The sequence below is a fragment of the Gottfriedia solisilvae genome (assembly GCF_002128405.1).
GTDB classification, from domain to species: Bacteria; Bacillota; Bacilli; order Bacillales; family Bacillaceae_G; genus Gottfriedia; species Gottfriedia solisilvae.
In genome coordinates this window covers 633,853-691,523 of sequence record NZ_NETJ01000003.1, presented here as the reverse complement: position 1 = coordinate 691,523, position 57,671 = coordinate 633,853, and the positions used below count along the sequence as shown (strand labels likewise).

Here is a 57,671-nt window from a genome sequence, read left to right as displayed (position 1 = left end):
GCTCCAATTCCTACCCCTATATTTCTGTTGTAGCTCCCACTGCTCTCCATACAATTTAAATAAGTTAGAGGACTGTTGAAAGCCATCTTCATCGCAAATATACATTCTAAAACAAAATGAATTTAATTCGCTAGAAATCTTCAGCAAAAATGCATCCAAATCTGAATTAATTTGATATTTATTAATGGCAACTTCTATTCTTTGGTGAATTAAATTCGTCATATCTCTTAATGCAATTAATTTTGATTTTTCCCCACGAATATATTTCACGATATCAGTTTTTAATTGTTCACTTTCTTGATTCAGTTTCTTAATCGTAGGTTGTGGAGTACATAAATATGCTCCTTGATAAAATCTTCCACCATTTTTCCATGCATTTCTTAATTGAAGTGAATCAATGATACCATCATAATACATTGATGCACCTATTTTCCTAGCAACATGAATGACGGAATGTAATAAATCTTGAAATGATGATGTGTGTAATTGTTGCACCATTTTAAAATCTATCTTGATAATATCAGGTGATAAATAGCGAAGTTTTTCAAGATTTATTAACTTATCATTCACACTATTAATCGCAAATTTAATACCATATGTTTGATAATATGTAATGAGATTTTTTAATTCCTTTTCAAAACCGTAGAATAACTGATGTTGTAAAATAATCACAATATTACTTAACTTGATCCCTTTTCCTTCATAAGCTTGGAAAATTGATAGCAAGCTTTCTGGATCATCAGTTAATAAAGCTGAAGGATGACGGTTAATGAAAATACTACCTTTAAAATTAGATCGAACAGCTTCTTCTAGTGACTGAATTAAAATATGATTGTCTACTTCAAGTAGATAATCATCTGGAACTAAATCATTAGAAAAGAAAAATTCTAGACTATGTATATTATCTAAGTTCATTCTTCCTACGACTTCAATTCCAACACAGCTTTGTGTATCAGCACCATAAATCGGCTGATAGTAAGGAATGACTTTATCTAAATTACTGATTACATCTAAAGGATCCATAAACTACCTCCTTTTTAGAAAGGATATTGATGTAATGACTGACCTCCATCCATTGTAAAACATGAACCGTTAATATAGCCAGCCTCATCTGAAAATAAATATGCTGCAAGCCCTGCAATCTCCTCAGGTGTACCTAGTCTTCCTAACGGTACACTATTGATTGTTCTTTTCGCTATTTCTTCGGAAACCCATAGCTTTTCTGCTCCACCAGTTCTTTCAATTGGTCCAGGTGCAATCGCGTTAACTCTAATACCGTATTTTCTACCCCATTCTACTGCAAGTGTTCTTGTCATTGCTAAAACACCTGCTTTAGCTGAAGCTGAATGAATGACCCCAGGACCTGCGTCCCAAGCGTAAGTTGCAATAATATTTGTCATTGCACCTTTAATACCTTTTTGAATCATATATTTACCTACTTCTGAGCTACAGTAAAAAGTACCATTTAATACGATATTAATCACTGAGTTCCAGCCATTGATTGATAAGTCTTCTGCTGGGCAAATAAAGTTCCCCGCCGCATTGTTAACTAAAAAATCAATTCTACCAAAGGCAGTATCAACTTCATTTACCATTTTTTTAACTAAATCTGGTTCTCTTACATCCATTACGACAGGTAAAACTTGTCCGTCAAATTGCTCAATCTCACTTTTAGCTACATTTAAACGGTCTAGATCTCTTCCAGCAATAACAACATTTGCGCCATCTTTCGCAAAACGTGTGGCCATCGCTTTTCCCATACCACTTGAGCCACCAGTAACAATGACAACTTTATTCTTCAATATAGTTCCTCCTATCTCTTTTCTCTAGTGTATCAACATTTATTTATTTTGAGAATATATTTAACTATTAAACTATTTAATATAATAAGTAGCTTATTTTTCCATTGAAAGAGGTAGTGGTAAATTGTTTAGTAAAACTGTAAAGATTATCTTGATATGTATTTGTTTGTGCAGTTATGGACTTTTTATAGAACCGAATGTTTTGTTAACAAAGCATTATACGATTCCTCATAAACTAAAACATGAACTTACGATAAAAATAGTTCAAATCTCAGATACACACTTAAGTCATAAAAAAGATATAGATCAATTAAGAAAGATTGTAACGAAAGTTAATAAAATGAAGCCAGATTTTATCGTATTTACGGGAGATTTAATAAGCGATATACGAAAATTTACTTATCAGAATGAAGTTTTATCGTTATTAACAGAAATGAAAGCAACACGAGGAAAATTAGCAGTCTATGGTAATCACGATCATGGTGGCTATTTTACCGAACAATATGAAGCGCTCTTAAGGAGTAGCGATTTTATCTTATTAAAAAACGAAGAAAAGACATTTTATGTTCAAAATGAAAAGATTTCTTTTATAGGTCTTGATGATTATATGTTAGGAAATAAAGAGTATACAAAAATACTTAATAGCATACAGAAGGATTCGTTTACAATTGTTCTTGCACATGAACCCGATATCGCAGCAATAACAAAAAACTTCCCCATCAATTTACAGCTTTCAGGACATAGCCACGGTGGTCAGTTATATGTACCTTTTTTCCAGTCCATGTTGATGCCTCCATATGCCAAAAAATATAATCGGGGTCTATATCATTTGTCTAACCAATTTGAACGGTATTTAGTCGTATCGAATGGAATAGGTACAACCAAACTACCATTTCGATTTTTAACACCTCCTGAAATAGTCTCAATCGAATTAAAAAGAGCGCATTAAGACAGTTCATCTTAATACGCCCTTTTTGATTAATAATATTCTTGTTCAATCTCTCTCGGAGTTACTGGTTTACTAAAGTAATAACCTTGAGCTTTTAAGCAATGTTTTTTCTTCAAAAATTCGATTTGTTCAATGGTTTCTACTCCTTCAGCAATTACATCTATACCTAAAGAATGTGCTAGGCTAATGATTGTTGTTACGATGGCTGCGTTTCGATTATCTTGAACGACCGATTGAATAAAGCTTCTATCAATTTTCAACATATCTACAGGAAAATCTTTTAAATAGCTTAATGAAGAGTACCCTGTTCCAAAATCATCAACTGCGATTTTAATTTTTAAGTTTTTGAGCTTTTGTAAAATTGATGCAGTTTGTTCACGGTTTACCATTGAACTCTCTGTAATCTCAACCGATAAAAGCTCTCCAGGAATATCATAAATTTTCAAACATTCTGAAATATGTTGTTCGATTTCACCCGTATAAAATTGTTTTGCAGATAAGTTAACAGCTACTTTTTTAACATCAAAGCCTTGATCTAGCCAAACTTTGATTTGTTTAGCAACTTGTTTAAATACCCAATTTCCTATATCAATTATTAAATGTGATTGCTCTGCAATAGGGATAAACTCACTTGGTGGTATATAACCTAATTTATCATGCTTCCATCTAAGCAGCGCCTCAAGACCAATCAATTTTTGATCATGTAATGATATTTGTGGTTGATATACAATTTCTAACTCATCTTTTTCAAGTGATTGTCTTAATAAGTTTTCTAGATTTAATTTCTTTTGAGTAATCGTAGAATAAGCTTTGTCATAGAAAGAATAAGATCCACGTTCATTCTCTTTACACGCTAGTAAAGCTCTTTCCGCATTTCTTAATAAAATATCACTAGAATTCCCGTCTTTTGGATATGAACTAATCCCTATCGTAGATGAAATAATTAGTTTTTCATCATAAGTCGGTATTTTAATTGGTACTTTAATTCCTTCGATTATGCGTTCAGCTAACTTTTTTATGTTGTCTTTTGATTTCGTTTCGAAAATAATCATAAATTCATCACCGCTGTGACGAATTAGCGGACAACTTTTATCAGTCGTTTTTTCAACAATTGATGTGATTCTTTTTGAAACTAATTCAATAATAAAATCTCCAACTTCATAGCCGTATGATTCATTAAAAATTTTAAGACGATCTATATTTACTATTAATAATGCAACACCGCTATTTAATATCTCACTATCATGTATTGTTTGATTCATGAGACTTGTATACATATCTCGCTTGTAATAACCAGTCAGTTGATCTCTTTGTGATAAGAAGAATAAATAATTCTCTTTTTCATTTACAGATGTTGTATCCCTAATAATTAAATAAATTCCTTTAATCTCGTCATCTAACATAATTGGGATACATTTGATATGGCTTTTTAAATAATGGCCATTTTTATTTACAAGGACCGTATTTTTAATTTCAGTTGATACACCTAGTAAAGTTGAGGAAAGTACTCTATCAAGTTCGTCAGAGTCTTTACGATCTATCAAACTAGAAATATGTCTTCCTTTTAGTTCTTTATCTCGATATCCTAATACATGGTATGTGGACAAGTTTGTTTGTTTTATATACCCATTACTATCAAGCATCAGAATACTATCAAGATTATGCTCAAATAAAGAACGGTATCTTAATTCATTTTCTAGTTTTTCATTTGTTTCTTCAGTCCATAATGTAACATCTCTCGTTACGCTGACTATAAATGTACATTGTTCATCATCATCTAGTATTGGTGATAATACTGTTTCAAAATATAATTTTTTACCTTCAATTATTAACTGATCGTTATACCATAAAGCTTGTTTTGACCTTTTTGTAATTTGATAGCTTTCAATAAGCTTCTTTGCAATTTCATTTGGCATGACATCTTGGATGGCGTTTCCAATAAAATTTCTATTAAAAAGGTTTGCGTGTTTTATAGCTTGATCATTTGCATAATGATATAAAAAATTATCACCTTCTACTTTCATGATGAAAAGAAGATCATTTATAGATGTTAGTAAAGCGTTAATCATTGTTTGATCTAAATTTTGAATTTTATTTGTTTTTACAGAAGTGTCCATCATATGCATCCTTTTTTAAAAAATTTAAAGAATCCTGATGAAATATCTCAAATGATGTCATTTTTCCTATTCTATATTCTTACTATATTCCATTTACTATCATGTGAAAATAGGTAATTCAACTTAGGAGGAATATATATAAATAGTAATACCTAGGTTGGTTACCTAATTTTTTGGGTACTTGCTCAAGTTCGTGACAAACTCCATACACTGTAACGAAGACTTGAGAGGAGGTTAAGACTTGTATCATCAACATTTTCCACATATAGATCAGCACTACCTATATAGAAATGGTCATGCTCCAGCATACTATTACAACCGACACGAACAACGTTTCGTCCCATTTTTTCCACTTTTACCTCTACTCGGAGGATTAGCTGGAGGTTTTGCTTTAGGTGCATTAGCTTTTAGACCACCATACTATCCATGCTCACCTTATGGAGGATGCCCACCTTACGGGCAATTCCCACCTTATGGAGGAGGATTCCCACAATATCAACAACCATATCCACCACCAATTAACTCTAATGCATACTTACCTGGAAACACACCTGGTAATATAGGCGCATATCCATATTAATAAATAAATGACGTGCAAATAAAGGTAAAATGCTAATCGTTTCGAATACTGTAACGGTTAGCTTTATTTTTATTCAGCAAAACATTTCTTGATAAATTTTGAAAAAATCTAATCTAAGGATATAATATAAACATATTTATTAATTGGAGGTTATACAGAAGCATGAAACCGAAAGAACCAAGCCTGAATAAACCAGTTTATTCAAATGAAGAAATATTTCAGGCAATATTTGTTGTAAATAAGCATGCTAAGACTGCTTTAGATCCTAGTGAACTTTATTCATTAAAAAGACAAGCTATACTTAAACTGATTGAAAAAGGGATTGCTAAGAAAGTAGGATTGCATTTTTCAAATAACCCCAGGTCAAGTAAACAACAATCTGATGTATTAATTGCATGTGGAGATTTTTTCTTTCATATCCCACCTTTAAAAGAAGATTTTAAACTTCTTCCACACTTAGGCGTATTAGAAAATTCACATCGAAACCCAAAAGTATCTATGTCTTTAAGCTATGCTAAAAAAATTCTGCATCATTACTTAGGCATCGTAAAGGTTAAAACGAATAGCGATTTGAAGATTGGATATAACCATCGAAGAAATAACCCCGGGCAACCATTCAGACCTTCAGCATTTTTAAGTAATTCGACGTTTACATTTCCAAGTGAACCAATACGTAAAAATAAAGGCAAACTTGATAAGTAACATGCTTTGATTATCTAGTAAGAAATGAAATAAATATATCAAATGGGAATCCAATATATACCTAAATAATAGGTTCTATATTGATTCCCATTTTTATTTATAGGATATGTTTATCAATTAATTGAACAAGTTCTCCAATTTCAGGTTTACTTACTTGCGCTGTTGCACCTACTTGATCACCTTTATGTTTTAAGCTATCTGTAATTAGTGAAGAGAAAATGATAATTGGTAACTCACTTAAAACTTTATCTTCTCTAATTTTTCTTGTTAAGTGATGTCCATCCATTTGAGGCATCTCGATATCAGTAATGATCAACTTAACAAAATCAGTTAATTTCTTACCACTGTTAATATTACTTGAAATATCTTCAAATAGATCCTTACCATTCTCAAAGAATAATGTATTTACGTAACCAGCTTCTTTTAAAGTGTCTTTAATTAAAGTTCGTAATAAAGGTGAATCTTCAGCTATATAAATAGGCTTCTTAGATACTTCTCTTTGTTCTAAATGATTTAACTTTTTCTTTGATATAGCAGTTTCTTCATTTATTTCAACTACCATTTTCTCGAAATCTAATAAAAGAATCATTTCACCTTTATGTTTTACAACTCCGGTAATTTGCGTTTCTAAACCTTGATACATTTCATTTGGCTTTTCAATTTGAGCCCATGAAATACGGTGAATTTGAGAAACAGTATGAACATGGAATACCATTTTCGTTTTATTAAACTCTGTTACGATATACTTATCATACGCTGGCTCATTTGATGGAGGAAAACCGATCGCATCCGCCACATTAATGACAGGTAATACTTCTCCTCTTAATTCAATTATCCCCTCAACATTTGGATGAGATCTTGGCACTGGTGTAATTGGTAATGGATTAATGATTTCACGTACTTTTATTACATTAATCCCAAATTTACTTTGGCCAATTGTAAATTCTACGATTTCTAATTCATTTGTACCGCTGTCCATTAAAATTCCGTGATTTTGTTCCATGACAGTTAACCTTCCCTTTACTTGAATTTATTTATAAATACTAGTGCAAATTGAATTTTTATAATATAAACCATTCATTCTAACAATTCCATTTGAAAACAGTAAATACAATTAATAGATACTATTCACTTAAATAATCGGTTTATTTTGGTACTTTTTTAATAGAATTATAAATAAAAGTTTGATAGATTAATGATTCTTTACTCATCTAGAATAAAAATGACTATATCACTTCTAATTCGATCGGAATTCCTGCCTATTTGATATAAATGAATGATATTTTTTCACCAATTGTACATGCCTTACATAAGGTGGTAATAGGAGGTGATTAATATGTTTGAAAATAATGATATGGAAGATATTTTACGTTATCTTGCTGGTTTCCTAGTTTCTCTTCAATTATTATTAAAGTCATTTGGTTTTGAATTTTTTAACAATGAGCAAATTGATGCAGTCGTTAATGTAGCGTCCTTTTTATTTATTTTGTACTTTGGTGCTAAACATAATTATCTTGGAAAAAAAGGGCAAGCTCAAAAAGCTTTATTACAGGAAGCTGGATTAGAAAAATCCAAGAAGACAAAATAGTCTTTCATTCTTTTAAAAAGAGGCTGTCTCATAAGTCATTTTGACATGTGGCGGCCTTTTTATTAAGTCACATATTAATTTCAAACAATATATTTTATAAAATATAATTTCGTTGATTTCCACTACAGGCTGCTCGCTTTCCGTGGGGCGTGAGCTGAGCCTCCTCGGCAAGCCTCCGGGGTCTCAACCTTCCCGCTATTCCCATAGGAGTCGAGCAGCCTTCCGTTTCCATCTCATTCTTTATCTTAAGTGCACTCATAAAATACTGTCTAAATAACAAGTCTTAAAAAAGCAATAACACTATCTGTTTAAAGTCTCAATTTTATATCTAATCTAGGACAACTCCGCTATTATTTTTAAATAATCAAATCATTTTCATCCACAAAAGGTCAAAAGGATGGTCTAAGAGTTTAACCAAAGTAATCGTTTAGAAATCAGCATCAACGAAAATAGTTTTACTTTCAACTATCTTTTTTTATTTAGCATGCCAGATTTCTCTTTAAAAATATGAATAATATTCGTGTCATCCTTCTTTTGAACCTAGTATTTTTTAATTTTCATTCTAATATTCTCTTTTTTTCACCATTTACTGATTCAAATTTTAAGAAACGTTAATACTTTGTTAAAGATTGTAGAATTATTTTAAAACGGATTAGTAGGAAAATTTTGACTGTTTATTGAATCTTCTTAAAACACATATTTTTCAGGAGGATTACAAATGTCAGTAATTTTAACAAGTAAGGACATTTCTAAAAAGCTAAAAATTGGTAAATCTCTAGTGAGGGAAATTAGTAAACAATTAGAAAAAGAAGCTTATCAGTTTACTAAAAATCAGAATACACGTATGTACTCAGAACAAGACGTCAAACTGATTCAATTAGTACTAGAGAATTATAGCAAACATCAAAATCTTCCTTTGGCCGTACAAAATGGTTTAGAAAATCACCTACAAAATGCAGAATTAATGGAGGATGAAGTAGGTCCTTCAACTCAGCAATCTATTGAAGGCGTTGTTCAAATCGAAACAGCATCAAATAATATTGATCTTTCTGGTCAAATTGATGAATCCACATATACAAATGAAGTCGTTAGCATGACTGAAGCTTCTTTAAACAATAATGAATCCACTAATTCAATTGACCATTCTTTACATAATATCAAAGTTGAAGCTGATCATATCGGGGATCATCTAAAAATTGTTGATAGGAATGATCAACTTGAAGAATCATCAAACATTCATGTCACCGCTGTTCAAAACGAGGTTCATTCGAATCATTTTGAATCCACTGATCAATTCGACCTATCTTCTAATCATGGTGAACTTGTTGCAGATATAGAAGCTTCTAAAACTAGTGAAGAAGTTTCCCAGCAAATTGTTTCGGTTTCTTCAATCAATAAAGAAGTTGTTCATCAAATGTCTTCGAATATTCTAGTTGAACAAATAGAACTTCAACAGGAACAGTTACAGAATTCAATAGAGCAATTAGATATAACTAGTGAGTACGATACTAATCATAATGAAACGGTAGATCAATCATTTCATACTGCAATGAACAAGACGGAATTAGAACAAATTGATGTACATGCAAATTCGCATAAATTAGTTGACTTACATGCAGCACCTGACTCTAATCAAATTATGTTTGAAGAATTCATGTCCCAAATATCAAATTTAGCCAATCAAAATGAGTTAATTTTGCAGCAAAATCAAACGTTAATTCAACAAAATCTCTTGAAAGATCAAAAACTTGAAAAGATACTGCATTCTGTAGAAGAAAAAAGCGAAGAACTTCAAGAGCTGGCATCGGTTATTGAAGAAAAAGATGAAAAACTTGAACAAATGTTTGAGGAGATACAAGTAAGAGAAGTTAGCCGTGATGCACAGTTAATGAGAATGATTAGAGAAATGCAAGAAACTAAAAAAATGGTAGCTGCTTCGAAAGAAAAAGATTGGAAAAGCTCTTTAAAATCCTTTTTTATAAAACCAAAAGCAATTAAATAAATAAAAAAGAGAAGGGTTTCCTACTCTCAGACACGTGTTCTAAATTTTGTACTTAGTTTACACACTGAGAGAAGGACTCCCTTCTCTATAATTCCTCAGTATTTTCTTCTTCCATATGATAGGCTGGTAATAAAATATGTACTTCTGTACCTTTTCCTTCTTCACTCAAATATTCTATTGTACCTTTATGTGCTTCTATGATACTGAAGGTTACCATTAAGCCTAGACCTGTTCCTTTTTCTTTTAATGAGTAAAATGGTTGTCCTAGTCGATCTAATTGTCCTCTCGACATTCCAACTCCATTATCTTTTACTACAATCCGGATATATTCACGATCTCTCATTTTTTCTATGTTTGCTTCAATTTTAATATATCCTTTTGTTTCCTTTATTGCTTCTACACCATTTTTTAATATATTAATAATGGCTTGTTTAATCTTTGCTCTATCACCAATCGTAAACATTTTTTCTGTCACATTCACTTGTAGAAATGCACCTTGTAGTGAAGCATATGTCGACATTAAGGTTGTCACTTCATTTAGCTGCTCAGTCATGTTTATAATTTTTTTCTCTTCGATTTGAGGTCTTGCAAGATTTAAATAATCGGAAATAATATTTTCTGCTCGGTCTAATTCTGTTAAGACTAGCTTCATATATTCTCTATTTGTGCCACTCTCTTGATTTTCAATTAATTGTATAAACCCTCTTACAACTGTTAATGGGTTTCGAACCTCATGTGCTACACTAGCCGCAAGTTCACTTACCATATTTAATTTCTCAGATTTTTGCATTTGAACTCGAATTTCTGCGTTTTCAAATAAAAACTCTCTTAGATACACATGGAATAACATCGTAATCGTTAAAACTGTAAAAAATATACAAACTGAAAGGATTGTTTGTTCAGATTGATATTCTTTTACCCCATTAACAGTAGCTTCATAATACAACAAACAAATAATACAGATTGCATATAAAATAGGCATCAGTATACTTAAAGCAAATTTTTTACGTCTTGAAAAACTAACCCATTGTGGAGATACAATCAATGGTAAAATACATGAAATGAGTTCAAACGGAAAGCATTTCAATACTGAGATATCATATAACAAGTACATGAATAAAGGTTTAGCAAATATAACGATGATTCCAATTACTCTACCACCATATAATATAGCTGAGTACATTAATAAAATACTAAATGTAATTGCCATATTATCACTAATTTGAATTGGATAGAGTAAACAAATAAAAATATTTAAAAGGGATAATAATCCTACTAGTAATCTATTTTGTTTCGGACTAGTATTGTGATATCTACTTAACCAGAACATTTCATATAAAAAGACCGGAATGATGATGATTGCAAATTGTATTAATAAATCTTTTAATTGCAGCATGTTCCGTGACCTCCATAACCCTTCTTTCAACAAATTATATCATAGTTATTTAATCTTCTAATTATTAATACAAATAATTCAAAAAAAGATTTCTACATAGAATGCCACATTCCTACAAAGTTTCCTAAAATATAAGAAAAGTCGCCAAGTATCCCCACTCGGCGACTTAAAACCAACCTTTTCTTTTAAAAAATATGTACATTAGTAGAGTCACAAATCCCATAATCACTAATACAAATAAATATCCATATTTCCAAGTCAGTTCAGGCATATAATGGAAATTCATTCCGTATAAACCTACAATAAAAGTTAATGGTAAGAAGAATGAAGAAATGATCGTAAGAGTCTTCATAATTCCATTCATTTTTTCTGAACTTAGTGAAAAATAGCTTTCACGAATATCGGATGCTAAATCACGATTTGCTTCAATCATATCAGATAGTTTCATTAAATGATCATGGATATCTTCAAAATAAATACGATGTTCTGAAATATCTTTAAAACGGTTTGAATTTAATATTCGGTATAATAAGTCTCTTGTTGGTAAAATTGTTCTTCTTAGTTTGGATAAATCTGTTCGAATATCATATAAACGCTCAACTGCATTATGTACTTGTTTTTTCATTTGATCGACTTCTAAATCGGCTAATTCATCCTCTAAACGATACATTAGCGGGAAGTAACTATCTACTAATTCATCAATTATTCGATGTGTTAAATGTAATGGACTTTTTGTGGCTCTGCGATCTGTATGTACATTTTCTAAAACTTGAGAAATAATCGGACTTCGATGCATATGAAATGTGACAACAAAATGATCACTAACAAATATATCAATTTCAGTTTCTTCCAAGTCTAACTTTTGTAACTCATGTAAGATTAAAAAATGATATCCTTCATAATAATCTAGCTTTGGTCTTTGAACATACTCCAAACAATCTTCAATTGCCAGTTGATGAAATTTAAATTCAGTTGTTAGTAATTGAATCTCTTCCTGGGTTGGCTCGTTCATATCCACCCAAAACCATGTATATTTTGAAGATTTAGCTTCTTCTAGTGAAATATTTCTTTCTATTACTTTATTTTTATTCATTCCAATAATTTGTAGCATTTGTAAGCACCTTCTTTTAACGAATCAATCAAACGACATAATTACATAAACAGACATACTTTTAAACATTATATGGTAAAATGAAGGAAATTTCATTGATATTATCAATCGCATGATTTATTTTAATATAAAACAATATGAGTAGAGGGATTTAATATGAAAAGTTTTATTAACGATAATGTACAGCAAATACAAATCTCTGGTATTAGAAAATTTGCCCAACAAATTGAAAAATATGAAAATGTCATTGCATTAACATTAGGTCAACCAGATTTTCAAACACCTGAGCCAATCAAACAAGCAGCAATTGAAGCCATTTCGTCTAATCAAACAGTTTATACACCTAACGCTGGTTTACCTGTACTTAGAGATGCAGCTTCAAATTATGTTAAGCAAAAATATGGGCTAACATACGATTCATCCAGCGAAGTAATCGTAACTGTTGGGGCAAGTCAAGCTCTTGATGTTGCAATTCGTACGATCTTAACCGAGGGCTGTGAAGTTATTTTACCAGCTCCAATCTACCCTGGTTATGCACCAATTATTACGACTTGTGGCGCAAAACCAGTATTTGTTGACACTTCAGATCATGGGTTTAAAATTACACCCGAACTTTTAGAACAATATATTAATAAAAATACTAGATGTATCGTTTTACCTTACCCAAATAACCCAACAGGTGTAACGTTAACAAAGGAAGAACTTGAAAATTTAGCATCCTATCTTTCTAAAAAAGAAATTTTCATTCTATCTGATGAAATTTATAGTGAGCTGACATTTGATTCAGTTCATCAATCAATTGCTAGTTTTCCTGGAATGCGAGATAAAACTATCGTTATAAATGGATTGAGTAAATCTCACTCTATGACCGGTTGGAGAATTGGATTCTTATTCGCACCTTCTTATTTAGCACAAGAAATATTAAAGGTTCATCAATATAATGTATCATGCGCTACATCAATCTCTCAATTTGCAGCAATTAGTGCATTAACCGAGTGTATTGATTCCCCTATTGAAATGGCAAAGGAATATCAAAATAGAAGAGATTATATGTTAGATCGATTACAACAAATGGGTTTACCTTGTATTAAGCCTGGCGGTGCATTTTATTTATTTCCATCAATTAAGGAATTTAATATTCCTTCCATGGAATTTGCACTAAAACTAGTAGAACAGCAAAATTTAGCTGTCATTCCTGGGGAAGCATTCTCTGAATATGGTGATTCTTTTATTCGCTTGTCATATGCATATTCAATGGAACAATTAAAACTAGCATGTGATCGTTTAGAGGCATTTATAACTACTTTAAGATAGTGTTTCACTAAAATATCAATATAGTTTGATTAGGGGCTCTCATAAGTCAATTTAACTAAGAAAGCCCCTTTTCTCTATACATTTATAAAATAATAGTACGCGTTGATTTCCACTTCAGAATGCTCACTTTCCGTTACAATCTTTTGTGTTAAAATGAGGATCCTATGAGATCTTTTTAATACAACCACATTTATAAAAAAGCAAAAAAAGAGGAACAAATCATATACGATTTGTTCCTCTTTTTTCTTAATTTAGTTATATTTTGGTACTCTTTATTTAGTTTGAATGACACTAGTTTTGAATAACAAGTCTTGGATGGTTTTATGGTCTCTTCTAAATAACATTAAATACACATTTACAAGTAATGGTATCCCTAAAAATGCCACTGAGAACGCAAAGATAAAAATGAAACGAAGTAAAAATATCCCAATATTTGTTTCTTCATAATTATCTTTTATCATTTTTATACCCAAGAATCTTTGTCCGAATGTCATTCCTTTATTAAACTTTGGAATGATCACTAACAATACGATCATCAACATCATAATAATGAAAATATCAATTGTTGAATTTCCTGAAGTAGCGTTAAATCTATTTAAAATATTGGCCGGTTTCATTGTAATTAATGCGATAATGATTCCATATAAGATAGAGACTATAAATGTATCTAAAATAAACGCACTTAATCTTTGATAAAACTTTGCCAGTTGAAAATTCTTCACTTGTAAACCTCAATTCGTAAAAATTATTGAACGTGATGTGATGGGTCGTATAGCATATACAATGCCTGAGTTCCTTTTTCATCAAGCCCTTTTTTAGAAAGTTCTTCATAGCAACTTTTAGCAAGTAAAAGTCCTGGAAGATTCAATTTCATTTTTTCTGCTTCATCAATTGCGATCCCCATATCTTTTATAAAATGTTTAATATAAAAGCCTGGTTCAAAATCTCCTTTTAATACGCGTGGAGCTAAATTACTTAAAGACCAGCTTCCTGCTGCACCTGTAGAAATACTACTTAATACTTTTTCTCCATCTAACCCAGCAGCTTTTGAATAGGCTAGTGCTTCACATACTCCGAGCATACCTGAAGCAATCGCGATTTGATTACACATCTTAACATGCTGTCCGCTTCCAGACTTACCTTGATATACAATATTTTGTCCAAGTACATTAAAAATGTGAATCATTTCATCAAAGGTTGCTTTTTCACCACCAACCATGATCGCTAATTTTGCTTCTCTTGCTCCTAAATCCCCACCAGATACTGGAGCATCCAATGACTTCATTCCTCTTGTAATTGCTTCTTCTTCAATCTTTTTAGCTAATGTAGGTGTTGAAGTTGTAAAGTCGATTAACGTCGTTCCTGGCTTCGCTGATTGAATAAAACCATTTTCTCCAAAAACAACTTCTTCCAAATCTGCAGGGTACCCGACCATCGTACAAATAACATCACAGTTAGGAGCTAATTCTTTAGGCGTTTCGTACCACTTTGCACCTAATTCTATTAATTCCATTGCCTTTTCTTTTGTTCGATTATAAATATGTAAAGTAGCTCCAGCATTGATTAAATGTTTTGCCATACTTTTCCCCATTACACCAATTCCAATAAAGCCTATATGAAGATCATTTAGTTTCATTTCATATCTCTCCTTTTTCTATTCCTTTCATAAAACTAACATAAATTTAGTGAATACAAAAGCTGAAACATTTTAAAGTTGTCATCATTTTACAAAACCATTTAATGTTAAACTTTACATTAAAAAATAAAACTGTTTAGGCATCAAATACAATTTCTAGAGTAATTCAGAGCGTATTTGTTGACTCTAATATTGTAAGTCTCTATATTAAATAAAGTACATTTTGATACAACATACATAATAAATTTTGGAGGAAACCTTACATGAAAAATGAGCAATTCTTTGATATGATTCAAAAACGTAATTCTACTCGTGCATTCGATGGAACTACAGAAATTAGCAAGAGTGAAATAACAGAGCTACTAAATGCTGGAATGAAAGCACCATCTGCTTGGAATTTACAACATTGGAAATTCGTTGTATTCCACGGAGAAGAAGCGCAAGGTAAATTACTACCTGTTGCATACCATCAAAATCAAATTAAAGATGCGTCATGTGTCATTGCAGTATTAGCAGATACAGAATCAGCAAAAAATGTTGATCCAGTTTTTGATCCAGCTGTTAAAGCAGGATATATGTCACAGGAAGCGAAAGATAAGTTAAAAGCAAACGTTATAGGCGCATACTCTACAGAGCAACGTAATCGTGAACAAGGCATTCTTAACTCATCATTAGCAGGTATGCAATTAATTCTTGCTGCTACTGCAAAGGGTTGGAATACATGCGCAATCGGCGGCTTTGACGAGAATGCATTTAAAAAAGCTTTCCTAACTGATACTCGTTATATCCCAACAATGTTAATCGCAATCGGTAAAGAAAAAGTAGCTGGTCATCCAACGTCTCGATTCTCAGCAGAAGAAATGTCAATTTGGATTTAATTTAATAATGAAAGGCTTCTGTTCAAACAGAGTCCTTTTTGATTATTAGAAAATCAGCAAATTATCTAAAACATGCAAACAAAAAACAACAGGCTTCCCTGTTGTTTTTTAATTAAATTTCATTTACTAATTTGACAACTTCTTCTGCAGTTGACATTGATAATGCTTTTTCAGCTAATTTCTCCATGTCAGCTTTTGATAATTTTGCCATTTGGCTACGAGCTGGAAGAATTGAAGTTGCACTCATAGAGAATTCATGCAAGCCAAGTCCAACTAATAATGGAATTGCAAGAGCGTCTCCTGCCATCTCTCCACACATTCCTGCCCATTTTCCTTCTTTGTTAGCAGCATCAATTACCATTTTAACTAATCTTAAAATAGATGGATTATATGGTTGATATAAGTACGAAACTTGTTCGTTCATACGGTCTGCTGCCATTGTGTATTGGATTAAATCGTTTGTTCCAATACTAAAGAAGTCTACTTCTTTAGCAAATACATCAGCTAATACAGCAGATGCAGGAATTTCTACCATCATACCAATCTCAATTGTCTCAGAAACTTTTACATTTTCAGCGACAAGCTTTTCTTTTTCTTCTATTAAAACAGCTTTTGCTGCTCTAAACTCATCAAGAGTTGCGATCATTGGGAACATGATTTTTAAGTTTCCATAAATACTTGCACGTAATAATGCACGTAATTGTGTACGGAAAATCTCTTTTTGATCTAAGCATAAACGAATAGCACGATATCCAAGGAATGGATTCATTTCTTTTGGTAAGTGTAAGTAAGATAATTCCTTATCTCCACCGATATCTAATGTACGAACAACTACCGGTTTCTCACCCATACTTTCAAGAACTGTTTTATACGATTCGAACTGTTCTTCTTCGGTCGGGAAATTGTCTCGTCCCATATAAAGGAACTCGGTACGATATAAACCTACACCTTCACCACCGTTATTGATTACACCTTCAACATCGTTTGGTGTACCAATATTAGCAACTAGTTCTACATGATGTCCATCTTTTGTAACTGTTGGTTCGTTTTTCAATTTAGCCCATTCTTGCTTTTGAAGTTCGAATTTCTCTTTTTTCGCTTTATATTCAGCAAGTTCTTCTTCAGAAGGGTCAACGATCACTTGACCGTCTAAACCGTCAACGATTACCATTACACCATTTTCAATTTTGCTTGTTACTTCCTTCGTACCTACAACAGCAGGTATTTCAAGTGAACGAGCCATAATTGCAGAATGCGAAGTACGTCCACCGATATCAGTTGTAAAACCTAAAGCGTATTTGCGGTTTAATTGTGCTGTATCAGATGGTGTTAAATCTTCAGCGATAATAATGACTTCATCAGTAATATTCGCAGGATTCGAAATTGTAACGCCAAGAATATGTGCCATTACACGTTTCGTTACGTCACGAATATCAGCTGCGCGTTCCTTCATATATTCATTGTCCATGCTTTCAAACATTTGAACAAACATAGAAGCTACTTCATTCATTGCATATTCTGCATTAACATTTTCAGACTTAATTTTGTCTTTTACTGGGTTAACAAGTTCTGGGTCATTTAATACAAGGATGTGAGCAGAAAAAATTGCCGCTTTATCTTCACCAAGTTCAGCATTCGCATGATCACGAATTTTCTCTAATTCGGTATTAGAAATTTGAATTGCATTATCAAGACGAGAAATTTCAGCATCAACATCTGAAATTTGCTTCTTCGTGATATTTAATTCAGGATTTTCTAAGCGAAATGCTTTAGCAATCGCAATACCACTTGAAGCTGCGATTCCATTAATATGTAAAGACATTACTCGCCTAGGCCTTCTTTTTTCATTGTTTCTTCGATTGCAGCTAAAGCTTGATCAGCGTCGTCACCGTTTGCAGTAATTTTGATTTCAGTACCTTGTTGAATTCCTAAAGACATTACACCCATGATTGACTTTAAATTAACTGTTTTGCCATTGTACTCAAGATTGATATCTGAGTTAAATTTACCTGCAACATTTACTAATAATGTAGCTGGACGTGCATGAATTCCTGAATCTGCTGTTACTTTAAACGTTTTTTCCATTATATTTATCTCCTTTGTGATACATTTTACATTTTTGGTATAGACATTTGGCCTACTAAGAATATTTTATTAAAAGGGGTGCATAGTGTCAACTATACAACCCCTTTCAATTTGTTAACATTTTTCGATAATTTTACTTAATTTTGATGATCCCAACTTCACCTTTACCTTGCTTACCTGATTTTTCAATGACAACTTCTTGTCCTTCAGATAAATTCGTAAATACAACAGGAGTGATCGTTGATGGTGCATTCTCACGAATAAAGTGTAAATCAACTTTTACTAATTGTTGACCTTTTGTAACTTTATCCCCTTGTGCAACAAGCACTTCGAAGCCTTCACCATTTAATTTAACTGTATCGATACCAATGTGAATTAAGATTTCTTTTCCACCTTTTGAAAGAATACCGATCGCATGTTTAGTTGGGAATACATTTACAATTTCACCATCTACAGGAGAAACAACAGTACCTTCTGAAGGAATAATTGCAAAACCATCACCCATCATTTTTCCAGAAAATACCTGATCTGGTACTTCTGTTATTGGAATGATTTCTCCTTCAATTGGATTAATAATTTCTTCATCAGTTGATGGATTATTTGTTACTACTTTATTTTCTTCTTTTGATACTACAGGTCTTTTTCCTGTCATAATATCTTTAATTTGTGTTTTTAACGTATCTGATTTCGGTCCAAAGATTGCTTGAATATTGTTTCCAACTTCAAGTACTCCTGCAGCACCTAATGCTTTAAGTCGATCTTTATTTACTTCATCTTTTGCATTTACTTGAACACGTAAACGAGTAATACATGCATCTAATGAAGAGATGTTATCTTTTCCACCTAAAGCTTGTAAAATTTCATATGGTAATTCATTTGCAGGTGTATCATTTGTTGATTCTTCTGTTATAGCATCTTCACGACCTGGCGTTTTTAAATTCCATTTTCTGATTGCAAAACGGAAACCAAAGTAGTAAATAACTGCTAAAACTAAACCAACGATGATTACCCACCACCAGTCTGTTCTATTAGGTAGAACACCGAATAATAAGTAATCAATTAATCCACCTGAGAAAGTCATACCGATTTTAACATTTAAGATTTGCATGATCATGAATGATAGACCCGCAAAGATTGCATGAATACCGAATAATACTGGTGCAACGAATAAGAATGAGAATTCGATTGGTTCTGTAATACCAGTTAAGAATGATGTTAATGCTGCTGATGCTAAAATACCACCAGCAATTTTTTTGTTTTCTGGTTTTGCTTCATGATACATTGCTAAAGCTGCCGCTGGTAAACCAAACATCATGAATGGGAATTTACCTACCATGAATGTACCAGCAGTTAAATCTACACCGTCTTTTAATTGAGCGAAGAAGATTTTTTGATCTCCGTGTACAACTAGACCTGCTTTATCAGTGTATGAACCAAACTCGAACCAGAATGGAGCATAGAAAATATGATGTAAACCAAATGGAATTAATGAACGTTCAATTACACCAAAAATGAATGCTGATAATGTTAAGTTCGCATCAATCATATTGTGTGAGAATGTGTTTAGACCGTGTTGAATTGGTGGCCAAATGAAACACATTAAAATACCAAGTAAAACTGAAAATGCTGCAGTAGCAATTGGTACAAATCGCTTTCCAGCAAAGAATCCTAAGTAAGATGGCAAATCAATTTCAAAGTATTTGTTATATGCCCATGCAGCAAGAATACCGACAATAATACCACCGAAAACACCCGTTTGTAATGTAGGAATACCTAATACAAATGCATAAGATGGATCATCAAATTTTGCAATATTTAAAGCTTTGTCTAAAACAATGTATTGTCCAACGTCTTTGAAAACGCTCATTGTTTTATTCATAATTAAGAAACCAACAATAGCAGCTAAACCTGCTACACCTTCACCACCAGCAAGTCCAACAGCAACCCCTACTGCAAATAATAGCGAAAGATTTCCGAAAATAATGTCACCTGATTGTTCCATAACTCTTGCAACTAATTGGAACCATGATGCATCTAAAAATGGTAAGTACTTTAATGTTTGCGGATTTTGAAATGCATTACCAAATGCAAGTAATAATCCGGCAGCTGGTAGAATTGCAACTGGTAACATTAATGCTTTACCAACTTTTTGTAAAACGCCAAAGATTTTCTTAAACATTGTTATCCTCCTTTTATCCAAAACAAAAAGGCATGAGATAGAAAAGTGATTGAAACATAATCTGGATATAGTTTCCCCTACCCGGATTAATTCATTCACATTTTTTCTACTCATGCCTGATCGAATCAGTAACACGTATTATGTGTACTTTATTCAGTTATTTGTTATGATTTCGCTTTCATTATATCTACGTCTTTAATAAAATACAAGCAAAAAGTACTATTTTATTTTTTTATTTTACTTTGGACGAGTCTTTCTAAGTGTATTGTTAAATAAATTACTTCTGCTTCACTAGCTTTCTGGTTTAAAGAACTTTCAATTGATTTTAGTATTTTCCATGCTAAATCATAGCAAACGGGATATTCCTTTTTGAGAATAATGGCGAGTGCTGGTGACTCATCTGAAGATTGTCCATGTGATATACGGTCAATTAGAAAACGCAAATGACGGACTAATCTAGAGTAATGAATACTATTTCGATCAATTTCAATTTTTAAATATTCTTCTATATACTTAACTAATTCTTTAATGATCTGAGAAAACTTATTTACATCCGATACGATCTCTTTAGATAAGTTACTTACAATATGCAGTGTAACAAATCCAACTTCTTCGATTGGTAAATTGATATCTATTTCGTTATTGATTAATTCAATTACTTCTTCGGCAATTTTAAAATATTCAGGATACATTGCTTTTGTTTCTTGTAGAAATGGATTTTCAACAATATAGCCTTCACGAATTCTTTTAATCGCATATATTAAATGGTCTGTTAATCCAATGTGAATTTGCTCATTTAACGTACTTCCTGTCTTCTCTGCAATGATATAAATGGCTTGTTGTAATGTACCAGCCAATTTTTCATCCATTATGCCAATTAACGATTTATACTGTTTTTGTTTCTGTTCATCTTTTAAGACAAACATTTTCTCAACAACACCATCTAATATTTGATCGCCTTTTGCCTTATTAAATCCAATTCCTTTACCTAAAAGGATAACCTCTGGGTGGTCCGGATTTTTAGCAATAAGAACGTTATTATTTAAAACTTTTTTAATCGTATAGAACTCCGACATTTCTCTATACCACCCCCATTTTAAAAATTAGCTTTATTATCATAACACAATATTAGAAAAATAGTTTAAAGAAAAATTGAGTTAAAAGAATAATTTTTATACAAAAAATATTCAAATGTTTTGCATCTTTAATATAGTAGGATAGAATATAAAAGTAAAAAATATAACAAGTAGGTGCTTAAAAACAATGATTAAATTATTTGTAAGTGATTTAGACGGTACAATGTTCCACCACGGAAAACTCTTTGAACACGATGTTGAGGCATTAAAAGAACTTGTAAATCAAGGTGTAATTCTTTGTTTTGCATCTGGTCGGTTAGATTATGAAATCGTCGAGATTATGGAAAGATTAGAAGGGAATTTTCATAGAATTAGTATGAATGGAACTTATATTTATTCAAACGATGGTGAGGCATTGTTAGATGCTACATTCCATCCAACAGTTGTCGGTAAAATATATGACATGATATCTTCGAATAAATTTTTAACGTATGTTGCTGATAACACTACATATTACATCGAAGAAAAAACGGATCTTGTTCATGAAATTGAAAAAAATTCAAGCATGAAAGCAGTTGAATTAAAAACATTAAAAGAAGAATTAGGAAATAGTATTACGCCTAAAAAATATGTAGTAATTGGTGAAGATGATGATCTACTGGAATTACAAGCTGAACTACAAAAAGAACTTCCAGAATATATAACTTCATTTATTTCAGCAAAAAATTGTTTAGATATCGTTCCTGCAAATGTAAGTAAGGGTTCTGCAATTCAAATTTTAATTGATAAATTGGACATTAAACCAGAAGAAATTGCTTGTATCGGTGATTCTTATAATGATATTTCAATGTTTGAATTAACACCTAATAGCTTTGCAATGGAAAATGCTGATGACGCTGTAAAAAAACACGCTGCTTATGTTGTTCCTTCAGTTTCTGAAGCTGTAAAAATAGCAAGTCAAATAAAATAAACATAACGAAAAAGGGTGCTTTTAAAAAGCACCCTTTATTATGTTCTCTCTATATCTATTGTAAATCGATAGCGGTCTGCACGATAAATACAACTAACATATTCTAATGGAATGTCGCCATTGATATACGTAATTTGATGCAGTTCTAATGCAGGCGAATCTTCTGCTACTTCTAAAACACTCGCATCACTTTCTGACATTAACGAAGCTTTAATCCATTTCGTCGCTTTTTCAATTGAATAACCAAGTGTAACCTCAAAATATTCATATAAAGAATGATTAAGCACCTGCTCATCAATTCTATTAACTAAATTTTTTGGTATATATGTGGTTTCAATCGCAATTGGTTGATCATTTGCTAGGCGACATCGCTCTATTTTAAAAACTTCAGAACCAATATCAATTGATAAAACTTCAGCTAAATACTCATCAGCTTCCATAGTTGAAAAACCTAATAATTGATTTGTTGGTGTTAGTCCAATTGAAGATATATCTTCTGAAAAGCTTTTTAAAAACTTTAATGATTCCTCTACCTCAATACCATCCTTAACAGATACAAATGTTCCAATTCCGCGTTTTCGACTGATTAATGATTCTTTAACTAGATTATTTAAAGCCTGCCTAATCGTCATCCTGCTAACATTTAGCATCTCACTTAATGCTTGCTCAGAAGGAATACGTTCACCAGGTAACCATTCCCCTGAGTTAATTTTATTTCTTAGAAACTCTTGTATCTGAAAGTAAATCGGTAGTGGCGAATTTTTATCTAACATCATTTTTTTTCGCAAAGTGAGTATGCTTCTTCATCAACTACAATTGTTACATTGCTATGTTTTTGAAGTGCAGTTGCAGGACAGCCAATATCTTCTTTTCCATGAAGCATCTCTTTTACTGCCTCTGCCTTTTTTATACCTGATGCAATTAAGATAACTTCTTTTGCACGAAGAATTGATCCTATTCCCATCGTTACAGCATGTGTAGGCACATCTTCTTCATTTTCGAAATAAATTTTGTTAGCATTTCGAGTAGATTCTGTCAGTTCAACGATATGTGTTGGCGTATTAAATGGCGTACCTGGTTCATTAAAACCAATGTGTCCATTCTCACCTAATCCTAATAACTGTAAGTCAACTGGATGTTTTTTTAGTAACTCTTCATATTCTTTACATGCCTCATCAAGGTCTTTTGCATTTCCATCTGGTAAATGGTTCTCTTTAAAATTTAGATGATTAAAGAGTTGTTCAGCCATATATGTGTGGTAGCTCGTTTGATCATCTTCTGCTAATCCTACATACTCGTCAAGGTTTACTGTCATTACGTGTGAAACATTTGGTTTGTGTTGACGGAATAGGTCATAAATCCCAAGAGGTGATCCTCCAGTTGCCAATCCTAATGTAAATTCCTGTTTACCTTCAAAAGCTTTTACTATTTTTTCATATGCAACTTTCGCAATTTCTTCTGCATTTTTTACTACGATTATGTTCATTTACTTCACCTCATCCATAGATTTACCAAGTCTTGTTGTATCAATTACATAATATTTCGTCGTCATTTGAACAAAATCTGCATCTTTTCCTACCTCTAATGCGCCTTTGTTGACTAATCCAAATTCCTCGGCTTGATTAACCGATGTCATCAGAACTGCTTCTTCAGGGGTACAGCCTGTAAATTTCATTATATTTCTAAATGCATCATCCATTTTTAATATACTGCCTGCTAATGTACCGTCAGCTAATCTTGCACTTTTTTCCTTTACAAATACCGGCTGACCACCTAATTCATATTCACCATCAGCTAAACCCTTTGCTCTCATCGCATCGGTGATGACACTAATTTTTTTCGCACCTTTTAGACGGTAAGCAAGTTTAACCATATCCGGATGAATATGTATTCCATCTGGAATTACTTCCACCATAACCTGATCATCAAGTAAAACATGACCAACTGTACCGACTTCACGGTGATGCATTGGTCTCATTTGGTTGTATAAATGTGTTGCATGAGTAATTTTTCTACCTTCAAAATCTGCCCCAATAGCATCAGAATGTCCGACTGTACCAATAACACCTGTTTTTTGAAGTTCTTGTTCTAACTCATTTGCTCCTTCCACTTCAGGTGCATAAGTAACTAATTTAATGAGTCCACCTGCAGCGTCTTGCCACTTTTTAAATAAATCCACATCTGGATTTACAATATACTCAAGGGGTTGAGCCCCTGCTCTTTTCTTATTTACGAAAGGTCCCTCTAAGTGTATATATTCAAAGTGACCACCAAGTTCTTTTGCCTCTTTTAAAGCACTTAAAGCATTTTTGATATTTGAATGAGATTGAGTCATCGTTGTTGGAAAAAAGGTCGTAACTCCTTCTTTCATCATTTCTTTACTCATCTTTAAGATTGAACTAGGATTTGCATCCATAGCATCTACATCATATGCACCATGGATGTGAATATCAATCATACCTGGAATTACGATTGTTCCAGCTCCATCGACTATTTCTTCACCTTGCTCTACGAATTTTTCCATTTGATCGATACAAATTATTTTCTCCTCGTACCGAATAAATCCATTTTCAATTACATCTTTTCCAGTATAAATTTTCACATTAATAATTGACTTCAAATCATTTCCTCCTCCTTACCCGAGGGATCTACATCATCGTTTGTTTTAGAAAATAGTGTTTGCTTATTCCTAAATCACATTCGGATTCGATATAGTTTGATTGATTACTTTCTTACTTTTTTATTTTATGATATATACACCTAGTTGTCTATACTACCTAACGAGTTTATTATATTGTGAATTTTGTATATCTTTAATAGAACTATTTTAAAATGAAAGTTGCATACAACGAAAGCTGCGAGACTCCTGTATGAGATGCGGGATAGTTGAGACTAGGCAGGCCAGCCGAGGAGGCTCAACTCACGCCTCGCGAAAAGGGAGCATCCTGGAGTTGTAATCAACAAACGCATTCTTAAAAAGTAACTATATGGAAATCAGCCATAAAAAAAGAAAAAGTACAAATCAAACCACTATGGATTCACTAATACTTCTTCTTTTTCAATATATAATTTTTTTCCATTTGTTGATAATTCAATGTCACCATAATCTACAGTGGCAAATTGTTTAATCCCTAAATGCCTTAATCGTTTCATGACAGATCGGTGAGGATGTCCGAATATGTTGAATTTATCATACGAAAGAATTGCTACAGATGGGTTTACTGCAAATAGAAATGATTCTGACGTTGACGTACGAGAACCATGATGTGGAATTTTTAGAACTTGTGCATCAATATTTTCATTTTTGATTAATCGTTTCTCTGCCTTACTTTCAATATCACCTGTTAATAAAATTGAAATTTCTTCATAAGCCACTTTTAAAACAATTGAACTATCATTATTTGTTCTAGATGGTTTACCACTATTTAATACAGTCATATCGACATTAGGGTCTAACTCTATTTTGTCATTTGTTTTTGCGATTTGTATTGGAATATTTTTTTGAAAAGCTTCTTTCTTATATAGATAATACGAATGTGAATTATACTTTTTTCCACTATCTAAGATCGCTTTAATTTTTATTTGATTCATTACTTTTAACAAGCCACCAATATGGTCAATATCAGGGTGTGTACTGATTAACAAATCAATTCTGTCAATATGTAGCTTTTTCAATTTTTTTATAACTGCATTCCCATGTTCAACATCTCCACCATCAATCAGCACTGTTTTTCCATTAGGTAGATTCATAAAAATACTATCACCTTGACCTACATCAAAAAAATAGACTAGTAAAGGATGAGTAATATATCCATAATTCACTGACCTAGCATCAATTTTTTCTCCACCTAAAAAAGTTGTAAAAAGGACTAATACACAGAGCAGTAGAGAGTAGCGTTTCTTTTTCATGTCCATTTCACTTCCTCCTACTATTATTTTCTCTTTGTAAAAACAAAAGTATGTATAATTCTACATAACAATTTTTTAAATTTCCCATAAAACTAAATCAATAAAAAGAAAAAAACGCTGCAATCGATCACAGCGTTTTAAATATATCTTCTAACCGATTCACAACTAATAATGTCTCACTAAATTGCTCAAACGGCTGATTTGTAATATAGATTCCATGCATCCCTAGCTTTAAAGCAGGTGAAATTTCATTCATAAAATTATCTCCAATCGAAACAACTTCATGTGGCAATACATTATATTCTTTTATGATATTTTTCAGATGTTTCTCTGTTTCTAATGGTTTTTTTCCATCCGTAATTTCTAAATCAAAAAGATCTGTTAGACCTAAAAGTTTCAGTAATCTTGTAACATCCTCTCGATCCGAATTTGTCAACAACACTAAATGCTTTTCATGTTTAACTGATTGTAAGGCTTCTTTTAAACCTTTTATATAAGGTATAACAAATTCACTTGTAGCCATATATTCTTTTGTTCGATCATAACAATGATACACATCTCTTGCACCGTAATGGTAACTAGTTACAAGTGGTAGCCACCATCCATCACCAACAGGAATAAATGGTAAATCAAAATGATTTTGTTTATCATAATTTTTCGGTAATTTATCTCTTGATACTAATTGCCCTTCCCATGTATGTACTTGAATCGGCTTCATCGTGATTGGATCGAGTGTAATAATATAATCCAATTCTGAATCATATACCTTTCCTATTGTTAAAGCATGGTCCATGTCTTTTATTTTTTGATAATCCTTCAGAAAAAGATCCCTTTTATTTTCACTTATTTCTTTTGATAAAAGATTTGCGTAGTAATCATAATGAACTGTTCCATCATATAGGGTTCCATCTAAATCAAATACGAAAACTTTAGAATTGTTAAGTATGTTGTGCATTATTGACTCCTTAATTTACTTTGTCTTTTACATCTATTATATATTGAAAGTTCTCTTTTTTATTGTTTAGTTCAAATTCATAAAATAATACATACATCCCTTCTTTTGGGAAGGTTAATTCATATTTTAGCTTAGTCTTTTTAGAAGTGCTTGTTAGAGATTTAAAAAATGAGCCATCTTCACTTACAACATATATTTGATGATTTTTTAATCTAGGATGATGACTTTTAAACTGATTAAAATCAAAGGTGAGGACATTATTCTTTTTTGTTTGTAACGAGTTAAACAGTAATGTAACATGATACTTTGGTTGTTTCATCGTTAAAATTGAAGTTGGGTATAGCTCTAAATCAACTTCTTTATCGTCTTGAAATATCTTCGTACCGATTGTTTGTTCATTTAAGTAAGCACTAATATAATATGTTGATGTTTTTTTAAAAGGATACTTAAATGCAAAACGATTATTCCCTTTATAAACAGGCTCGATAATTTTATATGTACTAAGATGATCTGAGCTAATATAAAATTTGATTTTCTCACGCTGCGCTATACTCATTGACTTAGCATAAATTTTTACTTCCTGTGAATCCTTTCCGACACCTAAATCCCATTTTACTTTTTGTACATTTATTTCACTCGTTTTACTATTACCGTTAGATAAACGACTATTACCTTTCAATAAACTATTACCTAAAATTAAAAAAACTAATATCCCTACGCATAAAGTTGCTATATATCTAAATTTCATATCTTTGTCTCCTTTATATATAGAACTAACATATTTAACATATTAGACTTGGACAATTCTCATGATTTTTAGGTTGGAATAGTTTTAAAAGTAATCTGATATTATCATTTCATAAACCATGTTTTCTTACCAAATAGATTTGTTTTTCAATTTTGAATGATGTTTCTAATATAGTTTTGATTGTTAAAACTATCAATTTTATTTTGGTTTTATCTGTACTCGGTTCCTCTTAGAAGTTTCATATTCACTCACTAAATACGCACTACTTATTGAAAATTGACTTTTTTTTGTAACCTCTTTCATTATTTTGTTTCTTATGTAATAATAAAACTTTCCCATAAATTATCTAAACTGGATTATTTTGTTTTTCATATATTCTATACTTAATAAGTACTACGTGATCTACCTTTTTTCCTTTAAGTATCAGTTCAATTGAGAATGTTTTTTATTTGAAATGTAAAAACTAAATAAGTGTGAGTGCAGATAGTTTATCTATTTTAGATTTTTTAGGAGGTTTTACAATGAGTGTACATATTGGAGCAGAACAAGGCGCAATTGCCGACAAAATATTATTACCTGGAGATCCTTTAAGAGCTAAATACATTGCAGAAACATTTTTAGAAGATGTAACTTGCTATAATGAAGTTCGTGGAATGCTTGGGTTTACTGGTACATATAAAGGTGAACGAATCTCAGTACAAGGTACTGGAATGGGGATTCCTTCAATTGGTATCTACGTTAACGAGTTAATTAATAGTTACGGCGTAAAAAAATTAATTCGAGTAGGTACATGCGGTGCAATTCAAAAAGATGTTAAAGTTCGTGACGTTATTATTGCAATGACAACATGTACGGATTCTAATATGAATCGTCTAACATTCCCTGGTTTTGACTATGCACCATGTGCTAGCTTCGATCTATTAAAGAAGGCATATGATGGTGCAGTAAATCAAGGTTTAAACGTTAGAGTGGGTAATGTATTAACAGCAGACGTTTTTTATAGAGAAAACATGGATATGGTTCAAAAATTAGGAGATTATGGAGTATTAGCAGTAGAAATGGAAACGACTGCTTTATACACAATTGCTGCCAAATATAATGTTGATGCATTAACAGTATTAACTGTAAGTGACCATATCTTCACTGGTGAAGAAACTTCAGCACAGGAAAGACAAACAACGTTTAATGATATGATCAAAATCGCTTTAGACGCTGCAATCGCTAAATAAAAATGAACAAAAAAAGCCTGGACAAGAATTCCAGGTTTTTTTTATACCTTTAATTAAGCTTTTATGTGTTGTTTTATTCCACATTTTTCATAAACGATTGTACAATGATAGTACTAACAATTTTAATACTAGGAAGGTAGTTTATGAAAAAAAATCAATCAATATTATTTTTTACTTGGGTTGTGAGTATTATAGCAACACTAGGTAGTTTATCATTTTCAATTATTAATCACTGGACCCCTTGTTCCTTATGTTGGTATCAACGCATTTTCATGTATCCTATTGTTTTTATCATCGGAATTGCGTTTTATAAAAATAAAGTAAGGGACATTGTTTATATCTTGCCATTATCAGTGATTGGGATGTTTATTTCGATTTATCATATCCTGATTCAGAAAGTACCTGCTATGAAAGAATCTGCCACACAATGTGGACCGGTTCCTTGTACTGGTGATTACTTAAATTTATTTGGTTTTATAACGATTCCAATGTTAGCCTTTGTTGCATTCTTACTGATTAACATAAGCGCTATTTATTTATTACGTAAATCAAATTAAAATCAACTTTTGTCTTTGTATTTTCAAATCCAAAAAGTAAAAATCCTATAGAAAATAGCCAATTAAAATAATTCAAGCTGCTCGGTTGAGGATGGTCCAAATTCTATACCAAGCAGCTTCATTAATTCCTTCGCATTATTAGCTGCATCTCCACCTGAGTTATTATTAAATAAAATACATACTTCTTTCGTATGTCTTGATAAAGTTTCCAGTTTATCGACCCACTCACAGAGTTCTTCTCGATTATATCGATATAAATATCTAACCTCTCGCCAGTTCTCTTGTCCATTATGATTCCATCCGTAAACATTTCTTCCGTGAAATCGAATTAATGTTAGCTCTTTGTTTGTTGGGTGTAAAACAGTTGGTATGCTTCCCATTCCAGCTTGAGGTTCATCACAAATTGAATGGATCCAACCCTCTTCACTCATAAAAGATAATGTTTGATCAGCATATTGTGGAAAGAACCAAGATTGATTCCTAAATTCCAATATTGCTGGGACAGATGTTAACTCATTTTTAATTGTTCTTAAAAATTCCACGTTTTCCTTCTTACAATTAAACCAAGGTGGAAATTGGAAGAGGACACCCTTTAGTTTATTGTTTTCAATTAAAGGTTGAATTGAATCAAGAAAAGGCTTTAATAATTTTATTTGTTCTTCCTTTGAATAATTCTGTCTTGCGTGTCCAGTAATTCCACCATATGCTTTAACGACAAATGAAAAATCAGACGTTGTATGATTCACCCATTTTTGATAATTTGATTTTGGCATAATACTATAATAGGATGAATCGATCTCTACTATTGGAAAGTGATTACAGTATTGTCGGAGTTTTTTTGATGAATGAATACGTTCAGGGTACAAACTATCATGATCGCCCCATCCAGTTACGCCAATTTTAATTTCCATAAACCGCTCCCATAAAACATTTTTTATTATATAATTATTACTAATATCAATTAAAATAAACAGAATTATTTGATATAATTATGTTTATTTTAAACTTATTTTAGTAGAAATAGGAGTATAGTGTAAATGAATACGGACACCGTAAATGATCTAAAAGCTAAAGTAGCTAAATTAGAGGAAAAAGTAGAGATTTATGAAAAAATTATTTCTTCGATTACACCAGGTTCATTTTTTTCAGAAAATTGTTTAAATTTAATTGATAAACATTCATTATCATTCAATGGAACTGAACTTCCAGATGAAATTACAACTACCTTTTCTTCATTCATGTTAAAAAATAAAGAAATTCTTCAAACAATCTTTGATGCCATCCCACATCATATTCTATTTATAGATCCCAAGGGTATCATTCAGTTTTATAATGAACAATGTGCCAGGGACTTTAAAGTAAATATTAATGAATACGTCGGTAAACATATAAGAGAATTACTAAGAATTGAAGATAAGGAAATTGCACTTCTTAACACGCTTTATTCAGGAAAAGAAATTTATCATCACGAGATTTTAAATAAGAACTATGGAATCGTGAATACAAGGATTATTCGTGATATGAATAATCAAATTGAAAGTGTTATTGGTATATTTCATTTTTTAAATGATGCTAGAGATTCCGAGAAACTAGCCATTTCTGGTAGAATTGCCGCTGGTATTGCACATGAGGTACGTAACCCACTTACGACTGTTAGAGGTTATCTTCAATTTGTTCAAGATGAAGCACCCGAGAGAATCAAACAATTATTTAATGACCTTTTAATCCCTGAATTAGATCGTGCAAACGGCATCATTACTGACTTTTTATCGATCACGAAAAATGCACCATATAAGCCTGAACCAGTTTGTTTAAACGATTTTCTCTTAAACTACATAAAACAATTGTTTTTTAGTGAAACGGTCATCAATAATGTAGATATAAAGTATAATCTCTCTGAAGAATTACATAAATATAAAATTTTCTTTGATAAAAATCAACTTGTTCAAGTATTTCTTAACCTTTTCCATAATTCATTGGACGCTAAGAAAGACGGTAATCTACTCATTACAATTGAAACTCATGTGATTGATGATGAAATAGTGATTATTTTTAAAGATAATGGTTGTGGTATTCCTAGGACAGTTTTACCATTTATATTTGATGCTTTCTATTCTACAAAAGATGAGGGTACTGGACTTGGATTATCTCTTACAAAAAAATTAATACAAAATCACGGTGGATTCATTACTGCTACTAGTAGTTGTAATGGAACAGAATTTACGATTACATTGCCAATTAATTATGACGACAATAAAAATAGCATCGTTTGATGCTATTTTTTTCTTTTTTTTAATATAAAAAAACCATTCTGCAACAGCAAAATGGCTAATTTTATTCTTTATTTATGATACATTTGATTTGGCAATTCCTTTATGGATAAAATCACATGATCTAGTTTTTGTTCTATACGATATAGTAAATAAAGTGTAACTCCGATTGGAAATCCAACTTCTTTTATCATACTGATCCAAAGCTCCATTTTTTCTCCCCCTTTATCTTACATATAAGAGGAAAATGAAAAATTTCTTTAAACAGTTAAAATGATTTTACCAGTTGATTTACGACTTTCTAACAATTCATGAGCAAGCTTCCCATCTTTTAATGAGAAAATAGTTGGGGATTGAACATTTATTTGTTTCGTTGCAATCCAATTAAACAATTCTTTACTTCTATTTATTCTTTCTTCTTTCGAAACAAGAACATTCCATAAATCTCCACCTGTTAATGTTTTTGAAGTATCCATTAACATTCTAGGATCAATATGAACTGGGTCTCCACCGGCCATTCCATAAAAAACAACTGTTCCGTGAACTTTTGTTGCTTCAAAACTATTCATAATGGTCGAACCAACAGATTCATATACTACGTCTACACCGTTTTTCTTTTTCGTTAATTCTTTAGTTAATGAAACCCAATCTTCGTTATATAATAATACTTCATTTGCACCAATGGAAAGTGCTTTTTCTTTTTTTTCATTTGAAGAAGTTAATCCGATAACCTCTCCACCTTTTAATCTAATCATCTGAGTAAGTAATTGACCTACACCACCTGCAACTGCATGAACAAGTGCAGTATCACCTAGTTTGATTTGATAACTGTCATTGACTAAGTAATGTGCTGTTAAACCTTGAAGCATAACAGATGCTGCGATTTCAAAACTAATTTCATCTGGGATAGGTACAATATGCGTTTCTTTCGCTGCAACATATTCTGCATTCGCATAAGGTACATCAGCAAATGCTACACGATCGCCTACTTTATATCCCGTTACTGAAGATCCGATTTCAGAAATGATACCAGAACCTTCATAACCTAAAATATAAGGTGGATTCCCTGCCAAATGATAATTTCCTTTACGACGATAGATATCTGCAAAATTAACGCCAACAGCTTTCATTTCAATACATACTTCATCATCTGAAATCGTTGGTCTAGCGATTTCCTCATATGTTAAAACATCTGACGAACCAAACTCTCTAAAAACTAATGCCTTCATATTTCATACTTCCCAACATGTTTAAAATTCAAAAATAAAATCCTCATCTGTCAATTTTTCCACTGTAACTGCTTTTACATACCCGTTTCCTTTTACAGAGAAGAAATCATGATTCTTTGTATCAGTTTTTAGTCCATTTAAGACAATAGGATTAATATCTTCATCATCAAAATATGCATCGAATCCTAAATTCATTAATGCCTTATTTGCATTGTAACGAATAAATTTATTTACTTCGTCCACTAAACCGATTGATTCATAAATTTCTGCGGTATATTGCAATTCGATATCATATAACTGAACTAATAATGACATTGTTTCTTTATATAGTCGAGCTTTTTGTTCATCTGAAAATTCATCATAAATTTGTTGTGCAAGTATACCTACAAATACGCCGTGAATACTTTCATCACGTAGAATCAGGTTAATAATCTCACCACTAGCCGTCATTTTTCCTTGGCCAGCTAAGTATAACGGATAGAAAAATCCACTATAGAATAAGTAACTCTCTAAAAATACACTAGCTACCATTGCCATATATAATTCTTCTGAAGATACGTCGCGCTTTAATAAATTTAAATAATATGAAGAAATCAACTCAGATTTTTTCGTTAGGATTGGATGCTCATCGATCCATTTAAAAAGGTGATCAATTTCATCTTCAGTTGCAAGCGTTGTAAAAATATGTGAATAACTTTTCGCATGGACTTCCTCCATTGCACCCATAAATGCTAGTACACTTTTTGCTTGTAAATTTTTCAAGTGTACTAAAATAAGTGGCATCCCTTCTCCACCTTGTTTCGTATCTAATAAAGTTAGTCCACCTAACACTTTTATAAACGTATCTTGCTCTTCCTTTGTAAGTGTATTCCATGTATTCTTATCAGACGAAACAACAATCTCTTCTTCAGTCCAAAATTGCGATAAATTTTGCTTCCAAAATACTAAACTAAAATCATCTTCTTTTTTATTCCAGTTTACAGCTTTCATCTAAAATGACCCCCTACTCACTAAAGAAAGCCCGAATATATAGATGTAGTATCATTAACATTCTCTATATACGAGCTTCCCATAGACTTACTCATTAAATTTTTATATCATCGTTCTATTTTTTATACATTTTGTGCTTTTTAGTATTGTTTAGACTGAACAGCTAATACACTCTTCCACACTCAATTTTCTTGTACGCGTATAATATAAACTTTTCAAGCCTTTTTTATTAGCATAGATATAATATCTTGCTAGTTCTCGGGTTGAAATATCACTATTTACATATAATATAGAGCTGATTCCTTGATCAATATGTTGTTGGATTTCAGCAATTAGATCAATTAATTTGTATTGATTTATATCGTAAGCCGACTTGTAATACCAGAAGCTTTTTTGTGATAAATAAGGCATTGGATAGTAAGTTGTAGAATTTGCATATGTTCTAGATTCAATTACATTTACAATTGGCATAACTGAAGAAGTAGCGTTTTGAATGTAGCTAATTGATTGTGTAGGAGCTATTGCTAAGCGGTAGCTGTTGTATAAACCATATGCTTGTACTTGCTTACTTAATGTAACCCAATCAAATTCATTCGGAATATAAATTCCATTAAATAATTCTTTTACTTTTTCTGTTTTCGGTTCAAAAGATTGTGTTTTGTACTTATCAAAATAAGTACCTTTTGCATATTCACTTTTATTAAAGTCTTTAAATGTTTTCCCCGTTTCTTTTGCAATAAACATACTCTTTTCTATTGAGTAATAGTTCATCATCATAAAGAATGTACGTGCAAAATCCTTTGCTTCTTCACTTTCATAAGCAATTCCATTCTTTGCAAAGTAACCATGTAAATTCATTGCACCTAAACCAACAGAATGAAGTTCATCATTTGCTTTTTTAACAGTAGGTGCATTTTCGATTTCAGTCATATCAGATACAGCCGTTAATGCTTCAATTCCAACATGAACTGATTCTCTAATTGCTTTATTTTCCATTACATTCACAATATTTAATGAACCTAAATTACAGTTTACATCACGATTAATTACATCCTCTGATCCATAATTGTTGATCTCAGATGTTTCTTGTAATTGAAAAATCTCAGTACACAGATTTGACATTTTTATTTCGCCAATATCTTTTAAAGCATGCTGGTTGTTCGCGTTTGTTTTATACATTAAGTATGGATAACCAGATTCAAGTTGAATTGCCGCAATCTTAACTAATAAATCACGAGCTGATAAATCAAGTTTTTTCTTTTTAATTTTATCATTTTTTAAAAGTTCATCGTATTTTTCATCTATATCAATATCATCTAAATGAATGCCATATTCCTTGTAAACCGTATAAGGAGCAAATACATAGAATGGCTCATTTTTTTCTGCAAGTTCAAAGAATTTATTTGGAACAATTAATCCAATCGATAAAGATTGAATTCGACTTTTCTCATCGGCGTTAATTTTTTTCGTATCAAGAAACTCAATTACGTCCCAGTGGAAAATATTTAAATATGTTGCACCAGCACCTTTACGTTGGCCAAGCTGGTTCGCATATGAGAATGAATCTTCTAATAGCTTCATTACAGGAACAACACCACTTGCAGCGTTATCAATTTCTTTGATTTGTTCTCCTCGTGCTCTAAGCTTAGATAAATTCAGTGCAACGCCACCGCCAATTTTTGAAAGTTGCATTGCTGTATTAATTTGAAAACCAATTGAGTTTAAACTATCATCCATTTCAAGTAAGAAACATGAAACCATTTCACCTCTTCTACTTCTACCAGCATTCAAGAATGTCGGAGTAGCAGGTTGATAGTTTTGTTGAATCATCATTTTCGCCAAATTTAATGCTTTATCAATATTGCCTCGTCCTAAATAAAGAGCAACGATCGCAATTCGATCTTCATATCCTTCTAAATAAAACTTTCCATCGTTTGTTTTTAATGCATAGTCCTTAAAGAATTTAGATGCTGCCATATATGATTGGAAAGTAAATCCAGCTTGATAAACTAGTTCATACATTCTTTCAATCTCAGTAAGGGAGTATTCTAATTCTACCTGATAATAATAGTTTTCTTGAGTCATATACTGTAAGCGTTCTTTAACAGAAGAGAATTGAATTTTTCTATCTTCTACTTCTTTTAGGAAACAAAGTAACGCTTCTTTATCTTTTTCAAGATCAAAAAAACCATCCTTTTTAATTGTTAATTCATTATTCAGCTCAATATGTCTCAAGCTTTTCCACTCCCTCAAGAAAATATTGTATATCACGACTTGTCCCTGACATTTCGAATTTTGACAAGACCGGTACGTTATATGTTTTGGCAATTTTATCTGCACTGGCTGCAAATAAATCTCCCCAGTTTCGATTGCCACTTGCACTTACTGCTCTTAGGTAATTTGAATTTTTCTCCAAAAAATGATGTACATTGTCTGGAACACTTCCAAATCCAGTAGTGTAGGTTACAAGAATATAAGGTTCTTCGATTTTTAGTCCATCTTTTATTTGAATTGACGGCATTCTAATTTTATTGACAAAACGCTTAACATTGCCCGTCATTGAACTGTAAACTATCACCATAGGATCACCTCATTTTATATGTAAGAATATTTTATGAATATTTAAAATTCTCATGTTATATACCTACATATTGTATTACCTTTTTAGAACAAACACAATATATAGTTTCCTAAATATGAAAATAAACATTTCGACAATCTTACTCAGAATGAAACAATAAGAGAAATTTAACAAATTATGGAGAAGAGTGCAATAAAGTGTAAAACGATTTTTTTGTCAATTGAGCCAAACCGAGAAACATAAAAAAAATACCCAATAACGCCTTGCAAAATAAGAAAAAAGTCAAAAAAACTTTTTTTTTTTGCAATTGGTTTCATGAGTACTTCTTAAAAAGTTATATATTTTTAAATATTTGTTAACTTCTTGCTTCTTCTATATATGTATAAATTACATCGCCACCATGCTGAGCAATTCCTCGGAAGTGTTTAAAGTCCTCTCGATTCACAATAATTTGTCTAAAGTTTAAAAAATCTTCTTTTTTGATCAATATTTGTGTAATTTCACCGTTTTTAAGTTGTTCAATACCATTCAACATTTCATTTTGTTCCATATTCTCACCCTTTAATAATAGTTCTAATCTTGATTACTGTTTTAATGCTTCCCTCTAACATTATCAAAGATGTTATTATATGAAAACTAAATTGTTACGTCTAAAATTTTCTCTGTGACAAATACATTTGAATCTTCATTCTTAACTAGAATGACTTCAATTTCTCCATCTATTATGACTAAAAATGCTTTTGGTATTAATTCCAACCCAGTGCCAAGACATTCAAAATGAACTTTTGCATGTCCCTCACCTAGTAGAACGACCATTTCAAAAAATGGAATGACAATGATCTGATCAAAAAATAAAATTGGATCACCAATCAAAGTATTACTGCTAACAAATTCTTTTATTTCTTCTTCTAAATCATACTGTAAATCTTCAATCCATTTCTTCAAGAAAGTAACCTCCAAAGAGTGCTACATCCATTTTTTACCCTTCTTGTAATTTTTAAACATATTTTTGAATTTAAATTGACTAAATTGTAAAAAATATTCAATTTTCTCTTTACCTTTAAACCGTTTTCATGCATTATAGAAGGTGTAAAATGAAAACTTTTTATTAGGAGATACGCTCATGAAAATTGCAGAAGCTGGAAATATCATTGAGTTTAAACAAGGGTTAAAAGGAAAAGTTCAAAAAGTGAATAAAAATTCTGTCATAGTAGACATATCGATAATGGAAAACTTTAGAGATTTAGAAATGGAACCGCTTACAGTTGTTAACCATAAAAACTATAAAATTGTAAGAACCGCAGAATAATTGTTCAATAGATGACGTTCGACAAACGCATTTCGTGGTCCAGTAACGTTTTAATTTAATCATAAATAGTCATTTACCACGTCTTGTTGAGACTAGTGAACTAAGCAGATTATAAATTGTAAATGTTTTGTTGTATTTTAGAGAATAACTAAATAATAGAAACCGTACTTACATACTTCTACATTTTTTTGAATTTTGTAAAATAATAAGCGTTTCAAATCATCCTTAAGTCCCGTGTGCATCACGGGACTTTTTTTTATGATTACATTTGTTAATGTGAGTAAATTGGATAAATTTTTCAGATTTGGACATAAAACCAAAACTAAAAAAATTGAAAGGAGTAATTTTATATCATTTAGTTTCTTTGTCCAATTCTTTAAAAGATTTTACTTTCTCATGTGGTTGTTGGTTCGTTTTTCTTTCATTCCAAAAACGTTCTTTTTCACTTTTTGATTTTGTCATCATTCCACCCCCTTAAGTAATTTCGTTTTTTATCCTTTCACAAAATTGTAGATTATATGTAATCTTTCATTTTTACATTTTAGACAAAATTCACATGTAAAAAATAGCATTTGAAATTTGGTGAACTTCAAAAATTCATTTTGTAAATGACTATTGATTTATTCACCTCAAATTAGAAAGGAAGGTATTGAATGAACTTTTTAACAAAATTTAGTTTGAAAAATTCAGTAGCCGTTTTTATTATTTCATTTTTATTAATATTTGGTGGGTTGTACTCTTATTCAAAATTAAAGGTTGAGGAGCTTCCAGATATTGAATTTCCAGCTATTTCTGTTCAAGTAGTATACCCTGGAACAGCACCAGAGGATGTAAATGAACAAATTACGACGAAACTTGAAAATTCTTTTAAATCAATTGAGGGTATTAAAACTTTATCAAGCTCGTCATTTGAAAGTGTATCTGTCATTAATTTAGAATTTCCATTTAATACAGACATGGATAAAGTTGAACAACAAATTAATTCAACCCTTAAGGAAGCTGGCCTACCTGAAAATGTAACATCAAAAGTTGATCGTTTTTCATTCGGCTCCTTCCCTATCTATTATCTTTCTGTATTTTCAAAAGATGGTTCAAATATTGAAAATGTTTTAGATGAGGAAATTGTTCCTGCATTAAACAAAATCGAAGGTGTAAACAGTGTCTCTATTGGTGGGGGAAAATCGACTTCGCTATCGATTGAATTAGATAAAGAAAAAATCGCAAAATTAGGTCTTTCTTTATCAACCGTTAAAGATCAAATTAACGCAAAATTCCTTTCATTCCCTGCTGGAAAAATAACTGATGGTGATATTAAAGTTCCTATTCGAATTGAAGAAAAACTTGATACCATCCAAAAATTGAAAGATTTAGAACTACAAATTACATCTTTTGGCACAACTACTAATGAATCACAAACAGTACAACCAAAAGTTTTATTAAGTGATGTAGCTAAGATTGAATCGATAACTTCTCAAGATGAACTAATCCGATATAACGAAAAAGATTCGATTTCTATGGCGATTACAAAAAAACAAGATGCAAATACAGTTGAAGTAGCAGATAAAGTGATAAGTGTTCTTAATAAGTATAAGAAAGAAGTTTCTTATAAAGTAGGTTATAGCTCTGCAGAAGGTGTAAAACAATCTGTTGAATCACTTGTAAAGGAAGGCTTGCTAGGTGCAGTATTTGCTTCGATTGCAGTGTTATTATTTTTACGAAATGTCCGAGCAACTTTTATCGCAATTATTTCGATTCCATTATCATTATTAATAACATCAATCTTCTTACTAGAATTGGATATTACTTTAAATATTATGACGCTAGGTGGGATGGCAGTTGCTGTTGGGCGCGTAGTTGATGATAGCATTGTTGTCATTGAGAACATATTCCGTCGAATTCGAAAATCAAAAGAAGGCATGTCAAATGAATTAATTCTTTCTTCAACGAAAGAAATTCTAAAAGCTATCACATCTTCAACCATTACGACAATCGTTGTATTTTTACCACTTGGAGTAGTTGGCGGTTTCACTAGTAAAATTTTCTTACCATTTGCCTTAACGATCGTCTTTTCATTACTGGCTTCTTTATTGGTTTCAATTACAATTGTGCCAATTCTTGCTCGTTATTCATTTAAGAAAGTACCGCCTGAGGAAAAAGAGGAAAAGCTTCAAATTTGGTATGGTAAATTAATTGAAAAGTCATTAAACCGTAAATGGATTGTAATCGTTTTAGCGATTGTATTACTTCTTGGTTCATTTTCGTTAGTTGGCAGACTAGGATTTACATTTATCCCAAATGAAGCATCTAGAGCGATTATTGCTCAATTAGAGTTACCTTCCTCGACTTCAATTGAAAAAACAAATGATGTTTCTTTAAAAATAGAAAAAATGTTTTTAGATATGGATGAAGTAAAAGAAATCTCTACTGGGGTTGGTAGTCGTGACTTTATGACAGGATTAAAGACTGAAAATAAAGCAAGTTACTTTATTAACCTGAAAGACAGTGCAGATGTAGATACTTTTATTAAGGAAACTAAAAGTAAAATGGAAGAAGTAGCTACTTCAGAAGTAAAAGGCGCAAAAGTTGGATTACAGGAAAATTCATCTAGTGGCCCTCCTTCCAATAATAATGTTGATATAAACTTGTACTCAAATAACTTAGTGGCTCTTCAAGAAAGTGCAAAAAAAGTTGAAGAATACATGAAAGACAATGATGATTTAAAATATGTAACAAATAATTTCTCAGAAAAACAAAAACAAGTTATTGTTTCTATTGATGAAGAGAAAGTATCAAAAAATGGAATCTCATCAGGTTACATTTTAGGGTTGGTAGCTGATCAAACAAACCCTATCAGTTTAGGCACATTAAAAATTGATGGTAAAGACCAAAATGTACAGATTACTTATAATAAAGAATTACAATCTATTGAAGATATTAAAAAGATCACTCTCTTCGGTAAACTTGGACCCGTTAAACTGTCTGATGTTGCAGATGTTAAATCAGTCGAAACTTATTCTACGATTCAAAAATTAGATGGCAAGGTATATGCGAAGGTTTCTGCTCAAATTAAGGGAAAAGATATCGCAAAAGTAACAAATGACGTTGTAAATGGTGTGAAAAAAGAAATAGACCTACCATCTGATGTATCACTTAAAGGTGGTGGCGGAAGCGACGATACAATGCAAACCTTTAAAGATTTAGGGGTTGCTATGGGTGTAGCGATCGGATTAGTTTATTTAACAATGTTAATTGCTTTCGGTAAGGCTAGAATTCCATTTATCATTCTCTCTGCCTTAGTATTTGTTCCGATTGGATCATTTGTTGCCCTATTTATTGCAGGCGAGCCATTGTCTATCAGTGTAATGATTGGATTATTAATGTTAATTGGTATCGTTACGACAAATGCAATTGTATTAGTTGATCGCATTGGTCAAAATATTGATCAAAAGCAATTACCACTTCGTGAAGCGATAATTGAAGGTGGTAAAACACGTCTTCGTCCGATATTAATGACAGCATTTGCAACAATTGCTGCATTATTGCCTTTAGCACTGACAACATCAACAGGAACTTTAATCTCAAAAGGATTAGCCATTACTGTAATAGGTGGATTAACTTCATCTACCTTATTAACATTAGTATTCATCCCAGTAGTATATGAATTATTCTTCTCACGTAAAAAGAAGAATAAAGTTAAAAAAGAGAAATCGACTATTGTTAACGGGTAATGGTCTGGTAGAAAGTAAAATGATTTGCAATGTTACCCATTTTAATAAAAACGAAGTATAGGTGCACCTGTACCCATTCTTTCTCTTTTTTCATATTAAAAAACTCCGATTCAAAAGAGCGAATCGGAGTTTTCATATTATAGGTTATGATCATTAACCCCGTCTAACCATTTTTTGACTGGTGCTAATGTTTTTTCGATACTTCCTTCATTAAAAGGTGATTCAAGTTTTGCTTCACTTACTAGACCTAAAAATGATTTACTGCCTCCTAATTGACATAAGCCAACATAGTCAGACCACGCTGCATCACGATCTTCATGCATTTTATTCCAGAATTGTAATGCACAAATTTGAGCTAATGTATAATCGATGTAATAGAAAGGTGATTGGTAAATGTGACCTTGTCTTTGCCATAAGCCACCTTTTTCTAAATAGCTATTGCCATCATTTACGCGATGAGGTAAATATTTTGCTTCTAATTCTTTCCAAAGACCATGTCTTTCTTCAGGTGTTAATTCTGGTTTTTCATAGATTGCATGTTGAAATTCATCAACCGCAACACCATAACTAATAAATGTAACGGCACTACTTAAATGAGTAAAGTAATATTTCTCTGTATCCTCTTTAAAGAAGTTTTCTTGCCACGGCCAAGTAAAGAATTCCATACTCATTGAGTGAATTTCACAAGCTTCATATGTCGGCCAATAATACTCTGGCGTATTAAACTTACGACTCTCGTAAACTTGGAAAGCATGACCTGCTTCATGCGTTAAAACATCGATATCTCCTGAAGTTCCATTAAAGTTAGAAAAGATATAAGGTGCTTTGTAATTAGGGATATAAGTACAATAGCCTCCTCCCTGCTTTCCTTCTTTCGCAACTAAATCCAATAAATCTTCATCAAGCATGAATTGGAAAAATTCACTTGTTTCTTTTGATAATTCATCGTACATTTTTTTACCGTTTTCAATAATCCACTCAGGACTACCTTTTGGTGTAGCGTTTCCTGTTACAAACTCGAATTTATCATCATAATAGTAAAGCTGCTCAACACCAATTCTCTTTGCCTGACGCTCTCTTAATTCAGTAGCAATTGGTACAATCGTGTCATAAACTTGGTCTCTAAACTTTTTCACATCGCTTGCATTATAATCTGTTCTTAACATTCGAGCGTATGCTAATTCAACAAAGTTAGAAAAGCCTAATTTATTTGCAATACTAGAACGAATTTTAACTAACTTATCAAAAATTAAATCAAATTTATCCTGGTTTTCTGAGAAATAACCAAAGTATGTATCATAAGCAACTTTTCTTACTTCTCTGTCCTTATCCTCGAAATGAGCTGAAATTTGTGCTAATGTTTTCACCTCTCCGTAGAAAGGTAGCTTAGCTGCGGCAACCAATTTACCATATTCAGTCGTCAATTTATTTTCTTCTTGTAGATCAGGAATTACCTCTTCACTTAAAATTTTCACTTCACACTCAGCTAATGCAAATAATTGTTTACCATACTTTTCTTCTAATTGCTCTCTGAAAGGTGAACTAATCAACGCTTTATAATACTGCTGACCATATGATTGAACAATTGGCGTATTCTCATCGAAAAAAGCTTGCTCATCTTCGTAGAATTTATCATTCGTATCGATAGAATGACGAATTGCACAAATATTTTCCATTGTAGAAAATTCATTTCTTAAGTCATTAATTTCATTCATTGCTAACTCTTGTTCAAAAACTGTTGAAGCATCATAAAAATTTTGTAATCGTTTTTTAAAGTCTTCTCCGAAATTTTTTATATTTGGTCTAATGTATTGGTAATCTTGGAAACTCATGATTATCCCTCCATTTTGTGTGATATTGCTATTATATAAAAAAAAGTCTAGTAAAAAAACCATAATTTAAACTAATTTCTGAAAATTTAAAATTATTAACGTATGACTAGATAAGTATTAATTTTATCCGATAGTAATATAGAAGATGAGTTTTATTGTAAAAAAAATGATACTAAATGACCTTTTCGTTTTATTTTTGAATAAATACAATAAATCTAAATGAAAAGTAACATTTTTATACAATAAAACAGATTTAGCGACATAATTTTACAAACACATAAAGATTTTATAGAGAGAGAGGAATTTTGGGGATATGGATAAAAGCTCGGTTATAGGTATTATATTAGGATTTATTGCAGTTGGAGTTGGGATGGTATTAAAAGGAGTTTCGCCTGCTGTATTAGCGAATCCAGCAGCCATCTTAATTATCATTCTTGGAACAATTGCAGCCGTTGCAATCGCATTTCCGATGAGTGAATTAAAAAGGATACCCGCATTATTTAAAATTATATTTGGTAAAGAAGAAAAAGAAAGTGTTTTAGATGTCATCCAATTATTTTCTGATTTAGCTGTTGTAGCTAGAAGAGATGGGCTTTTAGCATTAGAAGCAAAATTAAATGAAATTGAAGATACATTCTTAAAGTCAGGCTTAACATTAGCAATTGATGGACAATCACCAGAATATATTAGAGATGTTCTTGACGAAGAAATAGATGCAATGAAAGAACGTCATCATGCTGGTGCATTAATCTTTACACAAGCAGGAACATATGCACCGACACTTGGAGTTTTAGGGGCAGTAATCGGATTAATAGCCGCTCTTGGTAATTTAAGTGACACTGATTTACTAGGTCATGCGATCGCAGCTGCTTTCGTTGCAACATTAATGGGTATTTTCACTGGATATGTTTTGTGGCATCCATTTGCAAACAAATTAAAGCGTAAATCTAAAGCAGAAGTGAAAAGAAAAGAAATTATGATTGAAGGTATTTTATCAGTATTAGAAGGTCAACCTCCTCGATTAATTGAACAAAAATTAGCAGTATACTTACCAATTAAAGAGCGTATGTTAATCAACTCAGGAGAGAAAGCTGATGAGTAAAAAGAAAAAACATGAAGATCACGAGGAGCATATTGATGAAAGTTGGTTAATACCTTACGCGGATTTACTGACTTTATTATTAGCACTTTTTATCGTTCTATTTGCTTCAAGTAGTGTAGACGCAACTAAGTTTAAACAAATCTCTGATTCCTTTACAACCATTTTCAATGGCGGAACTGGCGTTATGAATTACCCGACTGAGACAATCCCTCAAGAAAATCCTAAAGGTAGTTCAAATGAAAAAGATAATAAAGGTAATGGAGAAACTACTCAAAAAGAACTAAAAGAAGTAAAAGAAAAAGTAGACCAATTTATTAAAAATAATAAACTTCAAAGTAGTCTAAAAACTGAATTAACTGATGAAGGCTTATTAATCACAATTACAAACGACGTTTTATTTGATTCAGGGAGTGCGATCGTCAGAACAAGTGAACGAAGGATTGCAACACAAATTTCTAATCTATTGATCTCAAACCCACCTTTAAGCGTTATAATTTCAGGGCATACAGACAATGTACCGATTAAAAATGAATTGTTTCAAGACAACTGGGATTTAAGTGTTACACGTGCTGTAAACTTTATGAAAATCATGTTGGAAAATAAAAAATTAAAACCACAATCATTTAGTGCAAAGGGTTATGGAGAATATAAACCAATTGCTAGTAATCATACACAAAAAGGTAGAGCAAAAAATAGACGTGTTGAAATTTTAGTTCTTCCAAGTAACACGAACCCAAATACGAAATAATGACAATGAAAAAAGCTCATCTAAAGTGAGCTTTTTTCATTTGTTCCATGATATCCGATTTTCTTTAACAAGTGAATTAAGAAATTTTTCTCCTCGTCTGAAAGATCACTCATTTGTTCATGTAAGAATTGTTCGTGTATTGGGAATATCTCATTCATTAAAGTATTTCCGCTATCTGTAATCTCTGCATAAATGACTCTTCGATCAGCACTGCATGGATTACGTACGACAAGCCCTTTTTTCTCTAATTTATCGACTACATAAGTGATACTTCCGCTCGCAATTAAAATCTTCTCACCAATATGCTGAAGTGGCTGATTGCCTTTATGGTACAATAACTCCAAAACAGCAAACTCAGTCGGATTTAGATTAAATTCTGCAATTGATTTATTGGCAGAGTCATTTATTTTTCGATGCGCTCGAGATAATACAATAAATAGTTTTAATGAAAGCTCTATTTCATCTCTATTTGTCTCATTCATACTTATACTCCTTTAATTCCAATTAAATACTCTATCTATTTTATGAATACCTTATTGTTTCATATTACGGTTTTTCGATGATAAAATACGGCTCGATAACCCTTGAGAGTTTTTCTGATATGAAATAATAAGCTCATCTAATTCTTGACTGGCCCTTAATGTAAGTTGTTCATTCAAACCTCTAGTTTCCGCAAAAAATACCATTTCTTCTCTTTTTAATGAGATTGATAATAATAAATGGCTGAGTTGAGATTCATTCATTTACACTATTTCCCTTCCGCAGGATTGTTGTTAATAAATAAACTTAATAATAGAAAGTATTTTTTTGTCTACTATTCATTTTATCTCATATTTCTAAAGTGATACAAGATGAAACCTACTAAGTTTACTTACTTAGTAGGTTTTTTCTACAATTATATATAATAGTTCTTCTTACTTTATTAATTAGACGACTTTCAACGAATTCCTTCTTATATTGATTAAATTTGATATAATCTTACCATAAATTCAATAAAACATTAAATTTTAGAATAAATATAGAAGTTTGTTGATTTTCAGGATATATATGTATGATTTTTTAAACAAGAAATTTGCATTTTTCATTTCAACTTTATTCATAAATTTTTTAATTTTAATGATCAAGACACTAGACTATAAGTTCAATTATTAAATAAAAAGGCTATGTAAAAAAAGAATGTTGATTTCCATTCAAGGTACTTCGCTTTCCGTGGGGCGTGACGCCCCTGAGCCTCCGGGTCCACACGATGTGGATCATGCATGCGTTACGACAGGACGTCGTGGTTTTAGCATGCATACCTTGCTTGGCCTTCGGGGTCTAAAGTTTCCCGCATCTCCCATAGGAGTCTTCGCACCTTCCATTCCAATTACTCTCGAACAGGTTATTCTCTTTCATACTCTTATTGTATTTAGCTAAAATCAACAATTAATATTAACGGAGCCAATAAAAAAGCTAAAAATATAATGAAATACATCCATCATTACATTTTTAGCTTTACATATATTAATTTCCGGCTTTTATTTTATGGCCCTGTATCATCATCATTTTAACTTTATAGCTAATGAGGAACTCAATTCCTTCCAACCATTTCTTCGTCTCTAGAGGCGTTCTTCCCCAGACAGTTATCCCATGGTTCCTAACAAGGACAACTCCATAATCATTTGTTAGAAATGGTGTATAGGAGCGTTTAAACGCTTCCATATCCTGTGCATTATCAATAATAGGAATCGTAATTTTGCTATTTGTGTAGGAACCTGTAATGATATGAATCATTTCATTATCTTCAAGTTCTACTTTCCCTTCATCTCCAAACAGTTCAGAAATAATATTATTGTCAACCGTATGTACGTGTAACACACATGCAGCAGACGTCTTTTCATAAATATTGGCATGAATTAATGTTTCAAGGGAGGGTTTTAATACAGTATCAAAAACTGGCTCCCCTATGTTATTAACAACAATAAATTCTTCATCACATCGCGCTCTTTTATCTTTTTCATCTGCTGTTACTAGGAATAATAACGGATCATCAGAAATCTTCATTGATAAATTCCCACTTGTACCATAAAACCAATCCCGCTTTGCCAAGTCACATTTAATATTTGCAAGTTTCTTCCACTGTTCTAAGAATAAACTCATTCTTACACCTCCATTTAGTTAGACTATCTATTGGCATGCCTTTAAAAATTCAAACTATTCTTACTATTTTATAAAATTATGTCATGCATTCAACTTCATTGTCAATAGTTCTAATTAAATGAACAAACTCCAATAATTTACATCAACATTCTTTTTTTGATAATCTTTATTGATTTAATACTTTTTTTACTTCTTGTTTTGACAATACCCCAAACTTATTACATAAAATTGTAAAAAACACTATTTTTCGATTCATCATTTTGTCCTTTCTTTCCTTAAGGAAACTTTTTTGTATTTAGTAAATTATATGAAATCATCATACAAATGTGATAATTCCGTAGTTGATTCTATAAATTTTCAGTAATAAAAATATTGGCTGTTTTCGTATATGAATACGTTCTCCTCCGAAATCTCGTAACTTCCATTATTTTCAACTTTTGTCTTTATTCTTAAATCCATTATCTACATTTAGAAATTCTTTAAATTTGTGATAAAATAAGACGACTAAAAATAAGGCTCTATTCTAAATGTTTGATTGTTTATTTAAACTGTAAGGTAAATATGAACGCGCTACAAACAAAAAGCAGTTGACAGATGTGGGGCCAAAATAAAAAACGAGGTATGTAAATGAAAGTCGTATTAGCAACATTAAATGCAAAATATATTCATACGAATTTAGGTATTCGATATATAAAAGCTTATGCTCAGCCGGAATATGAAATTGAGCTTGCTGAATATACAATTAAAGATCCTAGTATGAATATCATTACTGATTTATATAAGAAGAAACCGAAAATAGTTGGATTTAGCAGTTATATTTGGAATATCGAGCAAACGATTGAAGTCATTCAAATGTACAAAAAAATAGACCCTAATGTTACGATCTTTATCGGTGGACCTGAAGTAAGTTATGATGTTCAATACTGGTTGGATCGAGTAAAGGAAGTTGACGTTGTTGTCGTTGGTGAAGGCGAAATTACAGTTAAAAACCTAATCAAAGCGATCGACAATGGAGAAGATTTTTCGAAGATCTCTGGAATTGGTTATAGAGATAACGGCTTAAATATTGTTAGACCTCAAACTGAAAAATTAGATTTAACAACCATTCCATCGCCTTATCGTTTTAAAGAAGACCTACCTTTTTTAAGTAAAAGAATTCAATATATTGAGACAAGTCGTGGCTGTCCATTTAATTGTCAGTTTTGTTTATCTTCTATTGAAGTAGGTGTTCGTTATTTCAATCGTGAAGTGATTAAAGATGACATTCGTTATCTAATGGCAAATGGTGCAAAAGTATTTAAGTTTGTTGATCGAACATTTAATATAAGTAGAAGCTACGCGATGGACATGTTCCAATTCTTAATTGATGAGCATGTAGAGGGTACGGTATTTCAATTTGAAATTACAGGCGATATTATGAGACCTGAAGTAATTGAATTCCTTAATGAAAATGCTCCTAAAGGTTTATTCCGATTTGAAATTGGTGTTCAATCTACGAACGATGCTACAAATGAACTTGTTATGAGAAGACAGAATTTCGAAAAACTATGTCGCACAGTAACACTCGTTAGAGATGGCGAAAAAATTGACCAGCATTTAGACTTAATTGCAGGCTTACCAGAGGAAGATTATCAATCGTTTAGACAAACGTTTAATGATGTTTTTGCACTTCGTCCTGAAGAACTTCAACTTGGATTCCTAAAAATGCTTCGAGGAACTGGTGTGCGTTTAAGAGCACATGAACATGACTATGTATATATGGATTATGCACCATATGAGGTGTTAGGTAACAATATTCTATCTTTTGAAGATATCGTGAAAATTAAGCAAGTAGAGGATGTTCTAGAAAAATATTGGAATGACCATAGAACAAATAATACTATTGAGTATTTAATCGAAAATGAATTCGAAAGCCCATTTGATTTCTTCCAATTATTTGGTTCATATTGGGAAGAACGTGGCTGGTCACGAATAGGCCATCAGCTCGAAGATTTATTTAAAAGGTTAGATGAGTTCTTAAACCATTATTCAATTAAAAATGGAAAAATCACAAAAGATATTATGAAAGTAGATTATTACTTAAATCATAAATACAAACCTCGAAAACCGTGGTGGGACGAAAGTACTGACAATGATTTTTCAAAAAGAATATATAAACAAATACTTGAGCAACCAGAATTTTTAAGTAAAGAATTCTTAGCTCTTAACTTAAATGAAAAAGAATTATACAAACATACTATGGTTGAACTACTTTCATTTGATATTGAACATTTCTTACAAACGAATGAATATAGAACCGGTTCATATGCAATGTTAATATTCTTTTCACCAAAAACCTTAAAACCATCATTTTTCACATTAGAAGTGTAATGAATAAGGACAATACCATTTTTTTGGTATTGTCCTTTTGTTTTGTTCTTTTGAATTGAATTCACTTAAAAGCTAATAATATTTGTAAGTCGAGGTGATAAAATGAACAGAAAAAAAGAAAACAAAAAAATTGAATCTCCGGTATTGAATGAAACTTTACCGCATATTTCTAACTTTCCTTCATTTAAAGGAACCGATGTCAAAATGGAGGAACCATTTATCAATTCAAAAGGTGTTGTCATTGGTGATAGTAAATACAGTTCGCCAAATTCTCCTTTAAATAATTGGTCCGATGAGGTTGATCCTGCTGTTATGGCTGGAGATGAATGGGTCCATCCAACAAATGATATTGGATGGGCAACAGCAGAAAATTCAGCTATCATTGAATCTAAAAAATTAGATAGAGAACCTGGAAAGCAATTTATGCATCCACAGCACGAAACAAGAGATTAAAGATGTGGGGATGGGAAATGGAATCTAAGTAATCATTTTTGAAGGAAATTCTCCATTTCTCCCCTCTCCTTTATTTTTTTCGTTTTCCATCCCCTATACTATTCAAATAAAGAAACTCGCATATCTCCATTTTTCAAAACTACTAATGTATGTAATTGTGCCCTGTGATGCGTAAAATGGACTAAAATTTCAAGTAACCATTCAAATCTTGTATATTCTACTCCCCAATATGATGACTTTTTTTGCATTAGTTCCTCTTCATTATAAAGATTATAAGTGTTGATAAGCTGCTCTCTACCACGCAGTAACAAAGTTTTTAATTCTACAATCGTATGACATTTTACTGATTCATAAAATGTATCCATTTCTTTTTTGGTTGCACTATTACTTATAAATAAATCCGCTGCCATTAGTTCACATAAATGTTGTACTATCTCACCGATTGATCTTTTATTCGCCATTGGTCGATCATTTAAGTCGTCGTCGCTTAAACAATCGATTATTTGAATTACAGTATCTACGGTGAAACTTAATTGATGAATTACACTTTCAACATACATATATATTCCCTACCGTTCTTTTTCTTCCATATTATCAAATCCAAACTCTACTTACTATCATCCACTCCAAAACAAATACAATTCTCATCGTTTCCGATCAATGTCTCCCTTGTTCTTTTTTCATCTAATTTAGAATACATAAAGAGTGGCATTCAAAAGGAGGGACATTATGAAAACATTAGCATGGCATGAAACCTTAGAATTACATGAAATCCTAGCGGCAACGACATATTATCTTTTCAAACTAAAGAGCCATTCAAAACAAATTACTGATAAAGAATTAAAGGAATTATATATTACTTCAATTGAAAAAATTAGAAAATCAAATTCGAGATTTATTAAAAAAATAGGACGTATTGCATACGTCCATGTTTTAGTTCTTATTAAAATTTTTATTATCTAATGTCGTTACTTTCTCAACAGCCAAATGTTGATAATTCTTTGTGTTTTCTACTAATTTAATTAAATTTATATAAGTTTGTTTTGCACCTAATACAAGTAAAGGTACGCCAATAAAATCAATTTTTAAAAATCTAGATGTAAATCCACCAAAAGTCATAGCGAGCGGAACTGTCGGTGATGTATTTGATAGAATAATTTTGTCGTCATTATTTAGTAAAAGCATACCTAAGCTCTCAATTGCTGCATTTACATTTTTCGTATATCGTCTTGCAACTGTATATACTTTATCTCCATTTTCATCCTCACCATGGTAATATAGTTTCCCACCATCTTTTGGCTTTAATTTATTAAATAAGTATACGTTTTTGACTTCACTATCTGTTGGCTTACGATCCATTGGTAATTTATTTAAATGATATGCTGCAGCTAAAGGTGAAGAATGTGTACCTCCAAAACAATTATAGATATAATATTTCATCCTAGTTCATCCCTTTATATTTGATTCAAAAATTTATATAGTACAGATTACCTTTTTAATACGTATGTAAATGTAATTGTTTAGAATCCCATTCTGCAAAGCAAACTTGTTTTAAAGTTAAATTTGCTTCATTTAATTTTTTATGAACCCATTTTTCATCCTTCTTCAATGATTGTAGAGATCTTTCAATAATCTTGCCATCACTGATGATGACCATTGGCAATATCGCCTTTTCTGCATTAATTTTTAAATCTTGCTTCGTTGCAACATCATAGCTGGACTTTTTTAAGACACTAATAGAACCATCATTCTCCAAAATTGCATATGCAACTTCGTTAACAGAAAATGTACTTTTTGCCCTAAGTAATTGTAATAGCTGATCGATATCTAATCGATTTTTTTTTAGTTCATTCCATTGAATAATCCCTTTTTTGATAACGATTGACGGATCCCCTTCTAGAACCTTCCTTGCACGACGCGATTTTTGGGTAATCACTTCAGTAATAAAGATCAAAGCACTCCATGTAAAAATACTAAATAATATATGCGGTAGATTTGCTTTATCATCATAAATTGCATCTCCCAATATATTACCTAGTACAAGAGCTGATATAAAATCAAAAGGCGTAATTTGATTAATTTGCGTTTTACCAAGTATTTTAACGACTATAAAAAGAGCAATATACCCAAAAAATAATTCATATAATATTTCAAGGTATCCCATAATTTACACTCCTGTATATTTAGTACCTATTAAATTTTCTTACTATTTCAAGCTTTTTATTCACAATTACCATAATTAGTACTTATTTCATAAATATATGAGCATCTGGGTTGAACCCGGTTATGACCAAATCACATATTATTTTTGCAAAAATATATGAGTAAATCATACCACTCCCACCAAATCCCATTAAAAAATAACAGTTTGGATATTCTGGATACTCCCTAATCATTGGTAAGCCAGTATGAGTACTGCCAAATAGACCTGTCCAATAATATTCAATCTTTACATCTTTATATATTGGAAATAGTTCAATTAAACTTTTTAATAATTGGTCCTTTTTATGATGTAACATTGCATCTCTTTGTTCTGGAATTATCGTATATTCATCTAAACCCCCAACGACTATTCTTCCATCAGCTGTCGTTCGCAAAAATAAATAGGGTCTTGCTGTCTCCCAAATTAAACTATTTTCAAACCATGCCTCGTTCTTTAAAAATGCTTCAGTTACAATTGCGTAAGAAGAAGAAAGTACTGCGTTTTTATCTTTTTTTAATTCTAATGACTCATATCCACTTGCAAATATTACTTTCTTTGCTTTTATTGAAACATGCCTATCTGTAAACAATTCAACACCATTCTTTGTTCCGATTAAGCTTTTCACGTCGGTTTCACTAAATACCTTAACATCTCGCTTTTTCACATATTGAAGGATTCCATGAACGTATTTAAACGGATTTAACTCTGCATCATTTGAAGTAAATAATGCACTTTCTTTTTCAAAATGATATTTATTTTTGATATCTTCTTTTGAAAATTTTTCTACTCGAAAACCGTTTTCTACTAATGCTTTATATTCAGCCTTGAGTATTTCTTTTCCAGCTTGATCACTTGCAAAATACAAACTTTTTCTTCTTATAAAATTTGCATCTATCTCTAAGTTTTTTGTTATTTCTTCAATACCTTTTACAGCTTCTAAGCAAAGGCGATAAAAGCGTACTCCGACTTCTTTACCAAATGAATCAATACAAGCAAATAATGGCTTATCATTTGTATATTGTATTAAACCCGTATTTACAATTGTACTCCCATGCGCTATTTTTCGTTTATCTACTACTACTACACTAGCACCAGACTTACTTAAAAAATATGCACTTTGAGCCCCCGACACACCACTACCTACTATTACATAATCACATTCTATATTCTCTTCTAATGGACCGTACTCCACATGATGATGATGAAAAGTTGTTGGCCAATATAATAAACCGCTTTTTATATTCACTTTTAACTCCTTTCTCTTACATCATAAAAATTAGTTTTTGTCATAACAAAGAAAAAAATCCCACTTTTTTAAGTGAGATTTACTTCAAAACCAATTATTGTGTTTATTAAGATCGTTCTTTAAGCCACTTTCCGATTGTCGGATATGTTGTTTTTAGCGAAGCTGGACCAAACATAATTGATACATGCCCAGAAGGTATTGATACATATTGTTTGTCTTTACTTGAAATATGTTCGTTTAATGCTTCAACCTGACAAGGCATCGCAATATGATCCTTTGTAGCAGATATATTCAATACATTTGCTTTAATTTTTGATACATCTACCTTTTTCCCTCTAATTTCTAATTCGCCTTTTAACAACTTGTTCTGTTGATAAAAATCACGAATCCATTGGCGATAAGCTTCACCTGGGAAAGGAATACCATCAGCTACCCACTTCTGCATTAACTGCCATGACTTTATAAAAGCAGTATTGTCTGATCTATCTAATAATGTTACATAAGGACCTACAAAATTTGTAATTGGCTTCAGCATTTTATTACCGAAATCAATCATCTCTGGTGGGATATTCCCTAAAGTATCGATTGCTTTATCAAGCGCAAAGTACTTTTCATTTAAAAATGAACCGTATAAACCAGTATCAGAGAAATCAAAAGGACTCGTTAAAAAGACTAAGTTTTTAATTGGAGCATCCTCGTGAAGTGCAGCATAAATGCTAGTTAAAGTACCGCCCATACAATAGCCGAGGATTGATAATTCACTAGCTCCTGAGAACCTTAATACTCTCTTTACTGCTTTCGCAATATAATCATACACTATATCATCAAACTTCAAATGACGATCTTCGTGTGCGAACGTTCCCCAGTCCAATAAATATACGTCAAAACCTTCATTTACTAGATATTCTACAAATGAGTTTCCTTTTGTTAGATCAAGTATATAAGGTTTATTGATCAATGCATACACTAATAAAATAGGCGTTTTTTTCACTTTTTTTGCTGTTGGAATGTAATGATACAGCTTACTTTTGTTTTTAGTCCAAATAACCTCTTTAGGTGATTGCCCTACTAATGGGTCTCCATCTTTAATGAGAATATCAGCTGTTCTTTTTAATCTTTTATAAGATTCTTTAAACCCTTGTGGAAATGATTCAGTTGTCGCTTCTAATCGCTGTGAACTAAACACACTATTCCCCCTTTTTCTAGTAAAATCGAGAAATTATACGTATAGGCCACCATTAACATTAATTTGTTGACCAGTTATATATTCACCGTCTTGGCATAAGTAGAGAACTGCTTTTGCAATTTCATCTGCTGTACCAAAACGTCTTTTAGGAATTTTGGCTTTAATTTGTTCTTTTACATTTTCAGGGACTTCACTTAACATGTCAGTTTCGATAAAACCAGGGCAAACAGTATTGACAGTAATATTTGATTTTGCTAATTCAATAGCTAATGATTTAGTAAATCCAATCATTCCGGCTTTTGCAGCAGAATAGTTCGTTTGACCAAAACCGCCTGCTTGACCAATTACTGAGGAGATATTAATAATCCTTGCATTATCAGATTCTAATAAGTGTGGTAATGCAGCATTGCACGTATTATATACGCTACTTAAATTTACGTTAATTACTTCATGCCAATCATCTTCACTCAGCTTTTTGAAAGTACGGTCTCTTGTGATACCAGCATTATTTACAATAATATCTAAACGTCCGAAATGTTCAATCGTGCGCTCAACTAGTGCTTTTGTTTGCTCAAATTCAGCTACATTTGCTTGAACAGCTAGTGCTTCATATCCTTCTAATGTTAGTTCATCAACGACTGCTTTTGCACTTTGCTCGCTGCTATTATAATTGATAACAACTTTGGCTCCTTTTTTCGCCAATGAAAATGCAATAGCTTTCCCAATACCTTTTGCTCCACCTGTTACGATCGCTACACGATTTACTAAATCCATGAATCATTCTCCTTTTTACCCAATTATTTATTTTTTGTTAATTGCTGTAAAAGTTTCTCAATGCTTGTCAAAGATGTTTTCAATTCATTAATTTGTTGATGTATCGCTTTAGTTTCAGACTTTAATTTTGTCATATCTTTTTTTAATGCATTTGTATCCAATTCATTTCCAGTTTGATCGAATAAATGGTCGTCAATCGTATCAACTTTCTGCTCCAAATTTATGACCAAGCTTGCAACATTCGCAATATCTTCCTTCGATGCAATGTTTGAAGCTTCCAAAAATGTTTTAGATTGGTCATTCATGACTTTTTTACAATAAAGATTAAAGTCTAGTACAGATCCCATCCATTCAGAAAATTCTTCTTTTTGGACCACATCGTTCATCATTTTTCCCCAGTATTTTTCGTTGACATCATATAACTGTTTCCACATTTTTAATGGATCAGTTATGTTTTGATCTGACATAAGTTCATCCTCCTCACTCATCTTTAAGTATAGAAAACAAATTATTGACAAACAATTCAATATTTTCGTGATTTTTCTACAGTGTCTGTCGAAATTTGTTTTTAAAATTCGATATATTCTTAAAATATTGACAATAAATTATACTAGGTGTAAATTACACTTAAGGTACGATTACATTACTACGTTATAGAGGGGGACATTACTTTATGACAACTAATGATCAAGACAAAAAAAATAAAAACCAAAAAGAAACTGTCGATACAATTTCTTTACCAAAAAACTTTTTAGTTCCCTTTCTACTTCTGAGTCTTAAGCAATGGAATATGCATGGATATAAATTAATGCAAGTTCTATTCGATCTAGGATTTACAACGCTTGACTCAAGCAATGTTTACCGGATATTAAGACAATTAGAAAAAGAAAGTTATATTCAATCAAGTTGGGAGCATGGAAATGATGGCCCCGCTAAGCGAATTTATTCCATTACACAAGCTGGTGAAGAGTATTTAAAAACTTGCCACTCTTCTTTTACTCAATATCAGCAAATGCTGCAAACATTCTTCTCGATTTATACAAGTTCTTTTTTCCCATTTAGCAATTCTGATGAAAAATTTAAAAAAGATTGAACATGCTTTTTGCATTCAATAATAAATTTTTGGAGGAATATCGTGATGACTGAAAAAACAATCGATCTTCAAATGGAACAAGCAGCTGAGAACTTTCAAAAAATGCTTCAGTATTTATTAGATAATCAACTGCAAATTCAACAGTGGACAGAATCACTATTGCAAGAACAAGCAAAACAATGGGAAAACTTAAATGAACAAGTACAAAACCAACAAAAAAAATCTTATGAACAATTTCAAGAAATGGTTAAATTAGTAAACGAAATTAAACCATCAATTAATCAAGATGCATATGATCAAACTTGGAAGAAACTATTTGAGCAATTTGCACCATTTCAATCTTATTGGTCAAACATTAATCAAAACCCTTATCAAGCTTTTTTCCAATCAATGAATACAATTACTAACCAACAACAGCAATATTTCCAACAATTATTTAAACAACCTTTCGACACTCCAAATTTTACTAACTGGACAAATTATTTACAACAATTCCAAAAAAGTCAGGATGAGTGGGCGAAACAATTTAAAGATTTCACATTCTCAAAATTATAATTTTGCAAACCTTTGCTTGAAATAGTAGTTATTTCAACTTAAGAAAGGATGAAACAAAATGAATATTTTTGAAAGTGCAA

Annotated in this window: 59 protein-coding genes (2 of these 59 only partly in view); 21 read left to right on the top strand and 38 right to left on the bottom strand. The window is 31.7% G+C overall.

The window, feature by feature from the left end; genetic code table 11:
• Together CAB05_RS12475 and fadH are read right to left on the bottom strand one after the other, a co-directional pair.
• Positions 1 to 1,023, bottom strand: partial view of an EAL domain-containing protein gene (locus CAB05_RS12475; protein ID WP_088000157.1) — the 5' portion only. The gene continues 192 nt to the left of window position 1, outside the view; only the first 1,023 of its 1,215 coding nucleotides appear in the window; the start codon lies at positions 1,021 to 1,023; its stop codon lies off the left edge, out of view.
• Positions 1,024 to 1,037: 14 nt separating this feature from the next.
• Positions 1,038 to 1,802: a 2,4-dienoyl-CoA reductase gene (gene fadH / locus CAB05_RS12470; protein WP_088000156.1), complete on the bottom strand. Its 765-nt coding sequence runs from the start codon at positions 1,800 to 1,802 to the stop codon at positions 1,038 to 1,040.
• A gap of 202 nt (positions 1,803 to 2,004) precedes the next feature.
• Here fadH and CAB05_RS12465 point away from each other — a divergent pair, with 202 nt between their 5' ends.
• Complete coding sequence (locus CAB05_RS12465) at positions 2,005 to 2,751, top strand: metallophosphoesterase (RefSeq protein WP_158093259.1); 747 nt, start codon at positions 2,005 to 2,007, stop codon at positions 2,749 to 2,751.
• A gap of 29 nt (positions 2,752 to 2,780) precedes the next feature.
• Here the strand turns inward: CAB05_RS12465 and CAB05_RS12460 are convergent, their stop codons facing one another.
• Positions 2,781 to 4,868 (bottom strand): bifunctional diguanylate cyclase/phosphodiesterase, encoded by a 2,088-nt coding sequence (locus CAB05_RS12460; protein WP_158093258.1) that lies wholly within the window; start codon positions 4,866 to 4,868, stop codon positions 2,781 to 2,783.
• Positions 4,869 to 5,109: 241 nt separating this feature from the next.
• On the opposite strand from CAB05_RS12460, the gene CAB05_RS21880 reads away from it, so the two are divergent.
• On the top strand, positions 5,110 to 5,448 hold the full coding sequence (locus tag CAB05_RS21880; protein ID WP_142283092.1) for a hypothetical protein: 339 nt from the start codon (positions 5,110 to 5,112) through the stop codon (positions 5,446 to 5,448).
• Positions 5,449 to 5,610: 162 nt separating this feature from the next.
• On the top strand, positions 5,611 to 6,150 hold the full coding sequence (locus CAB05_RS12450; protein ID WP_088000153.1) for a YkyB family protein: 540 nt from the start codon (positions 5,611 to 5,613) through the stop codon (positions 6,148 to 6,150).
• A gap of 97 nt (positions 6,151 to 6,247) precedes the next feature.
• Here the strand turns inward: CAB05_RS12450 and CAB05_RS12445 are convergent, their stop codons facing one another.
• Positions 6,248 to 7,153 carry a chemotaxis protein gene (locus CAB05_RS12445; protein ID WP_088000152.1) on the bottom strand — a complete coding sequence of 302 codons (906 nt, stop codon included), beginning with the start codon at positions 7,151 to 7,153 and terminating at the stop codon, positions 6,248 to 6,250.
• Positions 7,154 to 7,486: 333 nt separating this feature from the next.
• Here CAB05_RS12445 and CAB05_RS12440 point away from each other — a divergent pair, with 333 nt between their 5' ends.
• Both CAB05_RS12440 and CAB05_RS12435 read left to right on the top strand, forming a co-directional pair.
• Positions 7,487 to 7,738, top strand: a complete 252-nt coding sequence (locus CAB05_RS12440) for a phage holin (RefSeq protein ID WP_088000151.1) — start codon at positions 7,487 to 7,489, stop codon at positions 7,736 to 7,738.
• 718 nt (positions 7,739 to 8,456) lie between these two features.
• Positions 8,457 to 9,740 (top strand): DUF3967 domain-containing protein, encoded by a 1,284-nt coding sequence (locus CAB05_RS12435; protein WP_088000150.1) that lies wholly within the window; start codon positions 8,457 to 8,459, stop codon positions 9,738 to 9,740.
• Between the two features lie 85 nt (positions 9,741 to 9,825).
• On the opposite strand, the gene CAB05_RS12430 is transcribed toward CAB05_RS12435, so the two are convergent.
• Both CAB05_RS12430 and corA read right to left on the bottom strand, forming a co-directional pair.
• Positions 9,826 to 11,136: an ATP-binding protein gene (locus CAB05_RS12430; RefSeq protein ID WP_088000149.1), complete on the bottom strand. Its 1,311-nt coding sequence runs from the start codon at positions 11,134 to 11,136 to the stop codon at positions 9,826 to 9,828.
• A 166-nt stretch (positions 11,137 to 11,302) separates the two neighbouring features.
• Positions 11,303 to 12,247 (bottom strand): magnesium/cobalt transporter CorA, encoded by a 945-nt coding sequence (gene corA / locus CAB05_RS12425; RefSeq protein ID WP_088000148.1) that lies wholly within the window; start codon positions 12,245 to 12,247, stop codon positions 11,303 to 11,305.
• A gap of 156 nt (positions 12,248 to 12,403) precedes the next feature.
• On the opposite strand from corA, the gene CAB05_RS12420 reads away from it, so the two are divergent.
• Positions 12,404 to 13,561: an aminotransferase A gene (locus CAB05_RS12420; protein WP_088000147.1), complete on the top strand. Its 1,158-nt coding sequence runs from the start codon at positions 12,404 to 12,406 to the stop codon at positions 13,559 to 13,561.
• Positions 13,562 to 13,833: 272 nt separating this feature from the next.
• Here CAB05_RS12420 and CAB05_RS12415 read toward each other — a convergent pair whose 3' ends face one another.
• A complete protein-coding gene (locus CAB05_RS12415) occupies positions 13,834 to 14,283 on the bottom strand; it encodes an RDD family protein (protein ID WP_088000146.1) in 450 nt (149 codons plus the stop codon).
• Between the two features lie 23 nt (positions 14,284 to 14,306).
• Positions 14,307 to 15,197 (bottom strand): NAD(P)-dependent oxidoreductase, encoded by an 891-nt coding sequence (locus tag CAB05_RS12410; protein WP_088000145.1) that lies wholly within the window; start codon positions 15,195 to 15,197, stop codon positions 14,307 to 14,309.
• Positions 15,198 to 15,460: 263 nt separating this feature from the next.
• Between CAB05_RS12410 and CAB05_RS12405 the strand changes: the two genes are divergently transcribed.
• Positions 15,461 to 16,075 carry a nitroreductase family protein gene (locus CAB05_RS12405; RefSeq protein WP_088000144.1) on the top strand — a complete coding sequence of 205 codons (615 nt, stop codon included), beginning with the start codon at positions 15,461 to 15,463 and terminating at the stop codon, positions 16,073 to 16,075.
• 112 nt (positions 16,076 to 16,187) lie between these two features.
• Here the strand turns inward: CAB05_RS12405 and ptsP are convergent, their stop codons facing one another.
• From ptsP to glcT, 4 genes are all read right to left on the bottom strand, one after another.
• Positions 16,188 to 17,897 (bottom strand): phosphoenolpyruvate--protein phosphotransferase, encoded by a 1,710-nt coding sequence (ptsP, locus tag CAB05_RS12400; RefSeq protein WP_088000143.1) that lies wholly within the window; start codon positions 17,895 to 17,897, stop codon positions 16,188 to 16,190.
• The gene (locus tag CAB05_RS12395; protein ID WP_088000142.1) at positions 17,897 to 18,160 is read right to left on the bottom strand and encodes a phosphocarrier protein HPr; all 264 of its coding nucleotides are present in this window, start codon (positions 18,158 to 18,160) and stop codon (positions 17,897 to 17,899) included. The genes ptsP and CAB05_RS12395 overlap by 1 nt, the downstream gene beginning before the upstream one ends.
• Before the next feature lie 133 nt (positions 18,161 to 18,293).
• The gene (gene ptsG / locus CAB05_RS12390; protein ID WP_088000141.1) at positions 18,294 to 20,339 is read right to left on the bottom strand and encodes a glucose-specific PTS transporter subunit IIBC; all 2,046 of its coding nucleotides are present in this window, start codon (positions 20,337 to 20,339) and stop codon (positions 18,294 to 18,296) included.
• Positions 20,340 to 20,563: 224 nt separating this feature from the next.
• Positions 20,564 to 21,415 (bottom strand): glucose PTS transporter transcription antiterminator GlcT, encoded by an 852-nt coding sequence (gene glcT / locus CAB05_RS12385; protein ID WP_088000140.1) that lies wholly within the window; start codon positions 21,413 to 21,415, stop codon positions 20,564 to 20,566.
• A 187-nt stretch (positions 21,416 to 21,602) separates the two neighbouring features.
• On the opposite strand from glcT, the gene CAB05_RS12380 reads away from it, so the two are divergent.
• A complete protein-coding gene (locus CAB05_RS12380; RefSeq protein ID WP_088000139.1) occupies positions 21,603 to 22,385 on the top strand; it encodes an HAD family hydrolase in 783 nt (260 codons plus the stop codon).
• Between the two features lie 38 nt (positions 22,386 to 22,423).
• Here the strand turns inward: CAB05_RS12380 and CAB05_RS12375 are convergent, their stop codons facing one another.
• From CAB05_RS12375 to CAB05_RS12350, 6 genes are all read right to left on the bottom strand, one after another.
• On the bottom strand, positions 22,424 to 23,158 hold the full coding sequence (locus tag CAB05_RS12375) for a GntR family transcriptional regulator (RefSeq protein ID WP_158093257.1): 735 nt from the start codon (positions 23,156 to 23,158) through the stop codon (positions 22,424 to 22,426).
• Complete coding sequence (gene nagB, locus CAB05_RS12370) at positions 23,158 to 23,871, bottom strand: glucosamine-6-phosphate deaminase (protein ID WP_142283091.1); 714 nt, start codon at positions 23,869 to 23,871, stop codon at positions 23,158 to 23,160. Before nagB ends, CAB05_RS12375 begins: the two co-directional genes overlap by 1 nt.
• The gene (nagA, locus tag CAB05_RS12365; protein WP_088000137.1) at positions 23,872 to 25,005 is read right to left on the bottom strand and encodes an N-acetylglucosamine-6-phosphate deacetylase; all 1,134 of its coding nucleotides are present in this window, start codon (positions 25,003 to 25,005) and stop codon (positions 23,872 to 23,874) included. It abuts the gene before it with no gap.
• A 410-nt stretch (positions 25,006 to 25,415) separates the two neighbouring features.
• On the bottom strand, positions 25,416 to 26,300 hold the full coding sequence (locus CAB05_RS12360; protein ID WP_088000136.1) for a ComEC/Rec2 family competence protein: 885 nt from the start codon (positions 26,298 to 26,300) through the stop codon (positions 25,416 to 25,418).
• Positions 26,301 to 26,421: 121 nt separating this feature from the next.
• Positions 26,422 to 27,249 (bottom strand): HAD family hydrolase, encoded by an 828-nt coding sequence (locus CAB05_RS12355; RefSeq protein ID WP_088000135.1) that lies wholly within the window; start codon positions 27,247 to 27,249, stop codon positions 26,422 to 26,424.
• 10 nt (positions 27,250 to 27,259) lie between these two features.
• Positions 27,260 to 27,997: a hypothetical protein gene (locus CAB05_RS12350; protein ID WP_088000134.1), complete on the bottom strand. Its 738-nt coding sequence runs from the start codon at positions 27,995 to 27,997 to the stop codon at positions 27,260 to 27,262.
• Between the two features lie 521 nt (positions 27,998 to 28,518).
• Between CAB05_RS12350 and deoD the strand changes: the two genes are divergently transcribed.
• Together deoD and CAB05_RS12340 are read left to right on the top strand one after the other, a co-directional pair.
• Entirely contained in the window at positions 28,519 to 29,226 is a 708-nt protein-coding gene (deoD, locus tag CAB05_RS12345) for a purine-nucleoside phosphorylase (protein WP_088000133.1), read from the top strand.
• A 143-nt stretch (positions 29,227 to 29,369) separates the two neighbouring features.
• Complete coding sequence (locus CAB05_RS12340; protein WP_088000132.1) at positions 29,370 to 29,783, top strand: disulfide oxidoreductase; 414 nt, start codon at positions 29,370 to 29,372, stop codon at positions 29,781 to 29,783.
• A gap of 62 nt (positions 29,784 to 29,845) precedes the next feature.
• On the opposite strand, the gene CAB05_RS12335 is transcribed toward CAB05_RS12340, so the two are convergent.
• On the bottom strand, positions 29,846 to 30,694 hold the full coding sequence (locus CAB05_RS12335; protein WP_088000131.1) for a DUF72 domain-containing protein: 849 nt from the start codon (positions 30,692 to 30,694) through the stop codon (positions 29,846 to 29,848).
• 126 nt (positions 30,695 to 30,820) lie between these two features.
• Between CAB05_RS12335 and CAB05_RS12330 the strand changes: the two genes are divergently transcribed.
• Positions 30,821 to 32,056 carry a two-component system sensor histidine kinase NtrB gene (locus tag CAB05_RS12330; protein ID WP_088000130.1) on the top strand — a complete coding sequence of 412 codons (1,236 nt, stop codon included), beginning with the start codon at positions 30,821 to 30,823 and terminating at the stop codon, positions 32,054 to 32,056.
• Positions 32,057 to 32,124: 68 nt separating this feature from the next.
• Here CAB05_RS12330 and CAB05_RS12325 read toward each other — a convergent pair whose 3' ends face one another.
• From CAB05_RS12325 to CAB05_RS12295, 7 genes are all read right to left on the bottom strand, one after another.
• A complete protein-coding gene (locus tag CAB05_RS12325) occupies positions 32,125 to 32,265 on the bottom strand; it encodes a YvrJ family protein (RefSeq protein WP_088000129.1) in 141 nt (46 codons plus the stop codon).
• A 48-nt stretch (positions 32,266 to 32,313) separates the two neighbouring features.
• Positions 32,314 to 33,282, bottom strand: coding sequence for a quinone oxidoreductase family protein (locus CAB05_RS12320; protein WP_088000128.1), 969 nt, complete (start codon positions 33,280 to 33,282; stop codon positions 32,314 to 32,316).
• 21 nt (positions 33,283 to 33,303) lie between these two features.
• Complete coding sequence (gene nrdF, locus CAB05_RS12315) at positions 33,304 to 34,272, bottom strand: class 1b ribonucleoside-diphosphate reductase subunit beta (protein ID WP_088000127.1); 969 nt, start codon at positions 34,270 to 34,272, stop codon at positions 33,304 to 33,306.
• 150 nt (positions 34,273 to 34,422) lie between these two features.
• Positions 34,423 to 36,507, bottom strand: a complete 2,085-nt coding sequence (gene nrdE, locus CAB05_RS12310; protein WP_088000126.1) for a class 1b ribonucleoside-diphosphate reductase subunit alpha — start codon at positions 36,505 to 36,507, stop codon at positions 34,423 to 34,425.
• Positions 36,494 to 36,853, bottom strand: coding sequence for a class Ib ribonucleoside-diphosphate reductase assembly flavoprotein NrdI (gene nrdI / locus CAB05_RS12305; RefSeq protein WP_088000125.1), 360 nt, complete (start codon positions 36,851 to 36,853; stop codon positions 36,494 to 36,496). The genes nrdE and nrdI overlap by 14 nt, the downstream gene beginning before the upstream one ends.
• A gap of 355 nt (positions 36,854 to 37,208) precedes the next feature.
• The gene (ykzS, locus tag CAB05_RS12300) at positions 37,209 to 37,403 is read right to left on the bottom strand and encodes a protein YkzS (protein WP_088000124.1); all 195 of its coding nucleotides are present in this window, start codon (positions 37,401 to 37,403) and stop codon (positions 37,209 to 37,211) included.
• 86 nt (positions 37,404 to 37,489) lie between these two features.
• Positions 37,490 to 37,798 (bottom strand): hypothetical protein, encoded by a 309-nt coding sequence (locus tag CAB05_RS12295; RefSeq protein WP_088000123.1) that lies wholly within the window; start codon positions 37,796 to 37,798, stop codon positions 37,490 to 37,492.
• 178 nt (positions 37,799 to 37,976) lie between these two features.
• Here CAB05_RS12295 and CAB05_RS12290 point away from each other — a divergent pair, with 178 nt between their 5' ends.
• The gene (locus CAB05_RS12290) at positions 37,977 to 38,162 is read left to right on the top strand and encodes a YkvS family protein (protein WP_088000122.1); all 186 of its coding nucleotides are present in this window, start codon (positions 37,977 to 37,979) and stop codon (positions 38,160 to 38,162) included.
• Positions 38,163 to 38,513: 351 nt separating this feature from the next.
• Here CAB05_RS12290 and CAB05_RS22500 read toward each other — a convergent pair whose 3' ends face one another.
• Positions 38,514 to 38,624: a DUF6254 family protein gene (locus CAB05_RS22500; RefSeq protein ID WP_219732201.1), complete on the bottom strand. Its 111-nt coding sequence runs from the start codon at positions 38,622 to 38,624 to the stop codon at positions 38,514 to 38,516.
• A gap of 191 nt (positions 38,625 to 38,815) precedes the next feature.
• On the opposite strand from CAB05_RS22500, the gene CAB05_RS12285 reads away from it, so the two are divergent.
• Positions 38,816 to 41,890, top strand: a complete 3,075-nt coding sequence (locus tag CAB05_RS12285) for an efflux RND transporter permease subunit (protein WP_088000121.1) — start codon at positions 38,816 to 38,818, stop codon at positions 41,888 to 41,890.
• 137 nt (positions 41,891 to 42,027) lie between these two features.
• Here CAB05_RS12285 and CAB05_RS12280 read toward each other — a convergent pair whose 3' ends face one another.
• The gene (locus CAB05_RS12280) at positions 42,028 to 43,722 is read right to left on the bottom strand and encodes a M3 family oligoendopeptidase (protein WP_088000120.1); all 1,695 of its coding nucleotides are present in this window, start codon (positions 43,720 to 43,722) and stop codon (positions 42,028 to 42,030) included.
• 313 nt (positions 43,723 to 44,035) lie between these two features.
• Between CAB05_RS12280 and motA the strand changes: the two genes are divergently transcribed.
• Together motA and motB are read left to right on the top strand one after the other, a co-directional pair.
• Entirely contained in the window at positions 44,036 to 44,824 is a 789-nt protein-coding gene (gene motA / locus CAB05_RS12275) for a flagellar motor stator protein MotA (protein ID WP_088000119.1), read from the top strand.
• Positions 44,817 to 45,572 carry a flagellar motor protein MotB gene (gene motB, locus CAB05_RS12270; protein WP_088000118.1) on the top strand — a complete coding sequence of 252 codons (756 nt, stop codon included), beginning with the start codon at positions 44,817 to 44,819 and terminating at the stop codon, positions 45,570 to 45,572. The genes motA and motB overlap by 8 nt, the downstream gene beginning before the upstream one ends.
• Positions 45,573 to 45,592: 20 nt before the next feature.
• On the opposite strand, the gene CAB05_RS12265 is transcribed toward motB, so the two are convergent.
• The 3 genes from CAB05_RS12265 to mtnB form a co-directional block, all read right to left on the bottom strand.
• Complete coding sequence (locus CAB05_RS12265) at positions 45,593 to 46,054, bottom strand: MarR family winged helix-turn-helix transcriptional regulator (RefSeq protein ID WP_088000117.1); 462 nt, start codon at positions 46,052 to 46,054, stop codon at positions 45,593 to 45,595.
• A 51-nt stretch (positions 46,055 to 46,105) separates the two neighbouring features.
• A complete protein-coding gene (locus CAB05_RS12260; RefSeq protein ID WP_088000116.1) occupies positions 46,106 to 46,315 on the bottom strand; it encodes an aspartyl-phosphate phosphatase Spo0E family protein in 210 nt (69 codons plus the stop codon).
• Between the two features lie 760 nt (positions 46,316 to 47,075).
• Positions 47,076 to 47,711, bottom strand: a complete 636-nt coding sequence (gene mtnB / locus CAB05_RS12255; protein WP_088000115.1) for a methylthioribulose 1-phosphate dehydratase — start codon at positions 47,709 to 47,711, stop codon at positions 47,076 to 47,078.
• Positions 47,712 to 48,338: 627 nt separating this feature from the next.
• Between mtnB and CAB05_RS12250 the strand changes: the two genes are divergently transcribed.
• Positions 48,339 to 50,081, top strand: coding sequence for a B12-binding domain-containing radical SAM protein (locus tag CAB05_RS12250; RefSeq protein WP_088000114.1), 1,743 nt, complete (start codon positions 48,339 to 48,341; stop codon positions 50,079 to 50,081).
• Between the two features lie 102 nt (positions 50,082 to 50,183).
• Complete coding sequence (locus tag CAB05_RS12245) at positions 50,184 to 50,534, top strand: DUF3905 domain-containing protein (RefSeq protein WP_088000113.1); 351 nt, start codon at positions 50,184 to 50,186, stop codon at positions 50,532 to 50,534.
• 98 nt (positions 50,535 to 50,632) lie between these two features.
• On the opposite strand, the gene CAB05_RS12240 is transcribed toward CAB05_RS12245, so the two are convergent.
• Positions 50,633 to 51,094 (bottom strand): DinB family protein, encoded by a 462-nt coding sequence (locus tag CAB05_RS12240; RefSeq protein WP_088000112.1) that lies wholly within the window; start codon positions 51,092 to 51,094, stop codon positions 50,633 to 50,635.
• Positions 51,095 to 51,263: 169 nt separating this feature from the next.
• Between CAB05_RS12240 and CAB05_RS12235 the strand changes: the two genes are divergently transcribed.
• Positions 51,264 to 51,497, top strand: coding sequence for a hypothetical protein (locus CAB05_RS12235; RefSeq protein ID WP_088000111.1), 234 nt, complete (start codon positions 51,264 to 51,266; stop codon positions 51,495 to 51,497).
• Here the strand turns inward: CAB05_RS12235 and CAB05_RS12230 are convergent.
• From CAB05_RS12230 to CAB05_RS12205, 6 genes are all read right to left on the bottom strand, one after another.
• Positions 51,468 to 51,974 carry a DUF3189 family protein gene (locus CAB05_RS12230; protein WP_088000110.1) on the bottom strand — a complete coding sequence of 169 codons (507 nt, stop codon included), beginning with the start codon at positions 51,972 to 51,974 and terminating at the stop codon, positions 51,468 to 51,470. The two genes, CAB05_RS12235 and CAB05_RS12230, sit on opposite strands and share 30 nt — an antisense overlap.
• 55 nt (positions 51,975 to 52,029) lie before the next feature.
• Positions 52,030 to 52,698: a DUF421 domain-containing protein gene (locus tag CAB05_RS12225; RefSeq protein WP_088000109.1), complete on the bottom strand. Its 669-nt coding sequence runs from the start codon at positions 52,696 to 52,698 to the stop codon at positions 52,030 to 52,032.
• Positions 52,699 to 52,780: 82 nt separating this feature from the next.
• Positions 52,781 to 53,983, bottom strand: coding sequence for an NAD(P)/FAD-dependent oxidoreductase (locus CAB05_RS12220; protein ID WP_088000108.1), 1,203 nt, complete (start codon positions 53,981 to 53,983; stop codon positions 52,781 to 52,783).
• 106 nt (positions 53,984 to 54,089) lie between these two features.
• Positions 54,090 to 55,169, bottom strand: coding sequence for a class III poly(R)-hydroxyalkanoic acid synthase subunit PhaC (gene phaC / locus CAB05_RS12215; protein ID WP_088000107.1), 1,080 nt, complete (start codon positions 55,167 to 55,169; stop codon positions 54,090 to 54,092).
• 33 nt (positions 55,170 to 55,202) lie between these two features.
• A complete protein-coding gene (locus CAB05_RS12210; RefSeq protein WP_088000106.1) occupies positions 55,203 to 55,943 on the bottom strand; it encodes a 3-oxoacyl-ACP reductase in 741 nt (246 codons plus the stop codon).
• Positions 55,944 to 55,966: 23 nt separating this feature from the next.
• Positions 55,967 to 56,410: a DUF4349 domain-containing protein gene (locus tag CAB05_RS12205; RefSeq protein WP_088000105.1), complete on the bottom strand. Its 444-nt coding sequence runs from the start codon at positions 56,408 to 56,410 to the stop codon at positions 55,967 to 55,969.
• Between the two features lie 206 nt (positions 56,411 to 56,616).
• On the opposite strand from CAB05_RS12205, the gene phaQ reads away from it, so the two are divergent.
• The 3 genes in view from phaQ to CAB05_RS12190 are tightly spaced (at most 58 nt apart) and all read left to right on the top strand, a layout consistent with a single transcriptional unit that may run on beyond the window.
• Positions 56,617 to 57,036, top strand: coding sequence for a poly-beta-hydroxybutyrate-responsive repressor (phaQ, locus tag CAB05_RS12200; protein ID WP_088000104.1), 420 nt, complete (start codon positions 56,617 to 56,619; stop codon positions 57,034 to 57,036).
• A gap of 45 nt (positions 57,037 to 57,081) precedes the next feature.
• Positions 57,082 to 57,591, top strand: coding sequence for a hypothetical protein (locus tag CAB05_RS12195; protein WP_088000103.1), 510 nt, complete (start codon positions 57,082 to 57,084; stop codon positions 57,589 to 57,591).
• Between the two features lie 58 nt (positions 57,592 to 57,649).
• On the top strand, positions 57,650 to 57,671 hold the 5' end (the start) of the coding sequence (locus tag CAB05_RS12190) for a MaoC family dehydratase (protein ID WP_088000102.1). 422 nt of this gene lie beyond the right edge of the window; 22 of the gene's 444 nt are visible here — the first part of the coding sequence; it begins with the start codon at positions 57,650 to 57,652; its stop codon lies beyond the right edge, outside the window.

Coding starts and splice junctions, on each gene's coding strand:
- CAB05_RS12450 (WP_088000153.1), top strand. CDS start 5,611: ATGAAACCGAAAGAACCAAGCCTGAATAAACCAGTTTATTCAAATGAA.
- nrdF (WP_088000127.1), bottom strand. CDS start 34,272: ATGAAAGCTGTAAACTGGAATAAAAAAGAAGATGATTTTAGTTTAGTA.
- phaQ (WP_088000104.1), top strand. CDS start 56,617: ATGACAACTAATGATCAAGACAAAAAAAATAAAAACCAAAAAGAAACT.
- CAB05_RS12235 (WP_088000111.1), top strand. CDS start 51,264: ATGAAAACATTAGCATGGCATGAAACCTTAGAATTACATGAAATCCTA.
- CAB05_RS12460 (WP_158093258.1), bottom strand. CDS start 4,868: ATGGACACTTCTGTAAAAACAAATAAAATTCAAAATTTAGATCAAACA.
- ykzS (WP_088000124.1), bottom strand. CDS start 37,403: ATGGAACAAAATGAAATGTTGAATGGTATTGAACAACTTAAAAACGGT.
- CAB05_RS12355 (WP_088000135.1), bottom strand. CDS start 27,249: ATGCACAACATACTTAACAATTCTAAAGTTTTCGTATTTGATTTAGAT.
- CAB05_RS12380 (WP_088000139.1), top strand. CDS start 21,603: ATGATTAAATTATTTGTAAGTGATTTAGACGGTACAATGTTCCACCAC.
- CAB05_RS12410 (WP_088000145.1), bottom strand. CDS start 15,197: ATGAAACTAAATGATCTTCATATAGGCTTTATTGGAATTGGTGTAATG.
- ptsP (WP_088000143.1), bottom strand. CDS start 17,897: ATGTCTTTACATATTAATGGAATCGCAGCTTCAAGTGGTATTGCGATT.
- CAB05_RS12280 (WP_088000120.1), bottom strand. CDS start 43,722: ATGAGTTTCCAAGATTACCAATACATTAGACCAAATATAAAAAATTTC.
- motA (WP_088000119.1), top strand. CDS start 44,036: ATGGATAAAAGCTCGGTTATAGGTATTATATTAGGATTTATTGCAGTT.
- CAB05_RS12290 (WP_088000122.1), top strand. CDS start 37,977: ATGAAAATTGCAGAAGCTGGAAATATCATTGAGTTTAAACAAGGGTTA.
- CAB05_RS12330 (WP_088000130.1), top strand. CDS start 30,821: ATGAATACGGACACCGTAAATGATCTAAAAGCTAAAGTAGCTAAATTA.
- CAB05_RS12230 (WP_088000110.1), bottom strand. CDS start 51,974: ATGAAATATTATATCTATAATTGTTTTGGAGGTACACATTCTTCACCT.
- CAB05_RS12245 (WP_088000113.1), top strand. CDS start 50,184: ATGAACAGAAAAAAAGAAAACAAAAAAATTGAATCTCCGGTATTGAAT.
- CAB05_RS12265 (WP_088000117.1), bottom strand. CDS start 46,054: ATGAATGAGACAAATAGAGATGAAATAGAGCTTTCATTAAAACTATTT.
- nrdI (WP_088000125.1), bottom strand. CDS start 36,853: ATGGTGATAGTTTACAGTTCAATGACGGGCAATGTTAAGCGTTTTGTC.
- CAB05_RS12240 (WP_088000112.1), bottom strand. CDS start 51,094: ATGTATGTTGAAAGTGTAATTCATCAATTAAGTTTCACCGTAGATACT.
- corA (WP_088000148.1), bottom strand. CDS start 12,247: ATGCTACAAATTATTGGAATGAATAAAAATAAAGTAATAGAAAGAAAT.
- CAB05_RS12195 (WP_088000103.1), top strand. CDS start 57,082: ATGACTGAAAAAACAATCGATCTTCAAATGGAACAAGCAGCTGAGAAC.
- CAB05_RS12320 (WP_088000128.1), bottom strand. CDS start 33,282: ATGAAGGCATTAGTTTTTAGAGAGTTTGGTTCGTCAGATGTTTTAACA.
- motB (WP_088000118.1), top strand. CDS start 44,817: ATGAGTAAAAAGAAAAAACATGAAGATCACGAGGAGCATATTGATGAA.
- CAB05_RS12260 (WP_088000116.1), bottom strand. CDS start 46,315: ATGAATGAATCTCAACTCAGCCATTTATTATTATCAATCTCATTAAAA.
- CAB05_RS12405 (WP_088000144.1), top strand. CDS start 15,461: ATGAAAAATGAGCAATTCTTTGATATGATTCAAAAACGTAATTCTACT.
- CAB05_RS12375 (WP_158093257.1), bottom strand. CDS start 23,158: ATGTTAGATAAAAATTCGCCACTACCGATTTACTTTCAGATACAAGAG.
- CAB05_RS12445 (WP_088000152.1), bottom strand. CDS start 7,153: ATGGAACAAAATCACGGAATTTTAATGGACAGCGGTACAAATGAATTA.
- CAB05_RS12225 (WP_088000109.1), bottom strand. CDS start 52,698: ATGGGATACCTTGAAATATTATATGAATTATTTTTTGGGTATATTGCT.
- CAB05_RS22500 (WP_219732201.1), bottom strand. CDS start 38,624: ATGACAAAATCAAAAAGTGAAAAAGAACGTTTTTGGAATGAAAGAAAA.
- CAB05_RS12360 (WP_088000136.1), bottom strand. CDS start 26,300: ATGGACATGAAAAAGAAACGCTACTCTCTACTGCTCTGTGTATTAGTC.
- CAB05_RS12340 (WP_088000132.1), top strand. CDS start 29,370: ATGAAAAAAAATCAATCAATATTATTTTTTACTTGGGTTGTGAGTATT.
- CAB05_RS12435 (WP_088000150.1), top strand. CDS start 8,457: ATGTCAGTAATTTTAACAAGTAAGGACATTTCTAAAAAGCTAAAAATT.
- mtnB (WP_088000115.1), bottom strand. CDS start 47,711: ATGAGTTTATTCTTAGAACAGTGGAAGAAACTTGCAAATATTAAATGT.
- CAB05_RS12420 (WP_088000147.1), top strand. CDS start 12,404: ATGAAAAGTTTTATTAACGATAATGTACAGCAAATACAAATCTCTGGT.
- CAB05_RS12205 (WP_088000105.1), bottom strand. CDS start 56,410: ATGTCAGATCAAAACATAACTGATCCATTAAAAATGTGGAAACAGTTA.
- ptsG (WP_088000141.1), bottom strand. CDS start 20,339: ATGTTTAAGAAAATCTTTGGCGTTTTACAAAAAGTTGGTAAAGCATTA.
- glcT (WP_088000140.1), bottom strand. CDS start 21,415: ATGTCGGAGTTCTATACGATTAAAAAAGTTTTAAATAATAACGTTCTT.
- CAB05_RS12395 (WP_088000142.1), bottom strand. CDS start 18,160: ATGGAAAAAACGTTTAAAGTAACAGCAGATTCAGGAATTCATGCACGT.
- CAB05_RS12285 (WP_088000121.1), top strand. CDS start 38,816: ATGAACTTTTTAACAAAATTTAGTTTGAAAAATTCAGTAGCCGTTTTT.
- nagB (WP_142283091.1), bottom strand. CDS start 23,871: ATGAACATAATCGTAGTAAAAAATGCAGAAGAAATTGCGAAAGTTGCA.
- CAB05_RS12210 (WP_088000106.1), bottom strand. CDS start 55,943: ATGGATTTAGTAAATCGTGTAGCGATCGTAACAGGTGGAGCAAAAGGT.
- CAB05_RS12440 (WP_088000151.1), top strand. CDS start 7,487: ATGTTTGAAAATAATGATATGGAAGATATTTTACGTTATCTTGCTGGT.
- CAB05_RS12250 (WP_088000114.1), top strand. CDS start 48,339: ATGAAAGTCGTATTAGCAACATTAAATGCAAAATATATTCATACGAAT.
- deoD (WP_088000133.1), top strand. CDS start 28,519: ATGAGTGTACATATTGGAGCAGAACAAGGCGCAATTGCCGACAAAATA.
- CAB05_RS12430 (WP_088000149.1), bottom strand. CDS start 11,136: ATGCTGCAATTAAAAGATTTATTAATACAATTTGCAATCATCATCATT.
- CAB05_RS12335 (WP_088000131.1), bottom strand. CDS start 30,694: ATGGAAATTAAAATTGGCGTAACTGGATGGGGCGATCATGATAGTTTG.
- CAB05_RS12325 (WP_088000129.1), bottom strand. CDS start 32,265: ATGGAGCTTTGGATCAGTATGATAAAAGAAGTTGGATTTCCAATCGGA.
- CAB05_RS12350 (WP_088000134.1), bottom strand. CDS start 27,997: ATGAAATTTAGATATATAGCAACTTTATGCGTAGGGATATTAGTTTTT.